Below are 57,517 nucleotides of genomic sequence, written 5' to 3'. Positions count from 1 at the left end.
GACGAAGGACGCGCGGATGTCTGCTTCGGTGAGCGCTCGCATCCGTCCAGTCTATGAAAACCGTTACCGGTGGGAGCGCGCCCCGGGGCGCCGGTTTCCGGGGCGGCACGCGAGGGCGAGTTCCGGGGTGAAATACTGCCCGGATCAGGCCCCCGCTCGATACGTCCGCGGGCCCGCACCTACCGTGAACACAGGTCGACGAGAGCACGAACCCCCAGGTTCGCCCCTCCCACACGCTCCCGACTGTGAGGCGCACCTCGCGTCACCCGAACGCGAGGTGCGCCTCGATCGACGGCTCCGCTCATTCGTCGAGCAGGCCCAGTTCTGCGGCGCGCAGAAGAGCCTGATCCCTGTTCGATGCGCCGAGCTTGCGATAGGCGCTGCGGCGTTGAACCTTCACAGTGTTCGGAGAGACGAAGAGAGCTGCGGCGAGAGCATCCGTCGACGACGTCCTGCGAAGCTCTCGCATCACGGCGAGCTCCCTCGACGTGAGTCGGACCGGAGGCGGCAACGCCGGGAAGGGGCATCTCTCGGATGCACGCGAGAGATACGAGTCGAGGAAGTCCCGTTCAGTGGGCCCTGAGAGTTCACGGAGCTCCTGCAGGACGTCCGATCCGAACAACGCCAGCGGAGCATACGAGCGCTCCTCCCTCATCACCGCAGTCGCCCGGGAGAAAGCCTTCGCAGACGCTTCGCGCTTGCCCAGCCGAGCCGCCGCAACCGCTGAGGTGACCGCAGCGAGGCAGAGTCGATCGAGATCCGGCTCGTCATCGGACTGTGCGATCTCTGCGGCGGCGAAGGCGCGCGCGTCGTCGCGCGTGAGCAGCGCAGTGAGACCCTCGACGACGTTCCGTGCCGGGTCGTCTGCAGGCAGCGCGGCCAGTGTCCGATGAGCGGCTGCCTGGTCGCCCATGGCCAAGGACGACATCGCCCGTGCGACCGCCAATCTCGATGATCCGTACTCGGAGACCGCCGCGTTGACTCCCCGGCCGAGCGCATTCGTGAGGGAGAGCGATGCCTCGGCCGGATGTCCGCCGCGAACATCGATCTCGCTCTGAATGCAGACCAGATACGGCCAGAGCTCTGCGGTGCCGAGATGGTGGGCGATCGAATCCGTGCGACGCCTGGCCTCGTCGAGATCGAGCGCCGCAACGGCGAGGATCGCATGCGCGATCTGCTCCAGGATCCCGAACTGCTCGGAACGCCATGCGGGCGGCGGATCGGCGTCGTCGATCTCGTCCAGGACACGTCGAGCGTCGGAAAGCCGTCCCCGCAGGGCGTAGACGCCGGCGAGAGTCGCCGCGCAGTGGTACCAGCCGCCGTCGTCATCCGGCATCCGCAATCGGACGCCGTCTTCGAGGATCATGACGGTGTGCGCGACCTGGATCGTCATGCCGAGCTCCAGAACCTCGACGGCATCCGAGATCCGCCCGAGTTGCAGGTAGCTCAGCCCGCAGTTGCTGAGCAGCAGCGCCGCGAACCCGGTGCACTCGGCGCGCTGCTCGGCATCCATAGCGGTGTACGCCCTCACCACCAGGTCGGCTGTGGCTCCCGATCGCCGGAACTGCCCGGCGAAACGCTCGGCGAGCGTCTTCGCGCTCAGCATCCAGAACCGCTCGACCGGATCGTCGTCGAGCCCCCGCCGGCGAAGGGACAGCGCGGCACCCTGGAAGTACGCGAATGCACGCAGCCGCTGACCGAGGCGCAGCAGGACCAGAGCCAGCAGCATGCCGAGCAACGGGTGACGCGCGAGCACGAGCGGGTTCTCGCGTCGCAGCAGCGCCTCGACGTCCTCCGGACTCGATCGGGAAAGGATGAACCACGATTTGCGACCGAGGCGCGACGCGAGGACGTAGTCCTTCCCCCTCATCGCGTTCGTCAATGCCTCGAGATGGCGGCCGTGCTCGGAGGCCCAGAGCGCGACCGTTCGACGGATCGACGCCACGGACTCGGACGATCGCTGATCGAGTCTGCGCACGAGCGCCTCCCGCAGCAGCGGCGTGTAGAGGAAGGCCAGACCGTCGGAACCCGACTCCCACATCCCGAGTCCATACAGCTCCGCGCGATCGAGGTGCTCGTCACCGCCGTCCGGCCATCCGAGACGCTCGGCGATCTCGCGCGTGACTCGGCCCGGCACCGATGTCCGCACCAGGAACTCCTCGAAGTCCGGCGGAGCATCCGAACCGATGAGTCCCGCCATCAGAGCATCAGCGAGTTCCTGCACCTCGACGGTGGCGATCTCGACGGGCGCGGATTGCGTCGCGAGCGTCAGCCCCAAGGCCCGAGCGGCGAGTGGCAGTGCGCTCTCGTCTCCGAGCACATGCGCGGGGATCGTCCGGACGGAAAGACGTTGCACCACCTCGCGAGCTTCGTCGCGGGTGAAGAAGAGCTGTGCAGGACCGATCACGCAGACGTCCGCGGAGACGAGCATCGGCAACGTCCGTGTCACGGTCGAGCGACGCGTAGCCAGGACGATCCGCAGCAGAGGCGCGGCGTCGAGCAGCTCGATGCTCCGGTTCAGCAGTGATCTCTCGTCGGCTCTCTCCGCATTGTCGATCAGGATCACGCAGGGTCTGGCGAGATCACCGAGGAGTCGTCCGATCTCGCCTGCCGGGTCACGCAGGCTGTCGAACCCGCGAAGCGCCGAGCGTGCGGCGTGTCGATCGGAGATCAGATCCTGAACGACGAGCTGCGCCAGGATCTCCCCCAGCATGAGGTGCTCATTCGTGATGCTCTCGTCGAAGGCGAGTCGCACCGATGCGACCTCCTGGCTGTCCTGCGCGGCCGCCCATTGGCTGAGCAGAACCGATTTGCCCCCGCCTGCCGGGCCGCTCACCACCGTCAGGGCATGGCCGCGGTCGAGAAGCTCCGTCAGCCTCGGGCGATCGAGCATGTGCAGCGGAAGGCGCGCTCCGCGCGCCGCTCCCCCTGGTCCCTGCGCCATCGCTCGCCTCCCCCGAGAACGCGAATCTCTCCGCGCTCCGATCGTAGATCTGCGAACGAGTCCGGAATACTGCGTGGACGGACGTATACCGAGATATCAGTGGGGCCGCAGGTCCCGCCTACTCGGCGGCGCGCTGCATCGCCTCGTCCGCCTCCGAGACGATGTTCCGCATCGCGGCGGCGGCCGAATCCGCATCGCCGCTCGCCACAGCGAACGCCACATCCCTGTGCCACTGCACCGCGCTCTCATTCGCCACATGCGGCATCAGATCGTGCACGGTCCGGCCCCGCAGTACGGCCTCGACCGTGCCGCCTAGAGCGGCGAGCATGCCGTTGCCGGAAGACTCCAGCAGCAGCCGGTGGAAGCGGATGTCGGCCGTGAGGTAGCGCTCGCGATCCGCCTCATGGTCCTCCTGCCCCATCGCCACGACGAGCGAGACGAGATCGACCTTCTGCTCTGAGGTCGCCGTGCCGGCAGCGAGCTGCGCAGCCAGTGGCTCGATGACCGAACGCAGCTGACTCAGTTCGCGGAGCTGCTCGTCTCGCCCGGGACCCGCCAGTCTCCAGGAGATCACCTCGGGGGCGTAGACGTTCCAGTCGGCGCGAGGGCGCACCTCGACCCCTGACTTGCGGCGCACCCAGACCAGACCGAACGACTCGAGAACGCGAACGGCTTCGCGCGCGGCAGAGCGGGACACCCCTCGCTCCTGTGCGACGTCGACCGTGAGCATCCTCGACCCGGGAGCGTGCACTCCGTCGACGATCGCGCGCCCGAGTTCGGCGACCAGGGAGTCGTGAACGGGGCTTCCGGCGCTGGAGACGGTCATATGACGAGTATGCCCTCGGCGACGTCGTCAGGCGGGACATCTCACACTCATGTTTCGGTTATGTTGCGCATGACATGGTATGCGTGCTTATTATGTACGGCATAAGGTCGTAAACAACGCCCGGATCAAGGAAGCTCATGGCACTCTTCACCCCCGCCGCTGACGCGCTCATGATGGCCGCCACCGACACCGCAGCCACCCCTCAGCCTGCCGGCCAGCTCATCGCCGCAGCCGTGATCGGCATCGCGATCATCATCGTGCTGATCACCTGGGTGAAGCTGCACCCGTTCCTGTCGCTCACCATCGGCGCACTCGCCACGGGCGCGATCGCGGGCATGGACATCGCCGCCTCCGTCACCAGCTTCTCGACGGGCTTCGGCACGACCATGGGCGGCGTCGGCATCCTGATCGCGCTCGGAGCGATCTACGGCAAGCTCCTCGCCGACTCCGGCGGAGCCGACCGCATCGTCGACACTCTCGTCAGCCGGGCCAGCGCCCGCTCCCTCCCCTGGGTCATGGGCCTCATCGGTGCTGTGATCGGTCTGCCGATGTTCTTCGAGGTCGGCCTCGTGCTCCTCGTGCCGGTGATCATCCTCGTCGCCCGTCGCTCCGGCGCTCCGCTGATGCGCATCGCGATCCCCACGCTCGCGGGTCTCTCGGCGATGCACGGACTCGTGCCGCCGCACCCCGGGCCGCTCGCCGCCATCGATGCACTCGGCGCCAACCTCGGGCTCACACTCGCGTTCGGCGTCATCGTCGCGATCCCCGCGGTCATCATCTCCGGGCCGCTGTTCGCCCGCTTCGCCGCCCGCTGGGTCGACGTCCCTGTCCCCGAGCTCTTCGTGACTGATGAGGACGAGGGCGTCGAGCAGCGTCGCCGCCCGTCGTTCGGCGCCACGCTGTTCAGCATCCTGCTCCCGGTCTTCCTCATGCTCGCCAAGGCCGTGGCCGACATCTCGGCTGCGGGCTCCGACGCCCCCTGGAAGGTCACGCTCGACTTCCTCGGAACACCGGTCATCGCGCTGCTCATCGCCGTGCTCGCCGGATTCTTCATCCTCGGTCGCGGCGCCGGATTCGACCGCACCAAGATCAACGACATCGTGGGTTCGTCGCTCGGTCCGATCGCCGGCATCCTCCTGATCGTCGGCGCCGGTGGCGGTTTCAAGCAGGTGCTGGTCGACACCGGCATCGGCGACGTGATCGCGCAGTTCGTGTCGGGCTCGTCCGTGTCGGTGCTGATCCTCGCGTGGCTCGTCGCCGTCGTCATCCGCATCGCCACCGGATCCGCGACTGTCGCGACCATCACCGCCGCCGGCATCCTGCAGCCGCTCACCGAGACGCTCGACTCGCCCATGGTCGCCCTGCTCGTGCTCGCCATCGGCTCCGGCTCGGTCTTCCTCTCGCACGTCAACGACGCGGGGTTCTGGCTCATCAAGGAGTACTTCGGCCTCAGCATCCCGCAGACTCTGAAGTCATGGACAGTTCTCGAATGCCTGATCTCGGTCACCGGCCTCGCCGGCGTCCTCGTCCTGAGCATCTTCGTCTGAGCGCGCCATGATGTCCGTCAACGCACCCGTTCTCGTCTTCATGGGCGTCGCCAGCACAGGAAAATCCACGGTCGCGGCGATGCTCGCCGGCCGCCTCGGCTGGGCCTTCGAAGAGGGCGACGACCTGCACCCCGCGGCGAACGTCGCCAAGATGGCTGCCGGTCACGCCCTCACCGACGAAGACCGCTGGCCGTGGCTCGACCTCATCGCCGAATGGATCGACGATCGCATCGAGGCGGGTGAGCCCGGCATCGTCACCTGCTCTGCGTTGAAGCGCAGCTACCGCGACGTGCTGCGCCGAGATGCGGTCACGTTCGTGCACTTCGCAGGCGAGCGCCAACTCATCCTCGACCGGATGCTGCGACGTGAAGGGCACTTCATGCCGACGACGCTGCTCGACTCCCAGTTCGCGACGCTGGAAGCACTGGAGGACGACGAGAGGTCGATCGAGATCGACATCGCTCTGACGCCCGCCGAGCAGGCGGCGCAGATCGCCTCACGGCTGCGCCTGCATCCCGACTACTGATACAGGAGGACCGTCAGCCGAGCTCCCCCGACCCGTAGGGCCGAATCGGCTGCTGTCGTTGGAACGCGTACTCCCCGCCCTGTCGCCCTCCGAAGGGGCGGCCGTGGTCGGCGAACTCCTCTCGGTAGTAGGCGAGCCGCCAGGGGCCGATCTCGATACGCGAACCGGTTCGGAGGATTCTGGCGTCCTCTTTGCTGTGGGGCAGGTTCGGACGCCCTCCGCCGGTCGCGGCGAACGAGTAGAGGACGTACTCGTCATCCTCGTTGTGCCGGATCTCGGCATGCAGCTTCTCGAGTCCGTCCAGTCGCAGATCTGCGTCTGGTCCCGAACCGATCGTCGTGCGTCCGGACAGCAGATCGAATTCTCTCGGTCTGCTGTTGTTCCAGTCACCGGATCCGACAGCGAAGATCAGCCGTGGACGGCCGGACCCCGGGATGTAGTGAGTCGTCGTGACGTGTCGTCGGACGCTCCTGGCCAGAGTGGGGATGACGGGGAACAGCGTCGCCGGTGGAACGGTGAACGGCGACACCTTGCCTTGTTCTCGATGCTGGACCTCGGCGAGAAGCGCGCTGAGCCGACCGATCTTGATGTGGGGGGAACCGGCGATCGCCCGACCGACCGGGCCGGACTTCACAACGCCCAACTGCACGAGGGTACCCTTCGGGCCGACCACACGCACGCTGATGCCTCTGCGTGCGAGGCCGTCTGCGAGAGGGCCGAGGTGCGTGAGGTCGTGGCGACTCAGCGCCCCGAGCCCGTGGGTGTCGTCGAAGGTGATGATGACCTCTTGCCCGGCGGCCCGGACGGTGAACCGCATCGGGGTGTCATCGTCCGGTCCGACCTGCTCGACTCTCAGGTCCATGTCGAGGCGGATCATCGGCGTGGGTTCCGTTCAGACCGCGCGGGAGTCGCCCGTTGCGCTGTCACTGGTGGTGACCCGCAGAGTGCCGTTGAACTTCCACGTCGCACGAGGGGCGTCCGGTCCGATATCCCGCGGCACCTCGACGGTCATGTCGTCGAACGTGTAGTTCACGGCAGCGCCTCGACCGGTCAGGTATGCCCACATCTCCCGCCCGAGATCGGTCCAGTCGGTGATCGACGCGCCGCTGGGCCCGTCAGCTGAGGTGAACAGCTCCGAGGGTTCATTCGTGTCACTCATGGGATGCTCCTTCGCAACGGCCATGTCCTGTGTGTGACGATTATGCGCTTGCGAGACGTCACTGTCCAGCTATTTCTGCACGCTGTCCAGAAACCTCCGCGCGGATCCAGATGAGAGAGCGCCCACGAGACCGCCACCCACGCACCATGCCACCGTCGTCAGTCGTGGAGCAGCCCCAAGCTCGTGATCCCTGCCACTACCAGGTCGTGGTCATCCGCCGACGGAAGGCCGGATACGGTGGCGACCGCGACGACACCCACACCGTCGACGCGGATGGGCACTGCGCCTCCCGCAACCGCGTACACGACGGGGTCGAGCCATCCCTGCTCGTACATGTCGCGCCCCCCGTTCTCGATTCGTGTCTCGAGCAGTGCCGTGCTGGTCTCGAACCGCAGGGCGGTCGCCGCCTTCTTCGCGGCCCACACGTCGTTGTCGCTGGTCGCGCCAGGCAAGGACGCATGGAACAGGATGCCGGACGATGTGCGCACATCCACGGTCACAGGGAAGCCCTCGGCCAGTGCCCTCTCCGCGATGGAGCGCCCGAGATCCCAGGCATCCCTGCGGTCGAACCGGCGGAGTACGAGCTCGACGTGCTCCGCCTCCAGCTGTGCCAGCCTCGCGTGATCACTCATCGGCATGCCTCTCTCTCGTGGACGACTCGCCTCAGACTGTAGCTCGCCTACTCGCGCAGCGCCCGCCTCACCCTGAGGATTCCGAGGCCGATCAGCAGGATCGTTGTCAGGATGGCGCTCAGAATCGCACCGTTCGCTGCGAACAGCCACCAGTCGTACGAGGTCTCGATCGGATCATGCCACGCGCGCTGATACTCGAATTCGACCGTGGTGGGGTAAGCGACGGGTTCGTAGCGCGAGAGATCCTGCGTCACCCACCCGAATGGCCACCCGAACACCGCGTGCTGCAGCTCAGCGCGCGTGGCCACTCTCACACTGCCCGCGACGACGAAGAACACGGTGGCGGCCGCGCCGAGAGGCAGCAGACACGCGAAGTACTGCACGGCGCCTCTCGCCCATCGGTGCAGCGCTCGCCGGTCCTCTTCGTCCACAGCGCTCCCCCGGATGATCTGTCGCCGCATCCATACTGCCCTCTCCACCCCGGAGACGACGAAAGCCCCGGATGCCTGAGGCAGGTCCGGAGCTTTTCGATGGTGGCGAGTGAGGGATTCGAACCCCCGAATGCGATGCAGTCTGATTTACAGTCAGATCCCTTTGGCCGCTTGGGTAACTCGCCAGAGCGCACCCGTCCGACTTCGACAGCCAACCGGGGGCACGATAGATAATCATACCTGCGAACGGCAGGCGCGTGAAATCGAGACGTCAGCTGCCGAAGACGCCTCGGTCGGCGTCCGCCAGAGACTCCGGAGTGCGCAACAGGCCGCCCTCGGCGCGACACGTCGCCGCGGCCACATCCATGGCCCGATCGAGCAGCTCCTGCCATCCCTCCACATGGGCAGGTGTACCCTCGGCGAGTCCCGCAGCCACCGCCGCGAGCGTCGCATCGCCGGCACCGACGGTGTCGACCACGCGCCCCGGCAACGCCGAGATGGGAGCGGTGACCACTCCGGCATCCGACTCGAGTGCGGCGCCGTCGGCACCTGCTGTCGCGAGCACGGCACGCACCCCGAGCCCGCGTAGCCGCGCGCGGAGCCCGTCGAGGTCGCCGTCGTAGAGGAGTGCGGCGTCATCCGCGCCCACCTTGACGATCGCAGCCCCTGCGGCCGCACGCTCGAAGCCCCGCACGAACTCCTCGCGGTCGCTCAGCATGCCCGATCGCGGGTTGGGATCGATGGCGAGACGAGCGTCACCGGCGGCGGCCAGGAGAGCGTCGACCTCGGCGGGGACATCGAAGGGGAAGCAGCTGACGGCCACGAGACCGGCATCGGCCATGGCATGCACGGCCTCATCGGAATAGCGGATGCTGCGCCTCTGCGCCGCCTCGTTGAAGACGTACACGGGCTCGCCGTCCGGCCCGCGTTCGACGATGGCCCTCGAAGAGCCGAGCGGAGCCTCACTCGCGATCAGTCTGACGTCGTGGTCCTCGAGGTATTCGCGGATGTGCGCACCCGCCTCGTCATCGCCGACCATCGCGATCAGAGTGGTCGGCACACCGAGTCGTCGAAGGCCGACGGCCACATTCAATGCCGCTCCGCCGACGAGCTCGCGCACACCGGCATCGTCACGGATCTCATCGATCAGCGCGTCTCCGACGACGACGGCACCGGACGCACGGGAGGAATCAACGCTCATTCCGCCGACACTACCGCGCGAACGGCATCTGCGGCGGCACGGTCTGCCTCCCGTTCCCCCGATCCCCCCGGCGCTACGGTGAGCGCATGAACGCGCGACTCGCCGCCGGCGCTGCGGCTCTTCTGCTCATCGCCGTACTGACAGGCTGCGATCCTGCCGGTTCCGGCAGCGCCGAGCAGAGCGCATCGCCTGAGCCGTCGTCGACCTCCACTCCGGGCGACACCACGAGCCCCTCGCCCACGGCATCCCCCACTCCCACGACCGCACCGATCTCCCTGCCGACCGACTGCCGGGCGATCCTCTCGGAAGACGTGCTGGCGCAGCTCGACGGGGTCCCGCTGAACGACGCGGCCTTCGGTCCGTCGGGCGTCGCGGATGACGGTACTCTCACCTGCATCTGGGCGGATCCTCGCGCCGACACCACCCGGCTCGTCACCACGATCTCGCTCATGAACCGCGGACCCGCCCTCGACATGCTGAATGCCCTCGTCACGAACGAGGGCTTCACCTGCTTCGCCCCGGACGGCGGCACACGCTGCGAGAAGACCTGGCAGAACCCCCAGTACCCCGTGACGGACGGGCGCACCCTGTTCTGGCGCGACGACGTGCTGATCGACTCCCGCTACTCGAACCTCGCCCCCTCGGGCTACACGTCGAGCATCATCGCGCACCTGTTCGACTGACCCGCCCCAGACGACGCCGATCCTGTCGCCTCCGACCGGGCACGAAGAAGGCCCCGGGCGCATCGCCCGGGGCCTTCTTCTACTCACTCAGTACGTCAGTTGTACGTACCCGGCGTGATGTCGTCCGTCGAGAACGCGTCGAAGTCGACGTAACCGAAGTCACCGTCTGCGTACGCACCGTCGGATGCGAAGATCCGGTTCGGGTAGCGCTCGCTCTTGGCTTCTTCCGTCGCCTCGACCGTGACGTCGCGGTACTTCGAGAGACCGGTTCCGGCGGGGATGAGCTTTCCGATGATGACGTTCTCCTTGAGACCGACCAGCGGGTCGCGCTTGCCCTGCATCGCAGCCTCGGTGAGCACGCGGGTCGTCTCCTGGAAGGAGGCGGCCGACAGCCACGACTCCGTCGCGAGCGACGCCTTCGTGATACCCATCAGCTCCGAACGGCCGGACGCGGGGCGCTTGCCCTCTGCCACTGCCTCGCGGTTGATCGCCTGGTAGCGCTTGAGGTCGACCATCTCACCCGGGAGCAGGGTCGTGTCGGCGTGATCGACGACGGTGACCTTGCGGAGCATCTGACGGACGATGACCTCGATGTGCTTGTCGTGGATCGGCACACCCTGCGAGCGGTAGACGCCCTGGACGCCACCGACGAGGTAACGCTGCACCTCGCGGGCGCCCATGACACGCATGACCTCCTTGGGGTCGAGCGTGCCGACCAGGAGCGGCTGACCGACGCTGACGTGCTGACCGTCCTCGACCAGAAGCGTCGCACGCTTCAGGACCGGGTAGATCACTTCCTCGTCACCGTTGTCGGGCGTCAGGATGAGCCTCTTGGCCTTGTCCGTCTCATCGATCGTGATGCGGCCATCGGCCTCGGCGATCGGCGATGCGGCCTTCGGGGTACGAGCCTCGAAGAGCTCCTGCACACGGGGAAGACCCTGCGTGATGTCATCTGCGGACGCGGAACCACCGGTGTGGAAGGTACGCATCGTCAGCTGGGTACCGGGCTCACCGATCGACTGGGCCGCGATGATGCCGACGGCCTCTCCGATGTCGACGGTCTTACCCGTCGCGAGCGAACGGCCGTAGCACTGCGCGCAGACACCGACAGCGGAGTCGCAGGTGAGAACCGAGCGCACCTTGATGCTCTCGACGCCCAGCGCGACCAGCTTGTCGATGAGCACGTCACCCACGTCGTCGCCGGCAGAGGCGAGGACCTCGCCCTTGCTGTCGACCACGTCGGAGGCCAGGGTACGAGCGAACACCGAGTTCTCGACGTTCGCGTCGCGCACCAGCTCACCCTGCGAGTTCGGAGCGGCGATCGGGAGCTCGAGGCCCTTCGACGTGCCGCAGTCCTCTTCGCGGATGATGACGTCCTGCGAGACATCCACCAGACGACGGGTCAGGTAACCCGAGTCAGCAGTACGCAGAGCGGTGTCGGCCAGACCCTTACGGGTACCGTGCGTCGCGATGAAGTACTCCGCAACCGACAGACCCTCGCGGTACGAGGAGATGATCGGACGCGGGATGATCTCACCCTTGGGGTTGTTCACCAGACCACGCATACCGGCGATGTTCCGGATCTGCAGCCAGTTACCACGAGCGCCAGAGGACACCATGCGGTTGATGGTGTTGTCCTCAGGGAAGTTCGCCTTCATCGCGGCCTGGACCTCGTCGGTCGCCTCGGTCCAGATCTTGATGAGCTCCTGACGACGCTCGACGTCGGTCGTGAGGCCCTTCTCGTACTGGGACTGGACCTTCGCGGCCTGCTTCTCGTAGCCCGCGACGATCTCAGCCTTGTTCGGCGGCGTGAGGATGTCGCTCAGAGCGACGGTCACACCCGAGCGCGTGGCCCAGTAGAAACCGGCGTCCTTGATGCGGTCGAGCGACGCAGCCGTCTCGACCTTGGGGTACTCCTCGGCCAGCTTGTTGACGATCTGCGACAGCTTGTTCTTGTCAGCCTGCTCGCGGACGAACGGGTATCCCTTGGGAAGCGTGTCGTTGAAGATCGCCTGTCCGAGCGACGCGTCGACGAGACCGTGACGCTCGTAGCCCTCGGGCGCTTCGCCCTCGAGGAACGTCAGACCCGGGATGCGGATGCGGACCTTGGCCTGCAGGTCGAGGGTGCCCTCGTCCTTCGCCAGGATCGCCTCGCCCACCGAACCGAATGCACGGCCCTCACCGGCTGCGCCCGCCTTGACCGTGGTCAGGTGGTGCAGACCGATGATCATGTCCTGCGAAGGCAGGGTGACCGGGCGTCCGTCGGACGGCTTCAGGATGTTGTTCGACGCGAGCATCAGCACGCGGGCCTCGGCCTGAGCCTCGACCGACAGCGGCAGGTGGACAGCCATCTGGTCACCGTCGAAGTCGGCGTTGAACGCCGCGCAGACGAGCGGGTGCAGCTGGATGGCCTTGCCCTCGACGAGCTGAGGCTCGAACGCCTGGATGCCCAGACGGTGCAGGGTGGGTGCACGGTTGAGCAGCACCGGACGCTCGCGGATGATCTCCTCGAGCACGTCCCAGACCTCGGGACGGGTGCGCTCGACGGCGCGCTTGGCCGCCTTGATGTTCTGCGAGTGACCGAGGTCGATTAGGCGCTTGATCACGAACGGCTTGAAGAGCTCCAGAGCCATCTGCTTGGGCAGACCGCACTGGTGCAGCTTCAGCTGCGGTCCGACGATGATGACCGAACGGCCCGAGTAGTCGACGCGCTTGCCGAGCAGGTTCTGGCGGAAACGACCCTGCTTACCCTTCAGCATGTCGCTGAGGGACTTCAGGGCGCGGTTGCCGGTACCCGTGACGGGGCGACCACGACGACCGTTGTCGAACAGTGCGTCGACGGCCTCCTGCAGCATCCGCTTCTCGTTGTTGACGATGATCTCGGGGGCACCGAGGTCGATCAGACGACGAAGACGGTTGTTGCGGTTGATCACACGACGGTAGAGGTCGTTGAGGTCGGAGGTCGCGAAGCGGCCACCGTCGAGCTGCACCATCGGGCGCAGCTCCGGCGGGATCACCGGGACGACGTCGAGGACCATGGCGGCCGGGCTCATGCCGGTCTCCAGGAACGAGTTGACGACCTTCAGACGCTTGATCGCACGGATCTTGCGCTGGCCCTTGCCCTCGGAGATCTGCAGGTGCAGGCTCTCCGCCTCGGCAGCCAGGTCGAACGCCGCGAGGCGACGCTGGATCGACTCGGCGCCCATGTAGGCCTCGAAGTACTGACCGAAGCGGTCCTGCAGCTCGTGGAAGACGTCGTCCTCGGGGCGGAGGGCCCCGACCTCGAGGGTGCGGAAGTCTTCCCACACGCGCTCGAGCTTGGCGATCGCCTCGTCGGCACCCTTGCGGATGAGCGACATCTCCTTCTCGCCGGCGTCCTTGACCTTCTTCTTCGCGTCGGCCTTGGCGCCCTCTGCCTCGAGGGAAGCGAGCTCCTCCTCCAGGCGAGCCAGGCGCTCGGCGATCTTCGCGTCGCGGCGGTCTCCGAGCGTCTTCAGCTCGAGGCGGATGTTGTTCTCCTGCGTGCCGAGGTCGCGGTGACGAGCATCCTCGTCGACCGAGATGACCATGTAGGCAGCGAAGTAGATGACCTTCTCGAGGTCCTTCGGCGCCATGTCGAGCAGGTAGCCGAGACGCGAGGGAACACCCTTGAAGTACCAGATGTGGGTGACGGGAGCGGCGAGCTCGATGTGACCCATGCGCTCACGACGCACCGAGGACTTGGTGACCTCGACGCCGCAGCGCTCGCAGACGATGCCCTTGAAGCGGACACGCTTGTACTTGCCGCAGGCGCACTCCCAGTCGCGGGACGGGCCGAAGATCTGCTCTCCGAAGAGACCGTCCTTCTCCGGCTTCAGGGTGCGGTAGTTGATGGTTTCAGGCTTCTTGACCTCGCCGTAGGACCAGGCGCGGATGTGATCCGCAGTGGCCAGGCCGATGCGAAGCTCATCGAAAGTGTTTGACTCGAGCACAAATTCTCCTGTGTAGGAATTCTTCTGAAGAAATCGGGGAGGTGGGCCGCCGACCGGGCGTGACGCTCAGTCGGCGGCCTGGACCTTAGATCTCGTCGATCGAGGCGGCCTCGAAGCGGCTGGAGATGTTGATGCCGAGCTCCTCCGCTGCGCGGAAGGCCTCGTCGTCCGTGTCACGCAGGTTGACCAGCGTGCCGTCGGCCGAGAGGACCTCGACGTTCAGGCAGAGCGACTGCATCTCCTTCATGAGCACCTTGAAGGACTCGGGGATGCCGGGCTCCTGGATGTTCTCGCCCTTGACGATGGCCTCGTACACCTTGACGCGGCCGAGGATGTCATCGGACTTGATCGTGAGGAGCTCCTGGAGCGCGTAGGCGGCACCGTAGGCCTCGAGGGCCCACACCTCCATCTCACCGAATCGCTGTCCCCCGAACTGCGCCTTACCACCGAGCGGCTGCTGGGTGATCATCGAGTACGGACCGGTCGAACGCGCGTGGATCTTGTCGTCGACCAGGTGGTGGAGCTTCAGGATGTACATGTAGCCCACCGAGATAGGCGCCGGGAACGGCTCGCCGGAGCGGCCGTCGAACATCTGGGCCTTTCCGGTGGAGTCGATCAGGCGGATGCCGTCGCGGGTCGGGATGGTCGCGTCGAGGAGACCTGCGATCTCCTCCTCGCTCGCACCGTCGAACACCGGGGTGGCGACCTTGGTGCCGGGGGCGGCCTCGAAGGCATCCTTCGGGAGCTTGGTAGCCCACTCGGGGGTTCCCTCGACCTTCCAGCCCTGCTTCGCGATCCACCCGAGGTGGGTCTCGAGCACCTGGCCGAAGTTCATTCGACCCGGGATACCCAGCGGGTTCAGCACGATGTCGACCGGCGTTCCGTCCGCGAGGAACGGCATGTCCTCGATCGGGAGGATCTTCGCGATGACACCCTTGTTGCCGTGACGACCGGCGAGCTTGTCACCCTCGGTGATCTTGCGCTTCTGGGCGATGTAGACCACGACGCGGCGGTTGACGCCCGAGCCGAGCTCGTCGTCACCGTCTTCGGCGTTGAACTCCTTGACGGCGATGATCGTGCCCTGCTCACCGTGGGGCACCTTCAGGGAGGTGTCACGGACCTCGCGGCTCTTCTCGTTGAAGATCGCGCGGAGCAGACGCTCCTCGGCCGACAGCTCGGTCTCGCCCTTCGGCGTGACCTTGCCGACGAGGATGTCGCCGGGGCGGACCTCGGCACCGATGCGGATGATGCCGCGCTCGTCGAGATCCTTGAGCAGCTCGGGGCTGACGTTGGGGAGATCACGGGTGATCTCCTCCTTGCCCAGCTTCGTGTCGCGGGCGTCGACCTCGTACTCCTCGATGTGGATCGAGGAGAGGGTGTCGTCCTTCACCAGGTCCTGGCTCAGGATGATCGCGTCCTCGAAGTTGTAGCCTTCCCACGTCATGAACGCGACGAGGAGGTTCTTTCCGAGTGCCAGTTCGCCGTTCTCGGTGGCGGGGCCATCGGCGATGACCTCTCCGACCTCGACGCGGTCGCCCTCGTTGACGACGACCTTCTGGTTGTACGACGTGCCCTGGTTCGAGCGGTCGAACTTGCGCAGGTGGTAGTCCTGCGTTCCACCCTCGTCGAGCATGACGGTGACGCGGTCTGCGGAGACCTCGGAGACGACACCCGGCTTCTCGGCCGTGAGCACGTCACCGGCGTCGATGGCGGTGTAGCCCTCCATACCGGTTCCGACGAGCGGCGAGTCGCTGCGGAGCAGCGGCACAGCCTGACGCTGCATGTTGGCACCCATGAGGGCGCGCTGTGCGTCGTCGTGCTCGAGGAAGGGCACGAGCGAGGTCGCGACCGACACCATCTGGCGCGGGGAGACGTCGATGTAGCCGATGTCCTCCGGGAGGAACATGTCGACCTCGCCGCTACCGCCCTTGGGGCGGGCCAGGACGTGGCTCTCGATGAAGCGACCGTTCTTGTCGAGCGGGGCGTTGGCCTGCGCGATGTTGAAGTCGACCTCTTCGGAAGCCGTCAGGTAGTCGATGTCCTCGGTGACGACGCCGCCCGTGACCTTGCGGTACGGGGTCTCGATGAAACCGAACGAGTTGATGCGCGCGAAGGTCGCGAGAGCACCGATCAGACCGATGTTCGGGCCTTCAGGAGTCTCGATGGGGCACATGCGGCCGTAGTGCGACGGGTGGACGTCACGGACCTCGACACCTGCGCGGTCACGGCTCAGACCACCGGGGCCGAGAGCCGAGAGACGGCGCTTGTTGGTCAGACCCGCGAGCGGGTTGTTCTGATCCATGAACTGCGACAGCTGCGACGTTCCGAAGAACTCCTTGATCGCGGCGACGACGGGGCGCACGTTGATCAGGGTCTGCGGCGTGATCGCCTCGATGTCCTGCGTGGTCATGCGCTCGCGGACGACGCGCTCCATGCGGGAGAGACCGGTGCGGACCTGGTTCTGGATCAGCTCGCCGACCGCGCGGATGCGACGGTTGCCGAAGTTGTCGATGTCATCGGTCGCGATGCGGATCTCGGCCTTCTTGCCCGAGCGGATGCCGGGGAAGGTCTCTTCGGTGCCTGCGTGCAGACGCACGAGGTACTTGATCGTCGCGACGATGTCCTGAACCGTGAGGACCGAGTCGGTGAGCGGAGCGTCGAGGCCCAGCTTGTGGTTGATCTTGTAACGACCCACCTTCGCCAGGTCGTAGCGCTTCGGGTTGAAGTAGAAGTTGTCCAGCAGCGCACGGGCGGCCTCGGCGGCGACCTGCTCGCCCGGACGCAGCTTGCGGTAGATGTCGCGGAGCGCGTCTTCCTTCGTGACGATGGTGTCCTTCGCGAGCGTCTCCTCGATCGAGGTGTAGCCGGCGAACTCCGTGAGGATCTCCTCGCTGGTCATGCCCAGCGCCTTGAGGAACACGGTGACCGACTGCTTGCGCTTGCGGTCGACGCGCACGCCGACCTGGTCGCGCTTGTCGATCTCGAACTCGAGCCATGCACCACGGCTCGGGATGACGCGGGCCGACACGATGTCCTTGTCGGACGTCTTGTCGGGGGTCTTGTCGAAGTAGACACCAGGGGAACGCACGAGCTGCGAGACGACGACGCGCTCGGAGCCGTTGATGATGAACGTTCCCTTGTCGGTCTGCAGCGGGAAGTCGCCCATGAAGACCGTCTGGGTCTTGATCTCACCCGTGAGGTGGTTCATGAACTCGGCCTCGACGTACAGCGGAGCGGCGTAGGTCTTGCCACGCTCCTTGCACTCCTCGATGGAGTACTTCTCCGGCTCGAGGTACGGGTTCGTGAACGACAGCTGCATCGTCTCGCCGAGGTCCTCGATCGGAGAGATCTCCTCGAAGATCTCGCCGAGACCGCTGTTCTCGTTCACGTCGGTGCGGCCGGCCTTCTTGGCCTCTGCGACACGAGCCTTCCAGGCGTCGTTGCCGACGAGCCATCCGAAGGATTCGGTCTGCAGAGCGAGAAGGTCAGGGACCGTCAGCGTGTCGGAGATCTTGGCGAACGAAAGACGGGATGCTCCGCGTCCGTTCTTGGTGGTGGTGGATGTGGATGCGTTGCGAGCAGCAGCCAAGGGAATAACCTCCGTGAGCCCCGCAGGGCTTCTCGATTCCTTTGTCGTCAGGTGGAGTGTGCGCCCGAATGCTCAACGAGCTGCCGACCACCATATGAGGGCAGGGAGAAGCGAGCGCAACTACCAACTATACGCTCGATCTCGCGACATGGCAAGCTCGATCCTTGACCTTCTTCGGATGCTGCGGTAATGGCATCCGAAGAAGGTCGAGGGGAACGCGGCCGAAGGGCCTCAGGAGGCGATGTTGAGTTCGTTCCCCGGGATCGATGCCAGCAGCCGTCGCGTGTACGGGTCCCGCGGATTCGTGAAGATCTCCTCCGACGAGGCCGCCTCCACGAGCGATCCGTCCTTCATCACGCACACGTAGTCGCTGATCAGTCGCACCACCGCGAGGTCGTGCGAGATGAACAGATAGCTGAGCCCGTACTCGGTCTGCAGATCGCCGAGCAGCTTCAGGATCTGATCCTGCACCAGCACGTCGAGCGCCGAGACCGGTTCGTCGCACACGATCAGCTCGGGCGAGAGAGCGAGCGCTCGCGCGATCGCCACACGCTGACGCTGACCTCCGGACAGCTCCGACGGGTAGCGCCGCAGCATCGACTGCGGCAGGGCCACGTCGTCGAGCAGCTGACGGACGCGCTTGCGCCGATCTGCGCCGCTCCCCCGCTTGTAGAAGTCCAGCGGTTCGGCGATCAGCCGCTCGATCGTGAACATCGGGTTCAGGCTCGAGTACGGATCCTGGAAGATCGGCTGCACCTTCTGACGGAAGTCCCGCGTCTCGGCTCTACTGAGCGAGGCGATGTCCTTGCCCTCGTAGCGGATCAGCCCGCTGGTCGGCTCGATGATCTTCAGCAGCATCCGCGCCGTGGTCGTCTTGCCGGAACCGGACTCGCCCACGATCGCGACCGTCTCGCCTCGCGGGATCGCGAGGGACACGTCGTTCACCGCGACGAAGTCCTCCTTCTGCCCCCGCACCGGATAGACCTTGGTGAGGTTTTCGATCTCGACGATGTTGTCGGCCGTCGACGGAGCATCGCCCGCCTCCGCATCCTCCGACGCCCCGGCATCCGAGGGACCCGCCGGGCGATCCTCCACCTGGAAGGCCTCGGGGCGCAGACGCGCTGCGGCCACCGACGGCGCCGCCTTCACGAGCGACTGAGTGTACGGATGCTGCGGATCCTCGAGGATCTGCTTCGCCGGCCCCTGCTCGACGACCTTGCCGCGGTGCATCACGATGACGCGTTCCGCCCGCTCGGCCGCGAGTCCCAGATCGTGGGTGATGAGCAGCACGGCGGTGCCGAGCTCCCGTGTCATCTCCCCGATCTGATCGAGGATCGTCTGCTGCACCGTGACGTCGAGCGCGCTGGTCGGCTCATCCGCGATCAGCAGTCGCGGCTTGCACGCCAGACCGATCGCGATCAGCGCGCGTTGACGCATACCGCCGGAGAACTCGTGCGGATACTGCTTCGCACGCTTCTCAGGGTCGGGCAGGCCCGCAGCGGTGAGCGCCTCGACGACCTTCTCCTGCACGTTCTGCCTCGTGGCCAGCCCGTGTGCGAGGAGCGTCTCGGCGACCTGGGTGCCGATCTTGGCGACCGGGTTCAGGTTCGACATCGGGTCCTGCGGGACGAGCCCGATGTCGCGACCGCGGATCATCCGCAGATCGTGCTCGGGCGCATGGGCGATCTCGCGGCCGTCGAGGCGGATGCTGCCGGCGGCCACACGGCCGCCTCCGGCGAGCAGGCCGATGATCGCCATCGCCGTCGTCGACTTGCCCGATCCCGACTCCCCCACGATCGCGACGGTCTGCCCCGGCGCGATCTCGAGATCGACGCCCTCGACCGCGTGCACGACGCCGTCCATGGTGGCGAAGTCGACGGCGAGTCCCTCGACCGACAGAAGAGGGGCGTCCGGATTCTGATTCACTTTCGCAGCGTTCATCGTGCTCTCGTCCTCGGGTCCATGGCCTCGCGCAGCGCTTCACCGAACAGGGTGAAGCCGAGCGCGGTGACCGCGATGCAGATACCGGGCAGGAATGCCAGCCACGGCGCGATGGCGAGTTCCGCCTGCGCATAGGTGAGCATGCGCCCCCACTCGGCCGTCTCGGGGCGACCGCCGCCGAGACCGAGGAACGACAGCGCCGCCGCATCGATGACGGCGGTGGCGAGCGTCAGCGTTCCCTGCACGATGACCGGGCCGATGGCGTTCGGCAGCACGTGCGACATCGTGATCTGCCCGCGGCCCAGACCCAGGGTCTGCGCCGAGAGCACATAGTCGCTCGATCGCTGCTGCAGCATCGACGCACGCAGCAGTCGGGCGAAGATGGGCACCTGCGATGCGCCGATCGCGATCATCACCGCGAAGGGCGTCTGACCGAGGATCGCCGCGATCGAGACGGCCAGCAGCAGGTTCGGGACCGACAGGATGATGTCGACGACACGCATGATGACCGTGTCGACCCAGCCGCCGAAGGTGCCGGCGAGCAGCCCGAGGATCATTCCGCCGACGAGTCCCAGCGCGGTCGAGATGACGCCGATGAGCAGTGACGCCTGTGCACCCCAGATGAGCTTGGAGAGCACGTCTCCGCCGAAGCGGTCGAGTCCGAGCGGGAACTCGGGGATCTCCCCCGGGCCGGGGATGTTGGTGGGCGTGATGTACTTCGCCCCGGGGAGCGCGGTCTCGGGGTACGGGGCGAGGATCGGTGCGAGCACCGACACGAGGATGAACACCAGGACGATGCCGGCGCCGATCCAGGCGGTGGGGTTGCGACGGAGGCGGCGGAACACGTCGCGCCAGAATCCGCCAGGCCCCTCTTTGAGGCCGGCCTGGTTGACGGCGACGGTGTCGACGACCGAGCCGCTCGCCGCAGACGGGCCCTGTGCGGGTGGGAGCGAGATGGTCATGACGCGACCCCCTTTCGGAGAACGAGACGGGTCATCACTGCACCCGCACTCTCGGATCGATGAAGCTGTACGACACGTCGACCGCCAGGTTGATCAATGCGTAGGCGATCGCGATGAAGATGATGAACCCCTGGAGCACCGGGAAGTCCCTCGTGAAGATCGCCCTCGCGAGGAACGAGCCGATGCCGGGGAACGCGAAGACGGTCTCCGTGAGCACGGCGCCCGATATCAGCAGACCGGTCTGCAGGCCGATCGTGGTGATGACCGGCAGCATGGCGTTGCGCAGGATGAACCGGCTGCGCAACGTCGAGGCTCCGACGCCCTTCGCCCGGCCGGTGCGGACGTAGTCCGCGTTCTGCACCTCGAGGACACTCGCCCTCGTGATGCGGACGATGATCGCGAGCGGGATCGTGCCGAGCGCGAGCGCCGGGAGCACGAGATGCATCAGCGCATCCCACGACGCATCGAACTCGCCGGTGATGATGCCGTCCCACACGTAGAACCCGGTCGGATGGGTGGCGTCTATTCGAGGGTTCTGTCTGCCGTCCGAAGGCAGCCATCCCAGCTGCACCGCGAAGACGTATTTCAGGATGAACGCGAGGAAGAACACCGGGATGGTGATGCCGACGAGGCTCAGGACCACGGAGGCGTGGTCGGTGAACTTGCCGTGACGGCGGGCGGCCCAGTAGCCGAGAGGGATGCCGACGCCGATCGCGAAGATGAGCGCCACGACGCTCAGCTCGATCGTCGCGGGGAAGCGACGGAAGAACTCCTCCGTCACGGGCCTGTTGGTCTGGATCGAGGTGCCGAAGTCGCCCTGCAGAAGGCGTCCGACCCAGATGAAGTACTGCTCGATGATCGGCTTGTTGAAGCCGTAGAGCTCGTTGACCCTCGCGATGGCATCCGGAGTCGCCTTCTCGCCGAGAAGAGCGACGGCCGGGCCGCCAGGGAGGGCCCTGACCCAGGCGAACAGCAGGATGCTGAGGCCGATCAGGGTGGGAATGAGGAAAAGCAGTCGCCTGCCGATGGTGCGCAGCAAGAGGTCTCCGTTGATCAGAAGGTACGCCGGTCCCGGGCCTCCGCGGCGAGCGCGGAGACCCGGGTGGGCATCTCAGTCGGTCAGACCTACTTGGTGAGGACGATGTCCGTGAAGACCTCGTCGTTCACCGGGCTGGCGGGGTAGCTCTCGACGCGCGGGTCGAACGCCAGCGTGGGCGCCGGGTGCGCGAGAGGAACGCCGGGGATGAACTGAGCGACCATCTCGTTGATCTCCTCGTAGAGGGCCGTCTGGTCCTCGAGGTTGGAGACGCCGCGAGCCTCGTTCAGCTTCTGGAAGAGCTCCGGGTTGTCGAAGCCCCACTCGGAGCTCTGCTGGCCGAAGAACACGCCGACGAAGTTGTCGGTGTCGTTGTAGTCGCCGGTCCAGCCCAGCAGGTGGATGCCGTGGTCGGACGTACCGGTGGTGCGGTCGAGGTACTCGACCCACTCCTCCGAGACCGGGGTGGTCTCGACGCCGACCTCGGAGAGCTGCGACGACAGGACCGTGAAGATCTGCTCGGGGTCCGGCATGTACGGACGCGAGACGTTGACCGGGTAGTTGAAGGTGAGCTTCAGCGGGTTGGCCTCGTCGTAGCCGGCCTCAGCCAGCAGGGACTTCGCCTTCTCGGGGTCGTAGTCGTACGTCGTGACGTCGGGGTTGTACCCGTTGACGGTGTCGGGCACGAACTCGATCGCCTTCTCTGTGCCCTCAGGCAGGACCTGGCTGATCAGCGCGTCCTTGTCGACCGCGTACGAGAGCGCTTCGCGGACCTTCGGGTCCTGCAGCTCGGGGATGGCCTGGTTGAACGCGAGGTACAGGATCGTGAACGGAGGGCGCGACACCATGGTGAAGCCGTCGTCCTCGAGCGCCTGGGTGTCGGCGGGGCCGACCAGGTCGTAGCCGTCGATCGAGCCGGACTCGAGCGCCTGACGACGCGCGGTCGGGTCGTCGATCGTGCGGAAGATGATCTCGTCGATCTGCCCCGCGTCACCCCAGTAGTCGCCATAGGCCTTGAGCGAGACCTGCTCGCCCGGCGCCCACTCGTCGAACTGGTACGGGCCGGTGCCGACGGGGTGCCCCATCGCGTACTCGGACAGCACCGGCGCCTCGGCGGAGCCGCTGACGTCGTCGGCGCCGAACTCCTGCAGGGCCGACGGGCTCTGCATCGCGAACGACGGCAGCGACAGCGATGCGACGAAACCGGCGAACGGCTTGTTCAGGTCGATCGTGACGGAGTAGTCGCCGTCGGGCGTGCACGACTTGTACACGGCGTCGGCGGGGTTGTCGGCGTAGCCCTTGAAGAGCTTGTTGTAGTAGTAGCCGAAGGCCTCGGACGCGGCGAGACCGGTCCAGTTGAACCAACGGTCGAAGTTCGCACACACCGCTTCGGCGTTGAACGGCGTGCCGTCGTGGAAGGTGACGTCCTCCTTCAGAGTGAAGGTGTGGCTCATGCCGTCTTCGGACGACTCCCACGACTCGGCGAGGAGCGGGGCGGGGTCGGCGGTGCCTGGTTCGGTGCCGACGAGACCCTCGAAGATCTGACGGGAGACGCGGAAGCTCTCACCGTCCTGGGCGAATGCCGGGTCGAGGCTCGCGGGGTCCGACGACGCGGCGAACACGAACGTGCCGTCCACATCTCCTGAGCCCTCGGAGCCGTCGTCGCCGCGCTCGCTGGCGACGCATCCCGAGAGGACCAGCGCGGCGAGCGCTGCTCCGGTGACGGCGATGAGTCCTCGCCGACGCATGACTTTATGGTGCATTGTGTGACCTTCCTGTCGAGCGCTGCAGTGCGCGTTCCGGAGGCGTCTTCGACTCCGGAAACGGTGATGCCCTCGACGCTACCCAGTGGGTACACCGTTGCAAAACACCTCCAGGTTGCATTCCTGTTACGGATGTTCGGCAGCACGGCCGATCCGGTAATCTCCAGAACGTGCCAGACACGTCTCCCCTCGCCGTCTGCGTCGGCGAGGGCCTGGTGGCCCTCGTCCCCGCCACCGCCGCCCCTCTCGAGGACGTCCGGACCTTCCACCGCTCCCTCGCCGGAGCGGAGTGGAATGCCGCGATAGCCCTCGCCTCTGCGGGCATCCGCACCGCGGTCGTGTCCCGGGTGGGCGACGACGGATTCGGTCGCTTCCTCACCGCCGAGCTGCGCAGGCATGGGGTCGACGACACCGCCGTCGAGGTGGATCCGGAGGCTCCCACCGGCCTCTACGTGAAGGAGTTGTCACCTCGGCCCGACGGGTCGGTCGACGGGACCATGCACTACTACCGATCCGGTTCTGCGGCGGCAGCGATGTCACCCGCGACGCTCGCCACTTCCTCTGCATCCGAGTTGATCTCGGAGGCGGCGCTCGTGCACACCTCGGGCATCACCCCCGCCCTCTCCGAGACGGCACGGGCAGCTCAGGATGCCCTGTTCGACGCCGAGCGGGAAGGACGTCTGCTCAGCTTCGACGTGAACTGGCGCCCTGCTCTGTGGCGGGGGCGCGAAGCCGAGGGGCGGGCGGCGATCTCGGGTTACGTCCGCCGCGCCGACGTCGTCTTCTGCACGCAGCCGGACGCCGAGGCCGTGTTCGGCACCTCGGACCCCGACCGGCTGCGCGAGCTGTTCCCCGAACCGCGGTACCTCCTCGCCACGAGCCCGCGCGGAGCGGTCGCGTTCGAGGGATCGGAGCGCACCGAGAGTGCGGCACTGGATGTGCCGGTCGTCGAATCGATCGGCGCGGGAGACGCGTTCGCAGCCGGATTCCTCGCGGGGGTGCTCACCGGGCTCTCGCTCACGGGCAGCCTCGCTCGCGCGCATCGCATCGCGACCCGCGCTCTCGCGAGCACGCGCGACCACGTCGACTGACACTCGTCCTCAGGCGGATGCCCCGCCGACGGTCCGGGGTCAGCGGCGGCGGCGCGACGCCGCCGCGTCGTGCGTCAGCTGGAGCGGGATCACGACAGGCTCCCCACGGTGCTGCACGACCCGCACGAAGAGGATGTCGACGAGGGCGAGCTGCGCGATGCGACTCGACATCGCCGCCATGCGGAACGGCGACTCCTGTGCGTAGGTGAGCAGCACGATGTCTGCGGCGAGCGCCAGCGTCGAGTCCGGCGCGCTCGTGACGGCGACGGAGAGGGCGCCGGCGTCTCTGGCGACCTCCACCGCCCGCACGACCTCCTGGGTCTCGCCCCCGTGCGAGAAGGCGATCACGACGTCATCAGGCGAGCGCAGCGACGCGGTCGTGAGGGCGAGATGCGGGTCTGCGGAGTGGGCGACGGAGCATCCGATGCGAGCGAGCTTCTGCTGAAGGTCCTGCGCCGTGAGCGACGACGCGGCCTGCCCGAACAGGTCGACGTGTCGCGCGGCGACCACGGCCAGCGCGACGCGGTCGAGGGCGGCCGCATCGAGTCCCAGCGCCGTCTTCTCGATCGCGTCGATCTCTTGGGACGCGAGCTTGGCGGCGATCGCCGAGGGCTCGTCATCCGGATCGATCGCCGTGGTGTCGAGACCGAACCGGGCCTGCTGCGCCTGAGCGAGCGTCACCGTCCGAGCCACCGCGACCCTCAGCTCGCGGTACCCGCTGAACCCGAGCGACTGCGCGAATCGCGCCACTGTCGACAGCGACGTGTTGCACAGCCGCGCGAGGTCGTTGATGGCGAGATCCACGACCAGCGTGGGGTCTCCGAGAATGGTCTCCGCGACCCGAGCCTCGGCAGCACTCAGACGGGCGATCGATCGGCGCACCAGCGCGAGAACGTCTGAGTCCACGGTGTCATCCTGCCTCAGTCGGCCAGGCCCGCGTCGCCGCGTGACGAGCCGTCTCCGGTCGAGCCCCTGCCGATCAGCCGTTCCCTGGCCGCCTGCGCACCGACCAGACTCGCCGCTCCGACCTCGACGATCGGCAGGGCGAGCGGATGCTGCGGTGCGAGCCCGACGTTGACCACGACGCCGTCGGGGTCGCGGACCGCGGCGCGCTCGACCAGAGATCGCTGCGCGTCGTCCGCGTCCGGTCGATCCAGCAGGATGACGGTGAGGCCGTCGGCCGCGACGGCGGCGTCGAGAGCCTCGTCCTGCTCATCGAGCGAGGTCCGAGCCACGTCGACCCTGGCACGGTGGCCGCCGGCAGCGAGCGCTTCGGCGACGTAGGCAGAGGCGCTGTCGACGGCGAGAGTCGACCGGCGGCGCGCGTCGACGACGGCGAGTGCCTCGGCATCCGCCGTCGCGCCCGTGATCGCCCGACCGACGATCTCGCGTGGATCGAAGTCGACCGGAGCGGATGCCGCGTCGGCACGCTCCCGCAGGGCACCGGCGAGGGTGGCGACCCGAGCTGCCGCCTCTTCGATCCGCGTCCGCTGCAGCGATCCGTCTCGGAGCGCAGCCACGATGCCGTCCCGCGCGTCCAGGAAGTCGCGTCGGTCCTGGTCGGGAAGGGTGGCGCCTCCCCTGTTGGTGGGATTGCCGATGCACAACAGGTCGACGCCCGCCGCGAGCGCCCGTGCCGCGCCGACACCGATGCCGACGGTCTCGCGGATCGCCGCCATGTCGAGGGCGTCCGAGATGATCACACCGTCGAAGCCCCAGTCGCGGAGCATGCCGAGAACCCGGCGGTTCAGCGTCGCAGGCTCGGCTCCCCATGCCGGGACGACGATGTGCGCCGTCATGATCGAGTCGACGCCCGCGGCCACCGCGGTCCGGAACGGCTCGAGGTGCACCCGCTCGAACTCGTCGATGTCGAGCGAGATCACGGGCGACGCGTGATGCGAGTCCAGGTGCGTGTCGCCGTGTCCGGGGAAGTGCTTGACGCACGCCGCGGCCGCGCCGCTCTGGATCCCGTCGACGGCAGCCAGGACGTGTCGCGAGACGAGTGTCTCGTCATCGCCGAACGAGCGGACGCCGATCACCGGGTTGCGCGGATCGGTGTTCACGTCGGCGACCGGCCCGAGGACCACGTTTCCGCCGATGGCAGTGACCCGCCTGGCGAGCTCTGCACCCGACGCCCTCGTCGCCTCGACGTCGTCGAGGAGGCCGAGCTGCCCCGCACCGGGGAGAGTGGATCCGGTCGCGGACTCGAGACGGGTGACGTTGCCGCCCTCCTCGTCGATGCCGATCAGCGCGTCGGGATTGGCGCGGAGGATCTGCGCGCTCAGAGCAGGCAGTCCCTCGCCGATGTTCTGCCCGAAGTAGACCACGCCGGCGAGGCCCTCTTCGAGCTCGGCGACGAGCCACTGCGGAGCCTCGGTCCCGAGGAAACCGGGCCAGAGCACCGCATTGGCGAGTCGTTCGAGCTCGTCCGTCATCCCTTCACCGCTCCTGCCACCATGCCGGCGGAGAGCCGGCGCTGCACGATCACGAAGAAGATCATGACAGGGATCGTGATGATCGTCGATGCCGCCATGATGCTGCCCCAGTCGTTGGAGTGCAGGCCGAAGAACGACTTGAGACCGATCGACACCGTGTACTGGTCTGTGGCGCTGCCGAGGATCGTCATGGCGAAGATGAACTCGTTCCACGCGGTGATGAAGCTGAAGATGCTGGTCGCGACGAGACCGGGCATCACGAGCGGCAGCAGGATCGAGCGGAACATCCGCCACCAGCTGGCACCGTCGATGTACGCGGCCTCCTCGAGCTCCACGGGCACCGCGGCGACGAACCCGCGCAGCATCCAGATGCCGAACGCCAGCGAGAGCGCCACGTAGACGACCATCAGACCCAGGATGCTGTTGAGCAGGCCCAGGCTCTTCACCTGGAGGAACAGTGGGATCACGAGGGCCTCGAGCGGCACCATCTGCACGACGAGGATCATCATGAGGATCGTGGTGCGGAACTTGAAGCGGAAGCGCGCGACGGCGACCGCCGCGAGCAGGCACACCAGGGCGCTGACGAGGACGGTGACGAGCGCCACGATCGCGGAGTTGCGGAGGTAGGTGGCGAAACCGCCGTCGGTGAGCACGAACGCGAAGTTGTCGAACGTGAACTCCTGCGGCAGGAGGGACTGTCCGCCGCTGGACGCCTTGGCGTCGAGGGCACTGGAGACCATCCAGTAGACGGGGAACAGCGTGAAGATCAGGACGGCGGCGATCGCGATGCCGGTGCCGACGCGCGACATGACCGAGGGGCGGGGGTTCACAGCTCGTCCTCCTTCATGAGCGAACGGATGTAGACGATCGTGATGCCGATCAGCACGAGGGTGAGGAGAACGGCGAGGGCGGCACCGAACCCGTAGCGGTTCTGGCCGAAGGACTCGACGTACGACCAGACACCGAGGTTGAGCACCGATCGGTTGCCGCCGCCTCCACCGGGCATCAGGTAGACCTGCGCGAAGACCTTGAAGTCCCAGATCGTCGACAGGATGATCACGACCGAGAAGACGGGCTTGAGCGTCGGGAAGATGATCTTCCAGAAGCGCATCCAGGCGTTGGCGCCGTCGAGGGCCGCGGCCTCCAGCATCTCCTTCGAGACGCCCAGAAGACCGGCGAGAACCGTGATCGCGACGAACGGGAAGCCGTGGTGCACCACGTTGAGCAGGACGATCGCGTAGAACGACCACTGGTTGGTGAACCAGTTCACCGGGTCGTCCATCAGACCGAGGTCCTGCAGGACGGTGTTGAAGATGCCGCGGTCGGCATCGAAGATGAACGTCCAGACGTAGGTTCCGGTGACGGCGGGCATCGCCCAGGCCACCATGATGCAGCTGGAGACGATCGTGCGCCAGACGTTGCCGAGCTTCGCGAGCAGCAGGGCGACGAGCGTGCCCACTGCGACGGTGACGAACACGGCCACGGCGGCGAAGCCGACCGTGTTCGGGAGGACGACCGTCCAGAGTGTCGGATTGGTGAGCGCCTCGACGTAGTTGTCGACGCCGATCCAGTTGTTCTCTCCGGTGTTGATCTCACGCAGGCCGTAATCCTGCAGCGAGAAGATGAAGACCTGGATGAGCGGCCAGAGCATGAGCACCGCGAGGATGACCAGGCCCGGGGCGAGGAGGAGCCAGGGGCGGGCCGTGAGCAGCGAGAGTCCTCGCTTGCGCGGCCGGCCGCCGGCCACGGAGGCGGAGGAGGACTCCGCCTTCGTGGCCGGCAGTGGCGCTTGCACCATCGACATGAAGGGATACAGCCTTACTGGTTGAGCAGATCGGTCATCTCAGCAGCGGCATCCTTCGTCGCCGTGGCGACGTCCTTCTGCCCGCTGAGGATCGCCTGGATCATCGAGTTGGTGGTCTTCTTGGCCTGGACGGCGCCGAAGTTCGGGGTCACCGGCACGGATGCACCACCCTCGACCATCTGCTGCGCGAACGGAGCGACGAGCGGGTCGGTCGAGGCCAGGGCCTCTTCCATCGCCGACTGGACTCCGGGGAAGTATCCGGTCTCGTCGGCCCACTTCTCGGCGAACTCGCCCGTGGTCATGAGCTTGACGAACTGCCATGCGAGGTCGGCGTTCTCGGTCGTGTTGAAGACCGACAGGTGCGAGCCGCCGAGCACGGACGGAGCGATTCCGCCGTCCTCACCGGGGATCACAGCGGCGCCGATCTTGCCATCGAGCTCGGGGTTCGCCTCGATCAGAGCCTTCGGAGTCCACGAGCCCGAGAGCATCATGGCGACGTTGCCCTGCGTGAACGAGTCACGGAGGTCCGTCTCCTTCCACGTGGTGGCGCCGGCCGACGAGAAGCCGTGCTCGGTCGCGAGTCCCGTGTAGAACTCGATGCCGGCCTGCGACTCCTTGCTGTCGAGCTCACTCGTCCAGGTCTTGCCGTCGAGGGTCGCGACCTCGCCGCCCGCGCCCCACACCCAGGGGTAGACCTGGAACTCGGCGTCTCCGGCGACGGGGAAGGGGAGCATGTCGGGCTTGGCGGCCTTGATGGCCTCACCGGCGGTGACGATGTCGTCCCAGGTCTTCGGGGCCTCGAGGCCGAGCTCCTCGAACACGTCGGTGCGGTAGACGATCGAGCGGACACCGGCGTACCACGGCATGCCGTAGAGCTCGTCCTCGTAGGTCCCGGCGACCGCGAGGCCCTCGACGAGGTCGTCGCGCAGGCCCTTCTCGGCGTCGACGTACTCGTCGAGCGGCTCGAGCGCGCCCGCGTCGGCGAACTCGGCGGTCCAGGTCGTGCCGGTCTCGGCGATGTCGGGCGTGGTGCCACCGGCGATCGACGTGACGAAGCGGTCGTGGGCGTCGGCCCACTGGATCTCCTCGATCTTGACCGTGGCTCCGGTCTCGTCTTCGAAGGCGTCCGAGACCTCGTCGTAGAACGCGCTCGCGTCGGGGTTGGTGCCCTTCATGATCCAGACGGTGAGCTCCTGGCCCTCTCCGTCGACGGCTCCACCGTTGTCGGCGCCACCGCCGGCACAGGCCGCCAGGCCCAGGGTGGCCACGGCGCCGAGCGCCACGGCCGGAAGAATGCGCTTGTGCATCAGGGTTCTCCTCTTTGAACGTCCTGGCGGCATCGGGTGCCTACCACGTAGGAAAAAGTATTCATCACTAACTAATTCCCTGCAAGTTATTCTCAGAAACGTCATGCGGCCGTAACATCGTGCTCCGCGGGTAGGCTCTGCGGCATGTCAGGGGCTCTCGACGACGCGAAGCGCACCACGGTCGCGCGCCATGCCGACCTGCCGACACCGAGTGCGCTGTCGACCTTCCTCAAGCTCCTCGGCGTCGCGCTGAGCGTGCTCCTCGTCTCCTCCATCGCCGTGGCCGGCTTCGTCTTCGTCGATGTACTGAACAGGGTCGGCGAGGGCGCGGTCGCACTGGAGGACGACGCGGAGGTGGCCCCTCCCTCACTCGGCGCCTACCCGAGCGACAAGGCCTTCAGCATCCTCATCGTAGGCACGGACGAGTGCGGAGAGGTCTCGACGCAGCTGCTCGGTGAGCGCTGCGAGAAGAGCGACGAGGGGTCACGCAACGATGTGAACCTGCTCGTGCATGTGTCGGCGGCTCCCCGCAACGTCACCGTCGTGTCGTTCCCCCGCGACCTGATGGTCGAGGTTCCCGAGTGCACGCGCGACGACGGCTCGACCGCGTCGTCGATGGCGAAGGCACCGCTCAACTCGCTCTTCGACCACGCCGGCATCTCGTGCATCGCGAAGACGGTCAGCGACCTCAGCGGCATCCCGATCGAGTTCGCGGCCAAGATCAGCTTCGACGGCGTGATCGCGATCACCGACGCGATCGGCGGGGTCGAGGTGTGCGTCGCCGGCGAGGGCATCCACGATTCGCAGGCGGGCATCGATCTGCCCGTGGGGACCCACACCGTCTCGGGCGCGAACGCCCTCGCCTTCATCCGCACCAGACACGGTGTGGGCGACGAGAGCGACCTCGCCCGCATCTCGAACCAGCAGCAGTACATGTCGCGTCTGGCGAAGAAGATCCTGAGCGCGGAGACGCTGACAGATCCGTCGAAGGTGCTGCGCCTGATGAACACGGTCGCCGACAACATCGTGCCCAGCGAATCGCTCAGCAACGCGCTCACCCTCACCCAGCTCGCTCTGGCGTTGAAGGACGTGCGGTTCTCGGACTTCGTCTTCGTGCAGTACCCGAATCTGGACGACCCCGACAACCCGGGGATCAAGGTCGTTCCCGACTATGACGCCGCCGAACCGCTCTGGGCGGCGCTGATCGCCGGCGAGCCGATCACGCTCTCGGGCGACGTCGCGACGAATCGCAGCGTCGAACTCGCGACCCCGCCCGCGACCGGAGAGACTCCCGAGACCGCCGCCCCGTCCGAGGTGCCCGAGACCCGCGCGACGCTGCCTCCGGAGATCTCGGGTCAGAGCGTCGATCAGGACACCTGCTCGGTCGGCAACCAGGCGAAGTGAGCGCGTAGTCTCGGATCATGGGCAGGACGCGAGCACGAGACACCGAGCATCCTCAGGCCCGACTCGACCACGGCGGCATCGCGCGCATCGTGCCGTCGGAGTTCACGAGCGGGTTCGAGCTCATCGTCGACGACACCCCGCAGTCGCACGTCGACCTGGACGACCCCACCCATCTGCACTTCGAGTACATCGTGCGCATGGGTGCGGTGATCGACCAGCTGCCGACCGGTCCCCTCACCGCCGTGCATCTCGGCGCCGGCGCGCTGACCATCCCCCGCTACATCGACGCCACGAGGCCCGGCTCCCGTCAGCAGGTCATCGAACTCGAGGCGCCGCTGGCGACCCTCGTGCGCGAGCACCTTCCGCTGCCCAAGGGCGCCGCGATCCGACTGCGCATCGGTGATGCCCGCGAGGGCGTCAAGCGACTGCCGGCGGCCATCGTCGGCAGCTGCGACCTGGTCGTCTCGGACGTGTACTCGGGTGCGCAGACGCCCGCCCACCTGACCAGCCTGGAGTTCTACCGCGAGCTCGCAGAACTGCTCTCCCCCGGCGGCGTCCTGCTCGTGAACGTCGCAGACGGCCCCGGCCTCGCCTTCGCCCGCCGACAGGTCGCGACGATCGCGGAGGTGCTTCCCGAGATCGGAGTCCTCGCCGACACACAGGTGCTCAAGGGACGCCGCTTCGGCAACCTCGTGATCGCCGCCTCGGCCGCACCGCTGCCCACCGAGTGGCTGCCGCGGATGCTCGCGGCAGGCCCCCATCCGGCCAAGATCGCCCAGGGCGCCGAGGTGACCGCCTTCGTGCAGGGCGCGCGAGTCGTGACAGATGCGGATGCCGTGGCATCCCCCCGCCCGGACGCATCGCTCTTCCTGCGCTGAGCGCATCGATCTCGATCCGGATGCGAGCCCGTGGGGCGTGCCGCCCCGACGAGCGCGCGGTCGCGAGGCACACTTGTCGGGGGACGCTGCGGAAGGAGAGCAATGAGTTTCATCCAGGGTTACGACCAGGAGAGCCTTCGCGAGCTGGTCGACCTCGGTGAATGTGCGGCACGGCTCGAGGAGATCGAGGGCCAGCGCAGTCTTCCCGCACTGCTGGAGCGCGTCTGGCTGCTGAAGGTCCTCGACCGTCTCGACGAAGCCCTTCCGCTCGCCGATGAGGCCGTCCGCCAGTCGCGCATGGCCGGCACCCGCAAGGACGTCCTCCGTGCACGCGTGCTGCACGCCACGATCCTGCAGCACCGCGGAGCCTATGCCGCGGCCGAGCAGGAGCTCGCGACCTGCGCGGCGGAGGCCGAAGGGCAGCGCTGGGTGTCGATCGCCGCTTTCGCGCACCACCATCACGGCAAGAACGCGTACGAGGCAGGCGACTACGAGACGGCCCGCGAGAGCTTCAAGCAGTCCCTGTTCCTCCGGCGTGAAGCAGGCGCAGAGGATCGTGAGCTCGAGACCGTTCTGCTCGCGATCGAGGCCGCCGAACGCCGCCGTACGTCACAGCTCGTCTCGGGCTGACGCGTTCCTGCGTCGCGATGTCGGCGGCATGGCTTAGCCTGATCGCATGGCGGAACTTGACCGGGTGCGCGTCTGGGGCGAGGCACTGATCACGCTGCATCTCGATGACAGCTGGTCGTTCGGCTTCGACAATGCGAAGCGTCGTGCCGGGCAGTGCGATTACACGAAGAAACGCATCACCGTGTCGCGCTATCTGGCGGCGCGTTTCGAGGACGACGAGATCCATCAGGTGCTGCTGCACGAGGTCGCGCACGCGCTGGCCGGGCATGAGGCGGCTCATGGCTCAGCCTGGAAGCGGGTGGCCCGCGACCTCGGCTACGTCGGCGGAACGACGCACCACGGCGAGACAGCGGTCGAGCTCGCACCGTGGGTGGGTGCATGCCCCTCCGGTCACGTCACCTACCGCCACCGGCGTCCCTCGCGGGCGACGTCGTGCGCGCGGTGCTCGCGGTCGTACGACGCTCGTTATCTCTTCGAATGGACGCGCCGCGAGATCACGGCCGACACCCGACTCGCCGCGCAGATATCGCGCTGAGCCGCCGTCGCACCGGCACGGTCACTCGGAACGGGTCAGCGTGAGTGCTGGTCCGAGTCGGGATCATCGTCGCGTGTCTGCGACGGCTCTGCGGCTGCGCTCCCTTCGGCTGCGTCCGCGTCGGCGGGGATCGCGTCATGCGCCCTTTCGTCCGCACTACGGTTGTCGCGAGCACGTGCCGCACGGCGACGGAGCAGTGCTGCGACAGCGCGCCACCCGATCAGGAAGACTCCGAGCACGAGCGTCGCGACGATGATGAAGGCGACCTGAGCGGTGTCGCCCGAGGCGACGCGAAGGAGCAGCCCCCCGACGACCGTGACGGCCCAGACGACCGCGCCCCAGGCGAGCGACCAGGGCCGGCGCGGCCTGCCCGGAAGCAGCGCGGCGACGAAGTGGCCGACGAGGAGCGCGACGATGAAGGGCCAGGCGGTCAGCAGGAATCCGCCGGGATCCTCGTCGTGCGACGCACGACCGATCACGGCGAAGACGAGCACCAGGACGGCGTCGAGGACGAGAGCGGGGACGAACCTCATGCCACGACCCTACGTCGAGGGCGCCGAAACAGGTGCCGAGTGCGCGGCCTGTTGCCCGAGTGGGTCGACGTATCAGTCGAAGGCGACGAACAGCCCGTCGCGGAGCACGGGAACGACATCGTGCGCGTCGAGTTCGGCGGCGGCGACGGTCGACGTGGGGACGAGCCCTGCCGATGTGATCCCCCCTGTCGCGTCCACACCTTCAGCGATCTCGCGCGCGGATCCGCTGGCGCTGATCATGTGCCGCAGAGCCCTCTTGAGAGCCCGGAATCCTTCAGCGGCGACCGCCGCGTCCGGAGCGGTGTGGTCGATGCCGAGGTCCGTCAAAGCGGCGATGACCGCGCCTGAGCCGAGGTGGTCCTCCACCGCGAAGCGCACGACTCCTGCAGCATCCGCCTCTCCTGCGGCGATCACGGCGACCGAGGTGCGGGCCTGCCTGCGCTCCTGCACCGTCGCCACGGCGCGCGCCACGGCCGAGGCGTTGCGAAGGCTGCCGACGAGCACCACGGATTCCGCCGCACGCGCGGCGACCGCGGCACCGTTGCGGGACCAGCCGACGGCATCCTCGAGAGAGACCGACGATCCGGATGCGACCGCATCCGCCACCGTCGACGAGAAGCGCAGGACGTCGACGACCACGACGACGTCGGCGGACGCGAGACGGTCGAGCCCGTCGACGCCCCAGTCGAGGCGCACCTGATACGTGGACTGATCGAACGGAGACGGCATCCGTCCAGCCTAGAACGACGCCGCACGAGCCCAGGCCCCGATGACGAACCGAGTCATCGGGGCCCGGGCGGCTGCAGCTCCCCCGGCCGGCTCGAGTCAGTCGGCGGCGAGCGCCTCGACAGGAGCCACCCGGGTGGCGAGCCTGGTCGGTGCGGCGGCGGCGACCAGGGTGAGCACGGCGGTCGCCGCGACGATGATGACGATCGGCAGCCAGGGCACGTGCGGTGCGACGAGCCCCGCCGGTTCGAAGTCCGGAAGCGTGGGCGTCGAGCCGAGCAGCGACTGCGCCGCGATCCATCCGTAGACGATGCCGAGGACGAGACCGGTCAGAGTGGCTGCGACCGTGATGTGTGTGGCCTCGAGCAGCACCATGCGGCGCACCTGACCGTTGGACAGGCCGATCGATCGCAGCAGCCCGAGTTCACGGCGGCGCTGCACGACCCCGATCGTGAGCAGGTTGACGAGTCCGACGGCGGCGATGACCGCCGACACGGCCACGAGGACCATCATCACGGCGGCGAACGCGTCGAACGGCGTGAAGAACTCGGCGGGGATGTCGCCCTCGACCTGACCGACCAGCATCTGCTTGACCGACTCGAGCGCGACGGCGAACATCGTGACGAGCGTGACCCCCATGACCACGCCGATCGCCATGCGCGACGACCGCTCGGGGTAGCGCAGCGCGTTCTCGGCGGCGAGCCGCGCGGTGGCGCTCGATCCGAACATCCGCCCCACCAGACGCAACACGGGGGGCATGAACAGCACCGAGCCGAGCGCGAGCCCCGTGAAGGACAGAAGTCCTCCGAAGAACGCGACGACGACACCGAGCGGATGCACCAGCCCCACCACCACGCCCGCAGCGAGGAGGAGCGCGCCCGACACCAGCAGCACCCAGGCACCGATGTGGCGACCGGCCCGCGAGACCTCCTCGTGGGTGCGCTCGACCGAGCCGCCGATCGCCTGCAGCGGCGTGACCGCGAGGACCCTGCGGGATCCGACCCAGGCGGCAGCCCACGTGGTCAGGGCGACGCCCACGGCAGGCAGCGCGATGAACGGCTGTGCGAGCGAGAAGCCCTCCGGCACGTTCGCGATGAGGCCGCTGCCGATCTGGACGCCGATCGCGGCGATGCCCAGCCCCGCGAGCAGGCCGAGGGCTGCGCCGATGACGCCGACGACGAATCCCTGCTTCCCCACCTCGGCGCGCTGCGACCGAGCGGTCGCACCGATCAGGCGCATGAGTGCGATCTGACGCGTGCGGCCCGCGATGATCGTCGAGAACGTGTTGGCGGTGACGATCGCCGCGACGTACATCGCGACGCCCGTGAGCAGGATCGAGAGCAGGCCGACGATGAAGGCGAGGGTCTCGCTGTCACCGATGAACGGGTCGGCCTGCAGCACTGCGCCCAAATAGGCGGTGGTCTCGACCAGCACCACTCCGAACGCAGCAGAAAGAGCGGCGACGAGGATGCTGGCACCCATGCCGCGGTCGCACAGCCAACCAAGGCGCGGACCGGTCGCCGTGGTCTGCGGCACGACCGTGCGGGCCGGGGAGTCGATGACGGCGCTCATGCCGCCACCTCGGCGGCGAGCATGTACGCCGAGATCTCCTCGGCGCTCTGGCGGGGGTGGTCGGCGACGATGCGTCCATCACCGAGGAAGAGCACGCGGTCCGCGTGGCTGGCCGCGATCGCGTCGTGGGTCACCATCGCGATCGACTGCCCGTGCTCGCGGCTCGCCGTGGCCAGCAGCTGCAGCACCTCGCGCCCGGTCTTGGAGTCGAGGTTCCCGGTCGGCTCGTCCGCGAAGACGAGATCGGGCGCCGTGGCCAACGCCCGGGCGATCGCCACCCGCTGCTGCTGCCCTCCCGAGAGTTGATGCGGACGGTGCTGCAGCCGGGAGCCGAGCCCGAGCGTCTCGATCAGTCCGTCGATGCGGGCCCTCTCGATCGCGCTGGGGCGCCGGCCGTCGAGTTCGAACGGCAGCATGATGTTTCCGAGCGCCGTGAGGGTCGGCACCAGGTTGAAGGCCTGGAAGATGAAGCCGACGCGGCGGCGGCGCAGGATCGTCAGATCGAGGTCGCCGAGGCCGGTGATCTCGGTGTCCCCGATCCAGGCGCGTCCCTGCGTGGGGGTGTCGAGGCCCGCCATGATGTGCATGAGCGTGGACTTGCCCGAGCCGGAAGGGCCCATGATCGCGGTGAACTGACCGCGGCGGATGCCGACGCTGACGTCGTCGAGCGCGCGGACGGTTCCCTCGCCGGCGCCGTAGGTCTTGTCGAGGTGCTGGACGCGGGCCGCGAGCCCGAGGTCGGTGGTCGTGATCTCCATGCTTCGACGCTACGGAGCGCTCCCCCGCCGCCGCGTCGCCCTGGCGACGCATCCGCGTACATCGCAAGGATGATCATGCGACCGGCGGCAGGTCAGGCGAGTCCGTGCTCGAACGCGAAAACGACGAGCTGCACGCGGTCGCGCAGGGTCAGCTTCGTCAGGATGCGGCTGATGTGCGTCTTCACGGTGGCCTCGCTGAGGTACTCGCGCGCGGCGATCTCGGAGTTCGACAGCCCCCTCGCGGCGAGCGCGAAGATCTCGCGCTCGCGATCGGTCAGCGACGCGAACTGCGCGGGAACAGGCTTCGGAGCCTCGGCGAAGTGCTCGAACAGCTCGCGCGTGGCGGATGCCGCGATCACGCTCGAACCGGAGTGGACCGTTCTGATCGCCGCGAGCAGGAACTCGGGGTCCGCGTCCTTCAGCAGGAAGCCGCTGGCTCCCTGCCGGATCGCGCGGGCCGCCGCCTCATCGAGGTCGAACGTGGTCAGCATCACGATCTTCGGCGGGTCGGGTTGCCCGAGGATCTCGGCGGTCGCTGTGAGACCGTCCATCACCGGCATCCTGATGTCCATCAGCACGACGTCCGGTCGGGTAACTCGGACCAGCTCGATCGCCTCCCGCCCGTCTCCGGCTTCACCGACCACGTCGATGTCCGGCTGTGAGGCGAGCAGCATGCGGATGCCGGCGCGGAAGAGCGACTGATCGTCGACGAGGACGACTCTGATCATGCGGCTTCTCCGATCGGGAGCGAGGCGTGGACGACGAACTGCACGCCCTGACGCTCCGCCTGAAGGCTACCGCCGACGAGCTGGGCGCGTTCGCGCATGCCGATCACGCCGTGCCCGCCGCTCCCCTGCGTCTGCTCGCGGCCGATGGTGTTGCGCACCTGGATGTCGACCCGGTCGGGAAGCCAGGCGAGGTGCACGTCGACCGCGCCGTCGCCGTGCCGGATGGCGTTGGTGAGCGCCTCCTGCAGGATCCGGTACACCGCGAGCTGGATCGCTCCGGGCGGTTCGCCGGGAGGCGTGGGATCGACCGTGATGCGCGGTTCGATTCCGGCCTGGCGCACCTGCGCGAACAGCGCTTCGAGGTCGGCGAGGGTCGGTTGCGGGCCGTCTCCCTGACGGTGGCGCAGCTGCGTGAGCAGCAGCCGCACGTCGCTCAGCGCCCCGCGCGCGGTCTGGGCGATGGTGCCCAGCGCCTCCGTCGCCATCTCGGGCTTCGCTGCGGCGGCGTAGCGAGCGCCGTCGGCCTGCGCGATCACGACGGCGAGGGAATGCGCCACGATGTCGTGCATGTCGCGGGCGATGCGCACGCGTTCCTGCTCCTCTGCTGCGAGGGACTCGGCCTGCAGCTGCGCCGACCTGGTGCTCCGTGCACGCAGGACCACGCGCCAGAGCAGGCCGCACACCCACGCGAACCCGAGCGCGAGCACCGAGACCACGAGAAGCAGCGTGCCGGTGGTCAGCTGATCCCAGCCGCTGGCTCCGGATGTGACACCGGTGACGACCACCAGGTAGACCGCCGACACGAGAGCGCCGAGCAGCGCCGACCCGAATCCCCACCACAACACGACCCGTGATCCCCAGGCGGCGGTCGCGTAGAGCACGAGGAGGATCGCGACGTCGATCGGCAGCGGCCCGAATCCCGAGAGCATCTGCACGATCGCTCCGGCCCAGGCGGCCACGAGTGCGAGCCCCGGGGCGAGCCTGCCGATCGCGACGCCGCCGCACATCAGCAGTCCCGCCACGACGACCGCAGCGACGGCTGCACCGTCGACTCCCACCCCACTCGACCCCGGCCCGTAGAAGGCGACGGAGAACGGGGTGAGGATGACGAAGAGCAGCGCCGCCCCGACGATGTCGAGGACCAGCGCCGTGCGGGAGAGCGGGCGGATCACTCCCCCACGCTACGCGGCACGGCATCCGCCCCGCATCCGCCTGCAGATGTATCCGCCGCGTGGATCAGGCGCGCGCGATGATCTCTCCGTGGGGCACGAGGTACCAGCCGTCGCCGTCGTCGGCCCAGCGCTTCCAGGCGTCACTGATCGCCTGCAGGTCTGCGGAGGTCGCCATGTCGCTGTCGACCAGCTGCCGGGCGAGCGCGGACTCGAGGATGCGGTCGGCCCACATGCCGCCCCACCAGGCGCGGTCCTCCGGCGTCGCGTACGTCCAGTTGGAGGTGGTCGCAGTCACGTCGTCGAACCCGGCTGCCCGCGCCCAGGCGAGCAGGCGGCGGCCCGCGTCAGGTTCGCCGCCGTTCGCCCGTGCGGCTCGTCTGTACAGGTCGAGCCAGCGGTCGAGCTCCGGGAGCATCGGGAACCAGATGAACCCCGCGTAGTCGGCGTCGCGCACGCCGACCACTCCGCCCGGCGCCGTGACCCGACGCATCTCGCGGAGCGCCTGCACGGGATCGCCGACGTGCTGCAGCACCTGGTGCGCGTGGACGACGTCGAAGCTGTCGTCGGCGAAGCTCAGGGAGTGCACGTCCTCGACGGAGAAGTCGAGGTTCGTGAGCCCTCTGCTCGCGGCGAGATCACGCGACAGCGACAGTGCGTTCTCATCGATCTCGGTGGCCGTGACGTGGCTGACCACGCCGGCGAAGTCGACCGTGATGCTGCCGGGCCCCGCTCCGACGTCGAGAAGCCTGGTGCCGGCACTGAGGTGCGGGCGCAGGTACTTCGCCGAGTTCGCGATGGTGCGACTGCTATGCGAGCGGAGGACGGTCTCGTGATGTCCGTGCGTGTAGGTGGCCATGCCTCAGTCTGGCAGGCCCGACATCCGCCGCACGACCGCGGCCAGCTCTGCCACTTCGCGGCCGGTCGTGTCGAGGAGATGCTCGTCGAGCCGAAGAGGAGTGCGACGTTGTCGTGCGCCGTCCCGGACAACCTCATCGATCGTCGCCGGGCCCGCTCCGTTCAAGTCGTCACCCGCCAACACTGGCCCTCCATCGCCTGCAGCGCGTCGGTTCGCCCGCGCCCGGAGCGTGGCGTCATCGGCGTCGAGCCTGAAGAACGACAGGTCCGCCCCGGGGAAGGCATCGCGCACTGCGCCCGGAGAAACCTCGAAAGGGGAGACCGCGATCAGTGTCTGCGCGCCCGCACTGGCGAACGCACGGTGCGTCGCCGATGCGTTCCGCAGCGCAGTCGCCTCGTCTCGCTGTGCGGATTCGCCGGCGCGCCAGACGAATCCCAGCTGGGCGATGTCGAGGAAGCCCGCGCGGTGTCCCTCGCGCCAGAGACCGTCTACGACCTCCCAGCCGATTCGAGAGGCTCCGACGCAGCGCGGACCGGTGATCCAGATCACGCGCGGGGAACCGACGTCAGCACGGACCGATTCCTCGGCTTCGCGCGCAGTCGAGCAGGCGCCCTGCTCGACTGCGAGCATCGACTCCCAAGTCTTGCGCACGGTCCGCACCGTCTCGCGCAGTGCATCATCTGAGGTGTCGAGCCGAAGCCAGTCAGGATGCGCTGCGGAAGCGTCCCTCGTTCCCGCGGCGACCACGGCCTCCACCTGCTCGTCTGCCCAGCCGCGCGGTTCGAGTCGCTCCCGTCGCGTCGCTTCATCAGCATCGAGCCAGACGGAGGACGTGGACGTCATGCCAGCCGGGGGCGGAGCATCGGCGGCTGCGACACCTGAGACGACCAGCCGCTCGACACCTTCCCGACGGAACTGAGCTGCGACGCGAGCGAGCGCATCCTCCTTCAGCGTCCAACGGTCCGCATCGCCGAGCGGCGCCGGATAGCACATGCCGAGCTGATCGATGTCGACATAGCCGACGGGGGCACCCTCGCCCGAGAGCTCGCGCGCCACTGCCCACGCGACGGCGCTCTTCCCCACCCCGGGAGCACCGGCCAACCGCAGCATGTACATCTGCGTCAGTCTGCCAGCTTCCACCCACGCCGCGCGGGTGCGGCACAGTGAAGGTCAGTGCAGCTCGGCGACGGCTCGCCTGATGGCCTCGCGATCGGGCTTGCCCGAGGAGAGCACGTCGAGCTCGTCGACGAGGATCAGCCGCGCGGGCCTGGCGTGCTTGCCGAGCTCCTCCGCGACCACGTCCCGAGCATGCGCGAGCTGCTCGGACTCGCTGCGCCGCAGCGCCTCTCCACGAGGGGCCACGATCACCGAGGCCTCACCCCAGCGCTCATCCTCGACGCCCACCACGACCGCTCCGGTGAGCCCGGGAACGCGACGCACCAGCCTCTCGACGCGGTCGAGGGAGATGTTGAGACCCCCGGAGACGATCACGTTGTCGGCTCGGCCGTGCACTCGCACCACGCCGTCGTCCAGGAGTCCGAGATCGCCCGTGTGGTACCAGCGGATGCCGTGCTCGTCGCGCGAGAAGTTCTTCGCCGTCAGCTCGCCGTCCCCGAGATACCCGTCGGCGAGCATCGGACCGGCGATGCGCAGTTCGCCGTCGACCGTCCGCACGCCGACGGTGTCGAGCGGGACGCCGTCGTACACGCATCCTCCACTCGTCTCCGTGGAGCCGTAGGTGCGCACCAGCCGGACTCCGAGATCGGCCGCGCGGTCGCGCAGCGGCTCGGGCAGCGCCTGGCCGCCGACGAGGATCGCGCGGTACGCCTGCAGCGCCGCCCGGACGGGCGCATCGTCCGCCGCGTCGAGCAGCGTCGAGAGCTGTGCGGGAACGAGCGACGTGTAGAGGTCCGGGAGGGAGCCGGATGCTCCCGACGACGGTCGGAGCATCGACAGCGTCGACTCGGCGAAGGATGCCGGCGAGAAGCGTCCGCTCAGAGCGACCGGATGCGTGCCGGCGACGAGCGACCGCACGACGACCTGGAGCCCCGCGACGTAGCCCGCGGGGAGCGCGAGCAGCCAGCGGCCCGCACCGATCCGCGCCGCCGTGGCATCCGCACTCGCGCGCAGCGCCTCACCGCTCAGGGCGACCCGCTTGGGGATGCCACTCGACCCCGATGTCGCGATCACGACCGCGGTGCCCTCGGACACCCAACTCGGTGCGTCTCCGAGCATGCCGAATCCGAGCGCCGGACCTCCGTCGAGAGCACGGGCGAGAGCATCACGGAGCTCGGCCGGATCCTCGGCATCCGTCGATCTCAACGCGACCATGTGATCCTCGCTCCGCTCCGTCGATCCAGGATCAGTAGTGCCAGGGGAACGAGGTCCAGTCCGGATCCCGCTTCTCGAGGAACGAGTCCCGGCCCTCGACGGCCTCGTCGGTGCCGTAGGCGAGGCGCGTGGCCTCCCCCGCGAACACCTGCTGGCCCATGAGCCCGTCATCGACGGCGTTGAACGCGAACTTCAGCATCCGGATCGCGGTCGGAGACTTGGTGAGCACGGTGCGCGCCATCTTCAGCGCTTCGCGCTCGAGTTCCGCATGCGGCACGACACGGTTCACGGCACCGGCCTCGTAGGCGCGCTGCGCCGAGTACTCCTCGGCGAGGAAGAACACCTCTCGAGCGAACTTCTGTCCCGTCTGCCTGGCCATGTACGCCGAGCCGTAGCCTGCATCGAAGCTCCCGACGTCGGCGTCGGTCTGCTTGAACCGCGCTTCTTCGGCAGACGCGATCGTGAGGTCGCACACGACGTGCAGCGAATGCCCTCCACCGGCAGCCCAGCCGGGGACGACCGCGATGACGACCTTGGGCATGAACCGGATGAGCCGCTGCACCTCGAGGATGTGCAGGCGGCCGGCGCGGGCCGGATCGTGCACGGTCGTCTCGTCGTCGGAGTACTTGTAGCCGTCGCGTCCGCGGATGCGCTGATCGCCGCCGGAGCAGAACGCCCAGCCGCCGTCCTTGGGACTCGGGCCGTTACCGGTGAGCAGCACGGCGCCGATGCGCGGATTCTGCCGTGCATCGTCGAGTGCGCGGTACAGCTCGTCGACGGTGTGCGGGCGGAAGGCGTTGCGCACCTCCGGGCGGTTGAACGCGATGCGCGCGACGCCGCCATCGGTGCTCACATGCGCCGTGATGTCGGTGTAGTCCTCGGCACCGGGCGCGAGCACCCATTCGTCCGGGTCGAACAGGTCTGAGACGAATGCGCTGGTCACGGCATCCAGCCTATTCCTGTGGAGGTTGCAGACGCAGACGGCGCCGCCTGCGAGCAGGCGACGCCGTCTGTGCTCCGTATTCAGATGCGGCGAGCGCGAGCGGTCTTGATCCAGCCGTCGACGATGTCCCAGATCGGGAAGGCGACGAGACAGAAGCCTGTGATGACCGTGAGGATGCGCATCGTCTCGTCGGTCACGCCGTTGTCGGTGAAGACGAAGGCCAGGAACTCGGGGTTGATCAGTGATCCCTGCAGCAGCAGCGTGAGCGACCAGGCGGCGAAGATCACGGCGAGCAGTGTGTTGACCACCGCGGTGACGACGGTCCACCGCCGCTGGGCGTAGACCACGACCGCCAGCAGCGCCTCTGCGGCGAACAGCGCGAAGAAGAATGTGATGCCCCACGGCCAGAGCCCCGGGTCGAGGATCGCGATCGGCTCGCCGCCGGTCGGGAAGAAGCCTATGAACGCGTCCCAGAACACCGCACCGACGCCGAGCAGCAGGAAGATGATCGAGGCGATCGCATCCGCTCGCCCCGCGCCGTTCTGCGTCGGCTCCGGCAGCTGGTCGACGCTCCACCGGACCCCGGTGTCCGCTCCGGTCCGCTCGAGGATGAAGAACACGAGCGTCACCCAGAATCCGACATGCACGATGGAGCCGAGTGCTGCCACCACCGCTGTGCCGATGATCTCGCCCGTCGGCGCACCGTCGATGAGCTGTCCGAGCATCACACCGCCGAACGCGCAGATCGGAACGATGACGAGCAGCAGCTTCAGCAGCCGCCACCACACGAGGTAGTACTTCGGGCCGATCAGATGCAGCGGGCGATCGGCATACCCTGCGGCGAGGATGCCGGGGTCGCCGAGTTCCGTGAGGACAGCACGCTCGGCGTCCTCGGGAGCCTCCCCCTGCTCGAGCCTCGCGTCGATCGCGTCGGCGATGGAGCCTTCGAGTTCGGCGCGCACGTCATCCTGGACCTCGGGGGTGAGGCTCCGGATGGTGGCGCTGATGTAGCGCTCGGTGAGCGTTGTCGTCGTGTGCATGTCAGTTCTCCTCAGCTGTGAGGGTCGCGATCGCCGTCGTGAGCGATCGCCATTCTTCGGTCAGGGTGTCGGCGAGCCGGATGCCGGCCTCCGATGTGCGGTAGAACTTGCGGGGCCGTGCCTCGTCGGTGTTCCACTCGCTCGTGAGGTACTCCTGCTTCTCGAGCCTGCGAAGCAGGGGGTACAGCGTGTTCGCATCAGTGGCGAAGCCACGGCGCTCGAGGTCTTCGAGCAGCGCGTAGCCATACCCCGCGGTGCGCAGCAGCTGCAGGCAGGCCAGCACCACAGTGCCGCGGCGCAGTTCCTGGAGGTGCGTGTCGAGGGTCTCGTTCATGTCTGTCACAGTAGTGTGCGTCACACACCATTGTCAATCACACATTTATGTAGCGCGCGTCAGCCTGGCCTACGAAGTACCGTGGGCGCATGACCATCGAGATCTCGCGCGTCGATCCGTTCGATCCCGTCGACATCGACGCGTGGTGGGATGCGTACGCGGCCGCCGAGCGTGCCGACCGCGGCGCGGACGCCGTCGTGTGGTCGCTCGACGAGAGCCGCAGCGAGCTGCAACAGGAATCCGCAGTCGTCGATCGACGGGCGTACCTGCTGCGCGACGGCGACGAGGTGGTCGGCTCTGCGAGTCTGGCTCTGCCCCTCAAGGACAACACGCACATCGCGCACCTGGCGATCAGTGTGCCTCCGCGCCACCGACGGCGCGGCGTCGGATCGGCGACGTTGGCGTTCCTCGAGAGCGAAGCCGTGGCATCCGGCCGGACCACAGCGCACGGCTCGGCGTCCTGGCCCTATGAACGCGGATCGGACGGAGCCGGTTCCCCCGGGCGCGAGTTCGCCCGCTCGCACGGATACGCGCTCGCCCTCGGCGACGTGCAGAGCAGACTCGACCTGCCCGTCGACCCCGCGCTGCTCGATCGGGTCGAGACCGACATCGCCGGCTCGACCGACGGCTACGAGCTGCGCAGCTGGGTCGGCCGCATTCCCGACGACGTCGTGGAACGCTGGACGATCCTCGACGCCACGCTCGAGACCGAGGCGCCGACCGGTGAACTCGACATCGAGCCGCAGAAGCCCGACGTCGACAGCATCCGCGAGAGCGAGGAGCTGATCGAGCGACAGCGGCGCCGCTCGTTCGGAACCATCGCCCTCGCTCCGGGCGGCGATGCGGCCGCATACTCCCAGCTGCTCGTCTCCACCGACGACGGAAACGCGTACCAGTGGGGAACCCTCGTGCGCACAGCCGACCGCGGGCATCGTCTCGGCATCGCCGTGAAGGTCGCCAATCTGCGGATGCTGCACCGCGAGGCGCCTCAGGCGAAAGCGATCTACACCTACAACGCCGAGTCGAACGCGCACATGCTCGCCGTCAACACGCTCCTCGGCTTCCGGCCCAGCGAGCGACTCGGCGAGCTGCAGAAGCGTCTGAGCTGACTCACCGACTTCGGCACGGCGGATGCCGTCGGCGTGCGGGCACAGAGCAGAATGAGCACATGCTCCCACCGCTCGCAGACCTGCTCAGCTCGGCCCGGATCGTCGCACTGCCGATGCACACCCGATTCCGCGGTGTCGACACCAGGGAGGCGCTGCTCTTCGAGGGACCGCAGGGGTGGGCGGAGTTCTCCCCGTTCCTCGAGTACGAGGATGCTGAGGCGGCGACCTGGCTCGCGGCCGCGATCGACTTCGCGTGGAAGCCGCAGCCCGAGCCGCTGCGTGACCGGATCGGAGTCAACGCCACGATCCCGGCGATCGAGGCATCACAGGTGGCGGAGGTGCTGGCGCGATTCGCCGGCTGCCGCACCGCCAAGGTCAAGGTGGCTGAGCCCGGCCAGACGCTCGCCGACGACATCGCACGCGTGCGAGCCGTGCGCGAGGCGATGGGGCCCGAGGGACGCATCCGCGTCGACGCCAACGGTCTGTGGAACGTCGACGAGGCCGAGCACGCGGTGCACGCCCTCAACGAGTTCGACCTGGAGTACGTCGAGCAGCCGTGCGCCACGGTGCCCGAGCTCGCCGAGCTGCGCACCCGTGTGAAGTACATGGGCATTCCGGTCGCCGCCGACGAGAGCATCCGCAAGTCGTCCGACCCGCTCGCCGTCGCTCGCGAAAAGGCCGCCGACCTGCTCGTGATCAAGGCCCAGCCGCTCGGCGGCATCACCCATGCGCTGCAGATCATCACCGCTGCAGGCCTGCCGGTCGTCGTCTCCAGCGCGCTCGACACCGCGGTCGGTCTCTCTCAGGGCGCGGCTCTCGCTGCAGCTCTGCCGGCCCTCGACTACGACTGCGGACTCGGCACCGCTTCGCTCTTCCTCGACGACGTCGCGGACCTCCGTCCGGTCGACGGCTCGATCCCCGCAGCACGGGTCACCCCGGATGCGGCGGCGCTCACGCGCCTCGCAGCCTCCGACGACCGTCGTGACTGGTGGCTCGACCGCCTCGCGCGGTGCTACGCGGTGCTCGACGCGCGCTGACCGGCACTCACTCGGCGAGCAGCAGCTGCACGAGCCTTCCGAGTTCCTCGCTGCCCGAGTGGCGCAGCTGGTCGGAGTCCTGACCGGCCATCGCGCCGCGAACGGTCATGCCCTCCCAGATGATCATGAGCATGCGCGCAGCTTCGTCTGCCGGGATCTTCAGCTCGAGTGAGCTCACCGAGACGATGTCGGTGATGATGACGGCGATGCTCGAGACCATCTCGCGCTCCTGCACGAGGTAGGCGGCACCGAACTGCGCGTCCCGGAGTGCACGGATGCGGATCTCGCTCATGAGCATCACGCCGAGGCGATCATCGCCGCCCGCGTCCATGATGCGCTGGACGAGCTCGACCGGATCGCACCCTTCGGAGAGGCCACCCTCTGCGGCGATCTCCTCGACCCGCGCGCGGACGGCGTTGACGCGCTGCTCGCCGACGCTGCCGGCGAGCATCAGGAACAGCTCGTCCTTCGACTCGAAGTTCGAGTAGAACGCGCCTCGCGTGAACCCGGCGCGGTCACAGACCGCCTCGACAGATGCTCCGTCGAGGCCGACCTCGGCAAAGACCTGCGCTGCAGCATCCAGAAGCCTGGCTCGCGTGTTCTCGCGACTACGGGTGGCGGGTGTCGTCATCGAATCCTCCTGCCTCTCATTCTCACACCCCGTACACAGACTCCGGGGCTCGGATCACCTTACGATACATCTATGTATCGGATACACCTGTGTATCCAACCCGGATCCCCTGAGGTGCTTCGTGTCCACACTCCTGTCCTCGCTCGGCCGCTGGTCCTACCGGCACCCGTGGCGTGTTCTCGTCTCCTGGCTCCTCGCGCTCGGCATCGCCGGTGCGGGGGCACTCGTTCTCGGAGCGGGCACCGACAACTCCTTCTCGATCCCCGGAACCGAGTCGCAGGCGGGTCTCGAGCAGCTCAACCGCTCGTTCCCGGCAGTCAGCGGAACCAGCGCGCAGATCATCGTGGTCGCGGCCGACGGCGACTCGATCACCGACGACACGTATCGGGATGACATCGAGGATGCGGTCGCCGAACTCGCCGATCTCGACGACTCCGTGCTCTCGGCCACCTCGCCGTTCGACGAGATGGTCAGCGGCATGATCAACGACGACGAGACCGCCGGGATCATCCGCCTGCAGTTCGACGGCCAGGCGAGCGACGTCTCGGACGCGACGCAGGACGACCTCCGAGCCGTCGTCGCCGACCTCGCAGGCGAGCTCCCGGCCGGCTCCCAGACCGCGCTCGGCGGCGACCTCTTCGCGACGTCCATCCCCGGCGTGACCCTCACCGAGGCGGTCGGGCTGCTGATCGCTCTGCTGGTGCTGATCGTCACGTTCCGCTCGTTCGTCGTCGCGGGGCTGCCGCTCCTCACGGCCATCCTCGGCGTGGGCATCTCGATGGCGGGCATCTTCGCCGCCACCGCCTTCGCCACGGTCTCATCGACCACTCCCCTGCTCGCCCTCATGCTCGGACTCGCGGTCGGCATCGACTATGCGCTGTTCATCATGGCAAGGCACCAGGACCAGGTCCGCGAGGGCGTCGACCCCGAGGAGTCGACGGCCCGCGCGGTGGGCACCGCCGGCTCCGCCGTGGTGTTCGCCGGCGTCACGGTGCTGATCGCACTGATCGGACTCGGCTTCGCCGGCATCCCGTTCCTGACGACGATGGGCATCGCCGCATCCGCCGCGGTCGCCGTCGCCGTGGCGATCGCCGTGACCCTCACCCCCGCACTGCTCGGCTTCATGAAGGGCCGCGTAGCCGGACGCCCGCGCAAGGCGCCGAAGGCGAAGGAGGGCAAGCCCGCTCCTGCCCCGCGTCGACGGTTCAGCGAGCGCTGGGTGACCGGTGTGACCAAGCGTCCGATCCTCGTCTCTCTCGCCGTCGTGATCGGACTCGGCATCGTCGCGGTGCCGGCACTGAGCCTGAACCTCGCCCTGCCCAACGCCGGTGTGCTCCCGAAGGACTCCGAGGCCCGACAGAGCTACGACCTCGTCGGCGAGGAGTTCGGCCCCGGCTTCAACGGCCCCCTGATCCTCACCGGCACCATCGTCACCTCCACCGACCCACTGACCCTGATGGATGACCTCGGTGATGCGGTCGCGAAGATCGACGGGGTCAAAGAGGTCGCCCTCTCGACCCCGAACGAGACCGCTGACACCGGCATCGTGCAGATCATCCCCGAGACAGCCGCCGACGACCCTGCGACCGCGGATCTTGTGCGCGAACTCCGATCCCACCACGACGAGTGGCTCGACGAGTTCGGCATCGATCTGAAGGTCACCGGGTTCACGGCCGTGGGCATCGACATCTCCGACCAGCTCGGCAATGCCCTGCTGCCGTTCGGCATCTTCGTGATCGGTCTCTCGCTGATCCTGCTGACGATCGTGTTCCGCTCGCTCTGGGTGCCGATCACGGCTGCAGCCGGCTACCTGCTCTCGATCGTCGCCGGATTCGGCATCGTGGGAGCGGTGTTCGAATGGGGCTGGTTCGCCGACGCGCTGCACGTCGCGAAGGTCGGGCCCATCATCAGCTTCATGCCGATCATCCTGATGGGCGTGCTGTTCGGACTCGCGATGGACTACCAGGTCTTCCTCGTCTCGCGGATGCGCGAAGACTTCGTGCACGACCCCGAGGGCAGGAGCCCCGATCGAGCGACCCGCCGCGCCGCTGCGCTGCGTGCTGTGCGCACCGGCTTCACGGGCTCGGCCAAGGTCGTCACCGCGGCGGGGCTGATCATGTTCGCCGTGTTCGTGGCCTTCGTCCCCGAGGGCGACTCGTCGCTCAAGCCGATCGCGCTGGGTCTCGCGGCGGGCATCGCGATCGATGCGTTCCTCGTGCGTATGACGCTGATCCCCGCGCTCATGGCGATCCTCGGCGAGCGCGCCTGGGAGATCCCTGCCTGGCTGGAGAAGATCCTGCCCAGCGTCGACATCGAGGGCGAAGCGGTCGAGCGCGAACGGCACCTGGCCGCGTGGCCGGGAGATGATTCGGTCGTGGCCGCCGATGACCTCGTGCTCGCGGATGCCGGCATCGACCGGCTCCACATCCGACTCGCTCCGGGCGCTGCCGCCGTGCTGACCGGTTCCTCGGCCGGCGCGCTCCGCGCCCTTTCGCTGGCGATCGCCGGGCGCGTGACGCCCGACGACGGCCGCCTCAGAGTGGCCGGGCATCTGCTCCCCGGGCGGGCCGCCTGGGTGCGCTCGCACGTCGGCGCGGTGGTGGCCGCGGACAGCGGAAGCCTGTCCGCCGACCTGTCTGAGGCGCTGCGCGGACGTCCTGCTCTCGTGGTGATCGACGGCGTCGACCGTCTCTCCCGCCCCGAGCGCGACCAGCTCGCCGCCCGTCTGCGCGACGCCCGCAGCTCGACAGCGGTGCTGCTCACCGCACTCTCTCCCGAGATCGCCTTCGATGTGCTCGCGGATGCCGGGCGCAGCCCCGCCGACGTGATCGACATCGATGCACCCGCCGCACTCGCTTCCGCGCCTCACGGCGCGGACGAATCCTCCGAATCGACCGAGGTGAACGCATGACCCTCCCCATCGAGCGCGCCCGTTCGCGCAAGCCCATCACCTGGCTGACCATCCTCGGCATCCTGCTGCTGCCGGCTGCGGTCGGCGGCATCCTCGTCGCCGCGCTGCAGAACCCGACCGAGCGCCTGGACTCGATGACCGCCGCAATCGTCAACCTCGACGAACCGGTCGAGATCGACGGCCAGCTCACCCCGCTCGGTCGCCAGCTCGCGTCGGGGCTCGTCGAGGGCTCCGACGAGCTCGACTCGAACCTCACCTGGGTCATCTCGAACGAGGACGACGCGGCCGAGGGGCTCGCGGACGGCTCGTACCAGGCGGTCATCACGATCCCCGAGGAGTTCTCGGCGACAGCGACCTCTGCAGGTCAGGCGATCTCTGACGGCGGAGGCGAGGCCGAGCAGGCGACGATCCAGGTCACGACACCCGACGACGGCCTGGTCGCCGACGACCTGATCACCAGCCAGATCGCGAACGTCGCGGCCTCGAGCATGGGCACGCTGCTGTCGGAGGCGACGACCGAGAACATCCTCGTCGGCTTCACCACCATCGGCGACCAGATCGGCGACGCCGCAGACGGTGCCGTGCAGCTCGCCACGGGAGCACGGGATGCCGCGACCGGAGCCGCGGCGATCCCGGACGGCGCCACCCAGTTGGCATCCGGGGCTGCCGAGTTGGGCACGGGTGCCTCGTCGCTCGCATCCGGTCTCGACACGCTCGCCTCGAAGACCCGGGAGGCCGCCGGCGGAGCCACGACACTCGGTCAGGGCCTCACCGCAGGCGCGGCGGAGTTGCAGAGCCGCGCGGCCGGCACGCAACAGGTCGCAACCGGTTCCGCGGGCGTCGCCGCGGGCCTGAACAAGCTCTCGAGCGAGTGCGTGGCGAGTGGGGCGGCTCAGGCCTACTGCGACCAGATCGCCGCGCTGTCGGCCGGCGCGACGCAGACGGATGCCGGAGTACAGCAGCTCGCCGCTCTGCCGTCCACCATCGCCACCCAGATGGGCCAGGCCGGCGCCGGCGCGACCACCCTCGCCGACGGCCTCAACCAGCTCGCGTCGCAAGGTCTCGACGAATCGGCCGCCGGTGCACGTGCGCTGTCGAGCGGAGCGGGTCAGCTCTCCAGCGGAGCGACCGAGCTCGCGACCGGCGCCACTGAGCTCTCGACCGGACTCGACACTCTCGCAACCGGCACCGGCGACCTCGCCGGCGGTCTGCGCACGGCAGCCGACTCGCTCCCCTCGTTCAGCGATTCGGAGTCGACCTCGCTCGCCTCCGTGATCGCCGACCCTGTCGCATCGAAGGGTGCCGACGGAGCAACGATCTTCGGCCCCACCGCCATCCCGCTGCTTGCCGCGGTCGTGCTGTGGTTCGGCGGTCTCGCCTCGTTCCTCGTCATGCGCGCCCACACCGCCCGCACCCTGACGTCGCGTCGATCGTCCGCCGGACTCGCTCTGCGCGCCTTCGCACCCGCCGCCGCCATCGGTGCAGCCCAGGGTCTGCTGGTGTCGCTGATCGTGCAGATCGTGGCGAGCTACGACGCCGGCACCTGGTGGGCGTTCGCCGGCATCGCCGTGCTCGCGGGCATCGTGTTCGCGGCCGTCAACCAGGCTTTGGTGGCGGTGTTCGGCGGCATCGGTCGCTGGATCAGCGCGCTCGTCGGCGTCCTCGCCATCGCGACGGGTCTGATCTCGACGGTGCCGGGATGGCTCGCCGACCTCGGAGCTGCCCTCCCGACCGCACCCGCCTTCACCGGCCTCATCGCCGCGACCGGAGGCGCCGCCGCAGGACTCGTCGTCTGGGGTGTGCTGTCGCTCGTCGCCACCACAGTGGCGGTGGCGCTGCGTCGCACCACCTCGGCCAAGGCGGCACTCGCGACCGCCTGAGCATCCGATCCGATCGTCACTCGGGCACAGGTTCAGACCTCGCCCGAGCACGGTTTCGGACGCCACCCGCTGACTCGCCGCGCATCGTCCTCGATGCGCGGCGAGTCGCGTGTCCGCTCCGAATCCGTGCCCGCCAGGCAGGAGACGGTATTCAGTCATCCCCTGACGCACGTACGATCAGGAGATGCGCCCCTTCATGTCCTCGCCCACCCAGCTGGCTTCGCTGGAAGGGCAGCAGTACCTCGTGCTGCGCCCGACGAGGGCCGTCTCCGATGTCTACCGCGCCGAGCAGAGGTCTGCACTCGGCCGGATGGATGCACCGCATCCGCACACCGAGCACGTCACGCTCCGCGCCTTCCACGAGCCCGAACGGCGCGACGAGGTGCTCTCACTCATCCGCGAATGGGCAGTGGCGCAGCGCCCGATCGAGGTCGTCGCCGAGGCCGTCGACGTGTTCCCGACGCCGTGGCAGATCGTGATCCTGCGGCTGACGCGCACGCCCTCCCTCGTCTCCGCCTACGCGAACCTCAGCGCCGCGCTCGAGTCCACCGACTTCCGTCGCCTCGACGAGCGCAGCACGGAGGAGTGGACGTTCCACCTCTCGGTGATCTATGCGAAGACCCTGTCGGTCGCGGCCTGGACCGAGCTGTCGCACAAGTCACGCCGCTCGCTCAGCAAGCGCCCCGCAGAGACCATCTCCGAAGCGGAGTTCGTCTGGTACGAGAACGGCGTCGAGCACTCCGAGGTGATCCCGTTCGGACTGCGTTCGTTCCGCTGACGCGGGATCAGCCGGTGCCCGGTCAGGCGACCTAGCTGAGGCCCGAGTAGGCGTGCAGCCCCTTGAAGAACACGTTGACGATCGTGAAGTTGAAGAGCACGGCCGAGAAGCCGACGATCGCCAGCCAGGCCGAGGGGTTGCCGCGCCAGCCGCGCGTCGCACGGGCGTGGATGTATCCGGCGTAGAGCACCCAGATGACGAACGTCCAGGTCTCTTTGACGTCGAAGCCCCAGAAGCGGCTCCAGGCGTAGTAGGCCCAGATGGATCCGGCGATGAGCGTGAACGTCCAGAGGATGAACCCGATGATCGTGAACCGGTATGCCATGCTCTCGAGGCGGTCCGCTCCGGGGAACGTGCGCAGGAAACCGGGGCCGGTCTTCTCGGCGCCCTCGGAGATCAGGCGCTCACGGCGGGACTGCATCAGCTGGATCACCGAGAGTGAGAACGCGAGAGCGAAGAACGCGGTGCCCAGCGACGCGACGAAGACGTGGATCACGAGCCACACGCTCTTGAGCGGGTCCATCAGCGGTGACACGTCGACGTAGAAGTTCGTGGCGGCGAGACCGAGGAGGATCACGACGAGGCCTGTGATGAACGTGCCGAGGAAGCGCAGGTCGATGCGCGTCAGCACCACGAGGAACACCGCGACGATCAGGAGCGTGCCCATCATCGCGAACTCGTACAGGTTCGCCCACGGCACGCGGCCGGCGGCGAAGCCCCGGGTGAGCGTCGCCGCGAGGTGGAAGACGAATGCCAGGACGGTCAGCGAGGTGCCGATCCGGGCCATCACGAATCGCTGCGGAGCGGCGTCGGAGTCGGATGCCGCAGAGCCGCCCTTCGCGGCCTTGCCCCCGTGCGCTGCAGCGCCGGCGCCGACGAGTTCGAACTCGCGAACGCTCGCAGAGTCGGCCGACAGCTGCGACCGGCGGGCGAGGTCGAAGGCGAAGGCCACGAAGGCCGCCGCATAGATCGCGATCGCCGTCCAGAGCAGGATCGGCGAGATCACTTCGAGATCGAACATGGTGTCAGTCTACTTTCGGGTGTCGGATGCGGGGCGGTCGGGGTCGCCCTCGGATTCGGTCTCAGGTGCCGTGCCAGGCTCGATCCCTGGCTCCTCGGAAAGAGCCGCGGAATCGGCGGAGTGAGCCGCGGGCTTGTCGGAATCCTCGGGCACATCGGCTTCTTCGGGCTCGGGCACAGCCGTGGTGACTCCCGCCGCGTCGAGCAGTCGGGCGTGACCGGCCACGAGGTCGTCGACGGCCGTTGCGAGCGTCGGATCCTCACCCCGGGCGAGACCGGCGTACTCGATCGAGACGGCGCCGTCGGCAGCCGTCGCCTTGACCCACACGCGGCGGCGCGGGATGAACAGCGCGAGCATCAGGCCGCCGAGGGCGAGCAGCGCGAAGCCGAGCACCCAGGGCCCGGAGGCATCGCGGTGGATCTGCAGCGAGGCGAAGCGCTTGACCGACTGCGAGGCGTCTGTGGCCCCCGCCGGGGATTCGTCCTCGAATGTGACTGTTCCCATGCCGTTCGGCAGGTCGGCGGTCTGGCCCGGGGTCAGCTCGATCGACTCGAGGTCGGTCGTTCGGCCCGTGACCTTCGTCATGCCGGTCGTGTCGAGCACGTAGACCGACCGCGGGATGCCCTCGTTGATGCCGAGGTCGCCGGTGTAGACATCGAGCGTCAGGGTCGGGTTCGTCAGCTCCGGGAAGCCCGAGACGAAGGCGCCCGTGTCGAGCGCCGCTGTGGTCGGGTAGAAGAAGCCGACCAGGCCGATCTGCTCGCTGAGGCCGTCGGGGATCTTGATGACGCCCAACGAGGTCATGTTGTTGTCCTGCGGCAGGAACGGCGTGCTGTTCGTGAACACGACGTCGCCGGCGGGGTCTCGCACGGTGACGGTCGGCGCGTAGCCGTTGCCGAGCAGGAAGACGTTGTCGTCGGCGACCCCGAGCGGCTCGTTCACCTTGACCGACCCGGTGCGCTCCTCACCGTTCTCCTGCACCGTGACGTTGGCCGAGAAGTCGCCCGCCTGTCCCGATCCCGGCTCGCCGAAGGGCTGGTACGTCACGTCGAAGCTGTCGAGGCGCATCGAGTACGGCGCGAGTGCCCCGTCGCTCACGAAGCGTCCGCGGTTCATCGAGTCGTAGTCGAGCAGGGTGTTCGCGAAGGTCTCGCCCTCGACCAGCACGCGCTGACCCGTGTAGGCGAATCCGCCGCCGACGCCGACCGTGATCAGCACGCCGACGAGCGCGAGGTGGAAGAGCAGGTTGCCGGTCTCGCGCCAGTACCCGCGCTCGGCCGAGACCGACGACGATCGCTTGTCGTCGTAACGCTCGACGCGGTACCCGAGTGCCTTGAGCTGCTTCTGCGCGATGTCGATCGACTCGGCGGCCTCGGCCTGAGAATCGGTCGACGTGCGCTCGACCGCGCGGAAGTCGGCGAGCCGCTTCAGACGTGCGGGGGTGCGCGGCGGTCGAGCCTGCAGAGCCTTGGCGTGGTGCTTGATGCGCGGGATGACGCATCCCACGAGCGACGCGAACAGCAGCAGGTAGATCGCCGAGAACCACGGCGACAGGTAGACGTCGAACAGCTTCAGGCCGTCGAGGATCGGGAAGAGATCGGGGTTGTCGCGCTCCCACTGCGTGACGCCGTTGGGGTCGGCCATCCGCTGGGGGAAGATCGAGCCGGGGATCGCCGCGATCGCGAGCACGAGGAGCAGGATCAGCGCGGTGCGCATGGAGGTCAGCTGACGCCAGCCCCATCGCAGCCAGCCCACGAAGCCGAGGCGGGGCTGGGTGATCGACTCTTCGCCGTCGACGTGGTCTGACGGTCGGAGCGGATCGCTCGACCTGTCGGTAGTGCTGCTCACGTCATCCTTCCGATGCGTCTTCTTCTGATCAGAACGGGAGGGGGACACTGCTGATCACCGCCGTCAGTCTCGACATGATGTCGGTCCAGAGCCCGGTAACCATCAGCACGCCGAGGACGATCAGCAGCACGCCGCCGATGATGTTCACGACGCGGATGTGGCGACGGAGGAACCCGATCGTCTTCGTGGCCCACCCGAATCCGAGGGCGACGAGCAGGAACGGGATGCCGAGGCCGAGCGAGTAGGCGAGGCCCAGGAACCCGGCGCGCACCGGGTCGCCGGCGTTGAACGAGAGTGCGATGATCGCGCCGAGGGTGGGTCCCATGCACGGCGCCCATCCGATTCCGAGGGCGACTCCCAGCAGCGGTGCGCCGATGATGCCCACCTTGGAGTCGACGTGGAAGCGGATCTCTCGCTGCGCGAACCCGAAGGCTCCCAGGAAGATCAGGCCCATGACGATGATGAAGGCGCCGAGGATACGGGTGATCAGGTCACCCCAGCGGATGAAGAAGACTCCGAACGTGCCACTGAGCACCGTGTAGAGGATGAAGACGACGGTGAAGCCCAGGATGAAGAGCAGCACACCGAGCACGAGGCGGCTGCGGGCGGGGGACTCGACCGTCGAGACGGCGGTGCCGTCTGCCGTGTTCGCCGCGCGCCGCGGAGCGACCGCTCCCCCGAGGAACCCGAGGTAGCCCGGCACGAGCGGCAGCACGCACGGCGACAGGAAGGAGACGAGGCCGGCGAGCATCGCGACCGGGATCGCGAGCCAGAGGGCTCCCGACCCGATGATGGCTTCGGGGTTCACGCCACTCCCGCGAGACTCACGAGTCCTCCGCGAGCGCGTCCTTGACGAGCGTCGAGAGGATCGACGTACCGTCGATCGGGCCGATGATGCGCGCGGCGACCCTGCCCTGCTTGTCGATCACGAGGGTGGTCGGTGTCGCCTGGATCGGCACGGATGACGCGAAGGCGAGCTTCGCCTCGGCCGTGTCGACGTCGATCAGGCTCGGGTACGTCACGCCGAACTCGGCGGAGAACGCCTTGGCGGTGTCCGCCTGATCGCGGGTGTTGATGCCCAGGAACGCGACGTCATCGCCGCCGTGCTGCTGCCACACGCTCTCGAGGTCTTCCGCCTCCAGGCGGCACGGCGCGCAGCCGGCGTACCAGAAGTTGACGACCGTGACCTTGCCCGCAAGCTCCGAGCTGCTGAAATCCTCGCCGTTCTCGGTGACCCCGCCGAACTCGGTGACGGGCTCTCCCCGATCGGCGACGGGGATCTCGACGATCGCTCCGTCTGCGGCCACGTATCCCGGGTTGTCACCGCTGAGGAACGAGTCGTTCACGGGGTCGGGAGCGCAGGCGCTCAGACCGATGGCAAGCACCGCGGCGAGCGCGGCACCGACCGCGCGGCGGGAAGGCCGGATGCGGGAGGAGCGGCCGCTGCGGATCGGACGAACCGTCGAGGCGAGTGGCACGATTCCCAGTTTACGCGGGGGTTCCTATGCATGGGCCGGACGCCCCCGCCCCTTCGAATCGCGCGAATGACCCCATCCTGATGAGATATCGGGTCAGGTGCGCGATTCGAATGGTTGGGTCAGAGTCGCGCCAGCAGATCGTCCACGCTCGCGCGAAAGCGAGGGCAGGTGGCGATGTCGTGCGAGCGGCATCCCATCGCATGCTCGGTCATCTCGCGCGAACGACGCATGTCCTCCATCCGCCGGTCGAGATCATCGAGATGCCGCTGCAGCACCTCGTGGCGCCCCGCTGCCCCGTCATCGAGAAGCACGGCGATCTGGTCGAGGGTCATACCTGCTGCCTTGCTGCGCTGGATCACCGCGATGCGCACGACGTCGTCCTGTCCGTAGCGGCGGCGACCGGCGCCATCGCGAGCGGGCGTGAGAAGCCCCACGGTCTCCCAGTGCCGCAGCACGTTCGTCGGCAGCTCGAAGCGGGCGGCGACCTCGCCGACGGACCACGGATTCTCGACGCTTGACTTCATGTTGACATGAAG

Annotated in this window: 51 protein-coding genes and 1 tRNA gene (2 of these 52 cut by a window edge); 14 read left to right on the top strand and 38 right to left on the bottom strand. The window is 67.9% G+C overall.

Going from position 1 to position 57,517, the window contains the following annotated elements; translation table 11 throughout:
- From RQG77_RS12280 to RQG77_RS12270, 3 genes are all read right to left on the bottom strand, one after another.
- Nucleotides 1–42 carry the beginning of an FBP domain-containing protein gene (locus tag RQG77_RS12280; protein WP_056508234.1) on the bottom strand. It extends 450 nt beyond the left edge of the window, so only the first 42 of its 492 coding nucleotides appear in the window; its start codon is at nt 40–42; its stop codon lies beyond the left edge, outside the window.
- Between the two features lie 259 nt (nt 43–301).
- Nucleotides 302–2,944 (bottom strand): LuxR C-terminal-related transcriptional regulator, encoded by a 2,643-nt coding sequence (locus RQG77_RS12275; protein ID WP_311244962.1) that lies wholly within the window; start codon nt 2,942–2,944, stop codon nt 302–304.
- Between the two features lie 118 nt (nt 2,945–3,062).
- Entirely contained in the window at nt 3,063–3,770 is a 708-nt protein-coding gene (locus RQG77_RS12270) for an FCD domain-containing protein (protein WP_311244961.1), read from the bottom strand.
- Nucleotides 3,771–3,907: 137 nt separating this feature from the next.
- Between RQG77_RS12270 and RQG77_RS12265 the strand changes: the two genes are divergently transcribed.
- Both RQG77_RS12265 and RQG77_RS12260 read left to right on the top strand, forming a co-directional pair.
- Complete coding sequence (locus RQG77_RS12265; protein WP_396653411.1) at nt 3,908–5,317, top strand: GntP family permease; 1,410 nt, start codon at nt 3,908–3,910, stop codon at nt 5,315–5,317.
- Nucleotides 5,318–5,324: 7 nt separating this feature from the next.
- Complete coding sequence (locus tag RQG77_RS12260; protein WP_311244960.1) at nt 5,325–5,843, top strand: gluconokinase; 519 nt, start codon at nt 5,325–5,327, stop codon at nt 5,841–5,843.
- 13 nt (nt 5,844–5,856) lie between these two features.
- On the opposite strand, the gene RQG77_RS12255 is transcribed toward RQG77_RS12260, so the two are convergent.
- The 6 genes from RQG77_RS12255 to RQG77_RS12230 form a co-directional block, all read right to left on the bottom strand.
- Nucleotides 5,857–6,720 (bottom strand): hypothetical protein, encoded by an 864-nt coding sequence (locus tag RQG77_RS12255; RefSeq protein WP_311244959.1) that lies wholly within the window; start codon nt 6,718–6,720, stop codon nt 5,857–5,859.
- 15 nt (nt 6,721–6,735) lie between these two features.
- Nucleotides 6,736–7,002 carry a hypothetical protein gene (locus RQG77_RS12250; protein ID WP_311244958.1) on the bottom strand — a complete coding sequence of 89 codons (267 nt, stop codon included), beginning with the start codon at nt 7,000–7,002 and terminating at the stop codon, nt 6,736–6,738.
- Nucleotides 7,003–7,160: 158 nt separating this feature from the next.
- Entirely contained in the window at nt 7,161–7,634 is a 474-nt protein-coding gene (locus tag RQG77_RS12245; protein ID WP_311244957.1) for a heme-binding protein, read from the bottom strand.
- 47 nt (nt 7,635–7,681) lie between these two features.
- Entirely contained in the window at nt 7,682–8,095 is a 414-nt protein-coding gene (locus tag RQG77_RS12240; protein ID WP_311244956.1) for a hypothetical protein, read from the bottom strand.
- A gap of 70 nt (nt 8,096–8,165) precedes the next feature.
- A tRNA-Tyr gene (locus RQG77_RS12235) sits at nt 8,166–8,250 on the bottom strand.
- A gap of 86 nt (nt 8,251–8,336) precedes the next feature.
- Complete coding sequence (locus RQG77_RS12230) at nt 8,337–9,266, bottom strand: PfkB family carbohydrate kinase (RefSeq protein ID WP_311244955.1); 930 nt, start codon at nt 9,264–9,266, stop codon at nt 8,337–8,339.
- Between the two features lie 86 nt (nt 9,267–9,352).
- Between RQG77_RS12230 and RQG77_RS12225 the strand changes: the two genes are divergently transcribed.
- On the top strand, nt 9,353–9,949 hold the full coding sequence (locus RQG77_RS12225) for a hypothetical protein (protein ID WP_311244954.1): 597 nt from the start codon (nt 9,353–9,355) through the stop codon (nt 9,947–9,949).
- 95 nt (nt 9,950–10,044) lie between these two features.
- On the opposite strand, the gene rpoC is transcribed toward RQG77_RS12225, so the two are convergent.
- From rpoC to RQG77_RS12195, 6 genes are all read right to left on the bottom strand, one after another.
- A complete protein-coding gene (gene rpoC, locus RQG77_RS12220) occupies nt 10,045–13,920 on the bottom strand; it encodes a DNA-directed RNA polymerase subunit beta' (protein ID WP_056309349.1) in 3,876 nt (1,291 codons plus the stop codon).
- Between the two features lie 85 nt (nt 13,921–14,005).
- Nucleotides 14,006–17,509, bottom strand: a complete 3,504-nt coding sequence (locus RQG77_RS12215; RefSeq protein ID WP_056309351.1) for a DNA-directed RNA polymerase subunit beta — start codon at nt 17,507–17,509, stop codon at nt 14,006–14,008.
- A 231-nt stretch (nt 17,510–17,740) separates the two neighbouring features.
- The gene (locus tag RQG77_RS12210) at nt 17,741–19,450 is read right to left on the bottom strand and encodes an ABC transporter ATP-binding protein (RefSeq protein ID WP_311244953.1); all 1,710 of its coding nucleotides are present in this window, start codon (nt 19,448–19,450) and stop codon (nt 17,741–17,743) included.
- Entirely contained in the window at nt 19,447–20,412 is a 966-nt protein-coding gene (locus RQG77_RS12205; RefSeq protein ID WP_056309356.1) for an ABC transporter permease, read from the bottom strand. Before RQG77_RS12205 ends, RQG77_RS12210 begins: the two co-directional genes overlap by 4 nt.
- Before the next feature lie 34 nt (nt 20,413–20,446).
- Nucleotides 20,447–21,451, bottom strand: a complete 1,005-nt coding sequence (locus RQG77_RS12200) for an ABC transporter permease (protein WP_056309358.1) — start codon at nt 21,449–21,451, stop codon at nt 20,447–20,449.
- Between the two features lie 86 nt (nt 21,452–21,537).
- The gene (locus tag RQG77_RS12195) at nt 21,538–23,211 is read right to left on the bottom strand and encodes an ABC transporter substrate-binding protein (RefSeq protein ID WP_056309360.1); all 1,674 of its coding nucleotides are present in this window, start codon (nt 23,209–23,211) and stop codon (nt 21,538–21,540) included.
- A gap of 170 nt (nt 23,212–23,381) precedes the next feature.
- Here RQG77_RS12195 and RQG77_RS12190 point away from each other — a divergent pair, with 170 nt between their 5' ends.
- Nucleotides 23,382–24,302, top strand: a complete 921-nt coding sequence (locus tag RQG77_RS12190) for a sugar kinase (RefSeq protein WP_311244952.1) — start codon at nt 23,382–23,384, stop codon at nt 24,300–24,302.
- Between the two features lie 39 nt (nt 24,303–24,341).
- Here the strand turns inward: RQG77_RS12190 and RQG77_RS12185 are convergent, their stop codons facing one another.
- From RQG77_RS12185 to RQG77_RS12165, 5 genes are read right to left on the bottom strand one after another with little or no spacing between them, the layout of a single operon-like run.
- Nucleotides 24,342–25,208 (bottom strand): MurR/RpiR family transcriptional regulator, encoded by an 867-nt coding sequence (locus RQG77_RS12185; RefSeq protein WP_056515928.1) that lies wholly within the window; start codon nt 25,206–25,208, stop codon nt 24,342–24,344.
- A gap of 14 nt (nt 25,209–25,222) precedes the next feature.
- Nucleotides 25,223–26,737, bottom strand: a complete 1,515-nt coding sequence (locus RQG77_RS12180) for a glycoside hydrolase family 3 N-terminal domain-containing protein (protein ID WP_311244951.1) — start codon at nt 26,735–26,737, stop codon at nt 25,223–25,225.
- Complete coding sequence (locus tag RQG77_RS12175) at nt 26,734–27,567, bottom strand: carbohydrate ABC transporter permease (protein WP_056309366.1); 834 nt, start codon at nt 27,565–27,567, stop codon at nt 26,734–26,736. The genes RQG77_RS12180 and RQG77_RS12175 overlap by 4 nt, the downstream gene beginning before the upstream one ends.
- The gene (locus RQG77_RS12170) at nt 27,564–28,541 is read right to left on the bottom strand and encodes a sugar ABC transporter permease (RefSeq protein ID WP_311244950.1); all 978 of its coding nucleotides are present in this window, start codon (nt 28,539–28,541) and stop codon (nt 27,564–27,566) included. Before RQG77_RS12170 ends, RQG77_RS12175 begins: the two co-directional genes overlap by 4 nt.
- Nucleotides 28,542–28,555: 14 nt before the next feature.
- Nucleotides 28,556–29,848: a sugar ABC transporter substrate-binding protein gene (locus tag RQG77_RS12165; protein ID WP_311244949.1), complete on the bottom strand. Its 1,293-nt coding sequence runs from the start codon at nt 29,846–29,848 to the stop codon at nt 28,556–28,558.
- 144 nt (nt 29,849–29,992) lie between these two features.
- On the opposite strand from RQG77_RS12165, the gene RQG77_RS12160 reads away from it, so the two are divergent.
- From RQG77_RS12160 to RQG77_RS12145, 4 genes are all read left to right on the top strand, one after another.
- On the top strand, nt 29,993–31,252 hold the full coding sequence (locus tag RQG77_RS12160) for an LCP family protein (RefSeq protein WP_056309370.1): 1,260 nt from the start codon (nt 29,993–29,995) through the stop codon (nt 31,250–31,252).
- Between the two features lie 17 nt (nt 31,253–31,269).
- A complete protein-coding gene (locus RQG77_RS12155; RefSeq protein WP_311244948.1) occupies nt 31,270–32,130 on the top strand; it encodes a fused MFS/spermidine synthase in 861 nt (286 codons plus the stop codon).
- A gap of 102 nt (nt 32,131–32,232) precedes the next feature.
- Nucleotides 32,233–32,760, top strand: a complete 528-nt coding sequence (locus RQG77_RS12150) for a hypothetical protein (RefSeq protein WP_056309374.1) — start codon at nt 32,233–32,235, stop codon at nt 32,758–32,760.
- 46 nt (nt 32,761–32,806) lie between these two features.
- Nucleotides 32,807–33,295, top strand: a complete 489-nt coding sequence (locus tag RQG77_RS12145; protein ID WP_056309376.1) for a SprT-like domain-containing protein — start codon at nt 32,807–32,809, stop codon at nt 33,293–33,295.
- Between the two features lie 35 nt (nt 33,296–33,330).
- Here the strand turns inward: RQG77_RS12145 and RQG77_RS12140 are convergent, their stop codons facing one another.
- The 12 genes from RQG77_RS12140 to RQG77_RS12085 form a co-directional block, all read right to left on the bottom strand.
- Complete coding sequence (locus RQG77_RS12140; protein WP_311244947.1) at nt 33,331–33,828, bottom strand: DUF3054 domain-containing protein; 498 nt, start codon at nt 33,826–33,828, stop codon at nt 33,331–33,333.
- Nucleotides 33,829–33,900: 72 nt separating this feature from the next.
- Nucleotides 33,901–34,557, bottom strand: a complete 657-nt coding sequence (locus tag RQG77_RS12135) for a 2-phosphosulfolactate phosphatase (RefSeq protein WP_311244946.1) — start codon at nt 34,555–34,557, stop codon at nt 33,901–33,903.
- A 96-nt stretch (nt 34,558–34,653) separates the two neighbouring features.
- Nucleotides 34,654–36,126: an ABC transporter permease gene (locus RQG77_RS12130; protein ID WP_311244945.1), complete on the bottom strand. Its 1,473-nt coding sequence runs from the start codon at nt 36,124–36,126 to the stop codon at nt 34,654–34,656.
- On the bottom strand, nt 36,123–36,884 hold the full coding sequence (locus RQG77_RS12125; RefSeq protein ID WP_311244944.1) for an ABC transporter ATP-binding protein: 762 nt from the start codon (nt 36,882–36,884) through the stop codon (nt 36,123–36,125). The genes RQG77_RS12130 and RQG77_RS12125 overlap by 4 nt, the downstream gene beginning before the upstream one ends.
- A gap of 92 nt (nt 36,885–36,976) precedes the next feature.
- Nucleotides 36,977–37,612, bottom strand: coding sequence for a response regulator transcription factor (locus RQG77_RS12120; RefSeq protein ID WP_311244943.1), 636 nt, complete (start codon nt 37,610–37,612; stop codon nt 36,977–36,979).
- Complete coding sequence (locus tag RQG77_RS12115) at nt 37,609–38,784, bottom strand: histidine kinase (RefSeq protein ID WP_311244942.1); 1,176 nt, start codon at nt 38,782–38,784, stop codon at nt 37,609–37,611. The genes RQG77_RS12120 and RQG77_RS12115 overlap by 4 nt, the downstream gene beginning before the upstream one ends.
- Nucleotides 38,785–38,848: 64 nt before the next feature.
- Nucleotides 38,849–39,640 carry a class I SAM-dependent methyltransferase gene (locus tag RQG77_RS12110; protein WP_311244941.1) on the bottom strand — a complete coding sequence of 264 codons (792 nt, stop codon included), beginning with the start codon at nt 39,638–39,640 and terminating at the stop codon, nt 38,849–38,851.
- A gap of 3 nt (nt 39,641–39,643) precedes the next feature.
- Complete coding sequence (locus RQG77_RS12105; protein ID WP_311244940.1) at nt 39,644–40,756, bottom strand: AAA family ATPase; 1,113 nt, start codon at nt 40,754–40,756, stop codon at nt 39,644–39,646.
- A 54-nt stretch (nt 40,757–40,810) separates the two neighbouring features.
- Nucleotides 40,811–41,971 carry an AMP-binding protein gene (locus RQG77_RS12100; RefSeq protein WP_311244939.1) on the bottom strand — a complete coding sequence of 387 codons (1,161 nt, stop codon included), beginning with the start codon at nt 41,969–41,971 and terminating at the stop codon, nt 40,811–40,813.
- A gap of 31 nt (nt 41,972–42,002) precedes the next feature.
- Complete coding sequence (locus tag RQG77_RS12095; RefSeq protein WP_311244938.1) at nt 42,003–42,914, bottom strand: 1,4-dihydroxy-2-naphthoyl-CoA synthase; 912 nt, start codon at nt 42,912–42,914, stop codon at nt 42,003–42,005.
- Nucleotides 42,915–42,994: 80 nt separating this feature from the next.
- Nucleotides 42,995–43,954, bottom strand: a complete 960-nt coding sequence (locus RQG77_RS12090) for a permease prefix domain 1-containing protein (protein ID WP_311244937.1) — start codon at nt 43,952–43,954, stop codon at nt 42,995–42,997.
- Between the two features lies 1 nt (nt 43,955).
- Nucleotides 43,956–44,288 (bottom strand): PadR family transcriptional regulator, encoded by a 333-nt coding sequence (locus RQG77_RS12085; protein WP_056515870.1) that lies wholly within the window; start codon nt 44,286–44,288, stop codon nt 43,956–43,958.
- A gap of 89 nt (nt 44,289–44,377) precedes the next feature.
- On the opposite strand from RQG77_RS12085, the gene RQG77_RS12080 reads away from it, so the two are divergent.
- Together RQG77_RS12080 and RQG77_RS12075 are read left to right on the top strand one after the other, a co-directional pair.
- Complete coding sequence (locus tag RQG77_RS12080; RefSeq protein ID WP_311244936.1) at nt 44,378–45,397, top strand: GNAT family N-acetyltransferase; 1,020 nt, start codon at nt 44,378–44,380, stop codon at nt 45,395–45,397.
- Between the two features lie 59 nt (nt 45,398–45,456).
- A complete protein-coding gene (locus RQG77_RS12075; protein ID WP_311244935.1) occupies nt 45,457–46,434 on the top strand; it encodes an o-succinylbenzoate synthase in 978 nt (325 codons plus the stop codon).
- A 7-nt stretch (nt 46,435–46,441) separates the two neighbouring features.
- Here RQG77_RS12075 and RQG77_RS12070 read toward each other — a convergent pair whose 3' ends face one another.
- Nucleotides 46,442–47,065: a helix-turn-helix domain-containing protein gene (locus RQG77_RS12070; protein WP_311244934.1), complete on the bottom strand. Its 624-nt coding sequence runs from the start codon at nt 47,063–47,065 to the stop codon at nt 46,442–46,444.
- Nucleotides 47,066–47,186: 121 nt separating this feature from the next.
- Between RQG77_RS12070 and RQG77_RS12065 the strand changes: the two genes are divergently transcribed.
- The 3 genes from RQG77_RS12065 to RQG77_RS12055 all read left to right on the top strand — a co-directional run bounded on the left by RQG77_RS12065 (nt 47,187) and on the right by RQG77_RS12055 (nt 52,634).
- Nucleotides 47,187–49,976 (top strand): MMPL family transporter, encoded by a 2,790-nt coding sequence (locus tag RQG77_RS12065; protein WP_311244933.1) that lies wholly within the window; start codon nt 47,187–47,189, stop codon nt 49,974–49,976.
- Complete coding sequence (locus RQG77_RS12060) at nt 49,973–51,856, top strand: YhgE/Pip family protein (protein WP_311244932.1); 1,884 nt, start codon at nt 49,973–49,975, stop codon at nt 51,854–51,856. The genes RQG77_RS12065 and RQG77_RS12060 overlap by 4 nt, the downstream gene beginning before the upstream one ends.
- A gap of 196 nt (nt 51,857–52,052) precedes the next feature.
- Nucleotides 52,053–52,634, top strand: a complete 582-nt coding sequence (locus RQG77_RS12055; protein WP_311244931.1) for a 2'-5' RNA ligase family protein — start codon at nt 52,053–52,055, stop codon at nt 52,632–52,634.
- 31 nt (nt 52,635–52,665) lie between these two features.
- Here the strand turns inward: RQG77_RS12055 and ccsB are convergent, their stop codons facing one another.
- The 5 genes from ccsB to RQG77_RS12030 all read right to left on the bottom strand — a co-directional run bounded on the left by ccsB (nt 52,666) and on the right by RQG77_RS12030 (nt 57,505).
- Nucleotides 52,666–53,655 (bottom strand): c-type cytochrome biogenesis protein CcsB, encoded by a 990-nt coding sequence (ccsB, locus tag RQG77_RS12050; RefSeq protein WP_311244930.1) that lies wholly within the window; start codon nt 53,653–53,655, stop codon nt 52,666–52,668.
- A gap of 9 nt (nt 53,656–53,664) precedes the next feature.
- On the bottom strand, nt 53,665–55,503 hold the full coding sequence (locus RQG77_RS12045) for a cytochrome c biogenesis protein ResB (RefSeq protein ID WP_311244929.1): 1,839 nt from the start codon (nt 55,501–55,503) through the stop codon (nt 53,665–53,667).
- 28 nt (nt 55,504–55,531) lie between these two features.
- Nucleotides 55,532–56,311, bottom strand: coding sequence for a cytochrome c biogenesis CcdA family protein (locus RQG77_RS12040; protein WP_311244928.1), 780 nt, complete (start codon nt 56,309–56,311; stop codon nt 55,532–55,534).
- Nucleotides 56,312–56,327: 16 nt separating this feature from the next.
- Entirely contained in the window at nt 56,328–56,981 is a 654-nt protein-coding gene (locus tag RQG77_RS12035) for a TlpA disulfide reductase family protein (RefSeq protein WP_311244927.1), read from the bottom strand.
- A 119-nt stretch (nt 56,982–57,100) separates the two neighbouring features.
- A complete protein-coding gene (locus tag RQG77_RS12030) occupies nt 57,101–57,505 on the bottom strand; it encodes a MerR family transcriptional regulator (protein WP_311244926.1) in 405 nt (134 codons plus the stop codon).
- A 6-nt stretch (nt 57,506–57,511) separates the two neighbouring features.
- Between RQG77_RS12030 and RQG77_RS12025 the strand changes: the two genes are divergently transcribed.
- Nucleotides 57,512–57,517, top strand: the start of a protein-coding gene (locus RQG77_RS12025; RefSeq protein WP_311244925.1) for an NAD(P)/FAD-dependent oxidoreductase. 948 nt of this gene lie beyond the right edge of the window; the window shows 6 of its 954 coding nt (coding positions 1–6); the start codon lies at nt 57,512–57,514; its stop codon lies off the right edge, out of view.

It is taken from the genome of Microbacterium sp. WCS2018Hpa-23, from assembly GCF_031843845.1.
GTDB lineage: Bacteria > Actinomycetota > Actinomycetes > Actinomycetales > Microbacteriaceae > Microbacterium.
Note: the sequence above shows the minus strand (reverse complement) of the source record. Positions and strands in the feature narration are given on the sequence as shown.

What these genes read in the sequence shown, in the direction of transcription:
- RQG77_RS12105 (WP_311244940.1), bottom strand. Translation starts at nt 40,756, where the DNA reads ATGTACATGCTGCGGTTGGCCGGTGCTCCCGGGGTGGGGAAGAGCGCC.
- RQG77_RS12135 (WP_311244946.1), bottom strand. Translation starts at nt 34,557, where the DNA reads ATGCCGTCTCCGTTCGATCAGTCCACGTATCAGGTGCGCCTCGACTGG.
- RQG77_RS12130 (WP_311244945.1), bottom strand. Translation starts at nt 36,126, where the DNA reads ATGAGCGCCGTCATCGACTCCCCGGCCCGCACGGTCGTGCCGCAGACC.
- RQG77_RS12150 (WP_056309374.1), top strand. Translation starts at nt 32,233, where the DNA reads ATGAGTTTCATCCAGGGTTACGACCAGGAGAGCCTTCGCGAGCTGGTC.
- RQG77_RS12260 (WP_311244960.1), top strand. Translation starts at nt 5,325, where the DNA reads ATGATGTCCGTCAACGCACCCGTTCTCGTCTTCATGGGCGTCGCCAGC.
- RQG77_RS12140 (WP_311244947.1), bottom strand. Translation starts at nt 33,828, where the DNA reads ATGAGGTTCGTCCCCGCTCTCGTCCTCGACGCCGTCCTGGTGCTCGTC.
- RQG77_RS12080 (WP_311244936.1), top strand. Translation starts at nt 44,378, where the DNA reads ATGACCATCGAGATCTCGCGCGTCGATCCGTTCGATCCCGTCGACATC.
- RQG77_RS12240 (WP_311244956.1), bottom strand. Translation starts at nt 8,095, where the DNA reads ATGCGGCGACAGATCATCCGGGGGAGCGCTGTGGACGAAGAGGACCGG.
- RQG77_RS12265 (WP_396653411.1), top strand. Translation starts at nt 3,908, where the DNA reads ATGGCACTCTTCACCCCCGCCGCTGACGCGCTCATGATGGCCGCCACC.
- RQG77_RS12225 (WP_311244954.1), top strand. Translation starts at nt 9,353, where the DNA reads ATGAACGCGCGACTCGCCGCCGGCGCTGCGGCTCTTCTGCTCATCGCC.
- RQG77_RS12155 (WP_311244948.1), top strand. Translation starts at nt 31,270, where the DNA reads ATGGGCAGGACGCGAGCACGAGACACCGAGCATCCTCAGGCCCGACTC.
- RQG77_RS12145 (WP_056309376.1), top strand. Translation starts at nt 32,807, where the DNA reads ATGGCGGAACTTGACCGGGTGCGCGTCTGGGGCGAGGCACTGATCACG.
- RQG77_RS12255 (WP_311244959.1), bottom strand. Translation starts at nt 6,720, where the DNA reads ATGATCCGCCTCGACATGGACCTGAGAGTCGAGCAGGTCGGACCGGAC.
- RQG77_RS12250 (WP_311244958.1), bottom strand. Translation starts at nt 7,002, where the DNA reads ATGAGTGACACGAATGAACCCTCGGAGCTGTTCACCTCAGCTGACGGG.
- RQG77_RS12055 (WP_311244931.1), top strand. Translation starts at nt 52,053, where the DNA reads ATGTCCTCGCCCACCCAGCTGGCTTCGCTGGAAGGGCAGCAGTACCTC.
- RQG77_RS12030 (WP_311244926.1), bottom strand. Translation starts at nt 57,505, where the DNA reads ATGAAGTCAAGCGTCGAGAATCCGTGGTCCGTCGGCGAGGTCGCCGCC.
- RQG77_RS12165 (WP_311244949.1), bottom strand. Translation starts at nt 29,848, where the DNA reads ATGCACAAGCGCATTCTTCCGGCCGTGGCGCTCGGCGCCGTGGCCACC.
- RQG77_RS12090 (WP_311244937.1), bottom strand. Translation starts at nt 43,954, where the DNA reads ATGCACACGACGACAACGCTCACCGAGCGCTACATCAGCGCCACCATC.
- RQG77_RS12245 (WP_311244957.1), bottom strand. Translation starts at nt 7,634, where the DNA reads ATGAGTGATCACGCGAGGCTGGCACAGCTGGAGGCGGAGCACGTCGAG.
- RQG77_RS12160 (WP_056309370.1), top strand. Translation starts at nt 29,993, where the DNA reads ATGTCAGGGGCTCTCGACGACGCGAAGCGCACCACGGTCGCGCGCCAT.
- RQG77_RS12100 (WP_311244939.1), bottom strand. Translation starts at nt 41,971, where the DNA reads ATGGTCGCGTTGAGATCGACGGATGCCGAGGATCCGGCCGAGCTCCGT.
- RQG77_RS12075 (WP_311244935.1), top strand. Translation starts at nt 45,457, where the DNA reads ATGCTCCCACCGCTCGCAGACCTGCTCAGCTCGGCCCGGATCGTCGCA.
- RQG77_RS12180 (WP_311244951.1), bottom strand. Translation starts at nt 26,737, where the DNA reads ATGACGGACGAGCTCGAACGACTCGCCAATGCGGTGCTCTGGCCCGGT.
- RQG77_RS12110 (WP_311244941.1), bottom strand. Translation starts at nt 39,640, where the DNA reads ATGGCCACCTACACGCACGGACATCACGAGACCGTCCTCCGCTCGCAT.
- RQG77_RS12120 (WP_311244943.1), bottom strand. Translation starts at nt 37,612, where the DNA reads ATGATCAGAGTCGTCCTCGTCGACGATCAGTCGCTCTTCCGCGCCGGC.
- RQG77_RS12060 (WP_311244932.1), top strand. Translation starts at nt 49,973, where the DNA reads ATGACCCTCCCCATCGAGCGCGCCCGTTCGCGCAAGCCCATCACCTGG.
- RQG77_RS12085 (WP_056515870.1), bottom strand. Translation starts at nt 44,288, where the DNA reads ATGAACGAGACCCTCGACACGCACCTCCAGGAACTGCGCCGCGGCACT.
- RQG77_RS12230 (WP_311244955.1), bottom strand. Translation starts at nt 9,266, where the DNA reads ATGAGCGTTGATTCCTCCCGTGCGTCCGGTGCCGTCGTCGTCGGAGAC.
- RQG77_RS12210 (WP_311244953.1), bottom strand. Translation starts at nt 19,450, where the DNA reads ATGAACGCTGCGAAAGTGAATCAGAATCCGGACGCCCCTCTTCTGTCG.
- RQG77_RS12205 (WP_056309356.1), bottom strand. Translation starts at nt 20,412, where the DNA reads ATGACCATCTCGCTCCCACCCGCACAGGGCCCGTCTGCGGCGAGCGGC.
- ccsB (WP_311244930.1), bottom strand. Translation starts at nt 53,655, where the DNA reads ATGTTCGATCTCGAAGTGATCTCGCCGATCCTGCTCTGGACGGCGATC.
- RQG77_RS12170 (WP_311244950.1), bottom strand. Translation starts at nt 28,541, where the DNA reads ATGTCGATGGTGCAAGCGCCACTGCCGGCCACGAAGGCGGAGTCCTCC.
- RQG77_RS12270 (WP_311244961.1), bottom strand. Translation starts at nt 3,770, where the DNA reads ATGACCGTCTCCAGCGCCGGAAGCCCCGTTCACGACTCCCTGGTCGCC.
- RQG77_RS12195 (WP_056309360.1), bottom strand. Translation starts at nt 23,211, where the DNA reads ATGCACCATAAAGTCATGCGTCGGCGAGGACTCATCGCCGTCACCGGA.
- RQG77_RS12125 (WP_311244944.1), bottom strand. Translation starts at nt 36,884, where the DNA reads ATGGAGATCACGACCACCGACCTCGGGCTCGCGGCCCGCGTCCAGCAC.
- RQG77_RS12070 (WP_311244934.1), bottom strand. Translation starts at nt 47,065, where the DNA reads ATGACGACACCCGCCACCCGTAGTCGCGAGAACACGCGAGCCAGGCTT.
- RQG77_RS12275 (WP_311244962.1), bottom strand. Translation starts at nt 2,944, where the DNA reads ATGGCGCAGGGACCAGGGGGAGCGGCGCGCGGAGCGCGCCTTCCGCTG.